At 62.2% G+C, this 57671-nt stretch carries 41 protein-coding genes, 1 other RNA gene and 3 pseudogenes (2 of these 45 cut by a window edge); 27 read left to right on the top strand and 18 right to left on the bottom strand.

The window, feature by feature from the left end; genetic code table 11:
- From A7D16_RS02795 to A7D16_RS02780, 4 genes are all read right to left on the bottom strand, one after another.
- On the bottom strand, positions 1-1440 hold the 5' portion of the coding sequence (locus A7D16_RS02795) for a GH92 family glycosyl hydrolase (protein ID WP_064629604.1). 1038 nt of this gene lie to the left of the window's left edge; 1440 of the gene's 2478 nt are visible here — the first part of the coding sequence; the start codon lies at positions 1438-1440; the stop codon falls past the left edge of the window.
- Between the two features lie 711 nt (positions 1441-2151).
- Positions 2152-2541, bottom strand: a complete 390-nt coding sequence (locus A7D16_RS02790) for a DUF2628 domain-containing protein (protein ID WP_064629602.1) — start codon at positions 2539-2541, stop codon at positions 2152-2154.
- Positions 2542-2674: 133 nt separating this feature from the next.
- Positions 2675-4423, bottom strand: a complete 1749-nt coding sequence (locus tag A7D16_RS02785; RefSeq protein WP_064629600.1) for a sensor domain-containing diguanylate cyclase — start codon at positions 4421-4423, stop codon at positions 2675-2677.
- A 165-nt stretch (positions 4424-4588) separates the two neighbouring features.
- Positions 4589-5764 carry a glycerate kinase gene (locus A7D16_RS02780; protein WP_064629598.1) on the bottom strand — a complete coding sequence of 392 codons (1176 nt, stop codon included), beginning with the start codon at positions 5762-5764 and terminating at the stop codon, positions 4589-4591.
- Between the two features lie 329 nt (positions 5765-6093).
- Between A7D16_RS02780 and A7D16_RS02775 the strand changes: the two genes are divergently transcribed.
- Both A7D16_RS02775 and A7D16_RS24280 read left to right on the top strand, forming a co-directional pair.
- Positions 6094-6522: a hypothetical protein gene (locus tag A7D16_RS02775; protein WP_147308503.1), complete on the top strand. Its 429-nt coding sequence runs from the start codon at positions 6094-6096 to the stop codon at positions 6520-6522.
- Entirely contained in the window at positions 6522-8990 is a 2469-nt protein-coding gene (locus A7D16_RS24280; RefSeq protein ID WP_330469428.1) for an XVIPCD domain-containing protein, read from the top strand. The genes A7D16_RS02775 and A7D16_RS24280 overlap by 1 nt, the downstream gene beginning before the upstream one ends.
- A gap of 295 nt (positions 8991-9285) precedes the next feature.
- Here A7D16_RS24280 and A7D16_RS02765 read toward each other — a convergent pair whose 3' ends face one another.
- Positions 9286-10551, bottom strand: a complete 1266-nt coding sequence (locus tag A7D16_RS02765) for a dipeptidase (RefSeq protein ID WP_064629592.1) — start codon at positions 10549-10551, stop codon at positions 9286-9288.
- A 293-nt stretch (positions 10552-10844) separates the two neighbouring features.
- On the opposite strand from A7D16_RS02765, the gene A7D16_RS02760 reads away from it, so the two are divergent.
- Positions 10845-12728, top strand: coding sequence for an Svx/AvrXca family virulence/avirulence protein (locus A7D16_RS02760; protein WP_064629590.1), 1884 nt, complete (start codon positions 10845-10847; stop codon positions 12726-12728).
- Positions 12729-12791: 63 nt separating this feature from the next.
- On the opposite strand, the gene A7D16_RS02755 is transcribed toward A7D16_RS02760, so the two are convergent.
- Together A7D16_RS02755 and A7D16_RS02750 are read right to left on the bottom strand one after the other, a co-directional pair.
- Positions 12792-13112, bottom strand: coding sequence for a hypothetical protein (locus tag A7D16_RS02755; RefSeq protein WP_064629588.1), 321 nt, complete (start codon positions 13110-13112; stop codon positions 12792-12794).
- A 119-nt stretch (positions 13113-13231) separates the two neighbouring features.
- Entirely contained in the window at positions 13232-14398 is a 1167-nt protein-coding gene (locus tag A7D16_RS02750; protein WP_064629586.1) for a class I SAM-dependent rRNA methyltransferase, read from the bottom strand.
- A 268-nt stretch (positions 14399-14666) separates the two neighbouring features.
- On the opposite strand from A7D16_RS02750, the gene A7D16_RS02745 reads away from it, so the two are divergent.
- Both A7D16_RS02745 and A7D16_RS02740 read left to right on the top strand, forming a co-directional pair.
- The gene (locus A7D16_RS02745) at positions 14667-15623 is read left to right on the top strand and encodes a TerC family protein (RefSeq protein WP_064629585.1); all 957 of its coding nucleotides are present in this window, start codon (positions 14667-14669) and stop codon (positions 15621-15623) included.
- Positions 15624-15954: 331 nt separating this feature from the next.
- On the top strand, positions 15955-16740 hold the full coding sequence (locus A7D16_RS02740; protein WP_064629583.1) for a rhomboid family intramembrane serine protease: 786 nt from the start codon (positions 15955-15957) through the stop codon (positions 16738-16740).
- An 88-nt stretch (positions 16741-16828) separates the two neighbouring features.
- Here A7D16_RS02740 and A7D16_RS02735 read toward each other — a convergent pair whose 3' ends face one another.
- Positions 16829-17929 (bottom strand): glycerophosphodiester phosphodiesterase, encoded by a 1101-nt coding sequence (locus A7D16_RS02735; RefSeq protein WP_064629581.1) that lies wholly within the window; start codon positions 17927-17929, stop codon positions 16829-16831.
- A gap of 77 nt (positions 17930-18006) precedes the next feature.
- On the opposite strand from A7D16_RS02735, the gene A7D16_RS02730 reads away from it, so the two are divergent.
- Positions 18007-18082, top strand: a non-coding RNA gene (locus tag A7D16_RS02730) — sX9 sRNA.
- Positions 18083-18179: 97 nt separating this feature from the next.
- On the opposite strand, the gene A7D16_RS02725 is transcribed toward A7D16_RS02730, so the two are convergent.
- Positions 18180-20495, bottom strand: a complete 2316-nt coding sequence (locus A7D16_RS02725) for a TonB-dependent receptor (RefSeq protein WP_064629614.1) — start codon at positions 20493-20495, stop codon at positions 18180-18182.
- A gap of 195 nt (positions 20496-20690) precedes the next feature.
- On the opposite strand from A7D16_RS02725, the pseudogene A7D16_RS02720 reads away from it, so the two are divergent.
- Positions 20691-21550 (top strand): annotated as a pseudogene (locus A7D16_RS02720) (acid phosphatase).
- A 772-nt stretch (positions 21551-22322) separates the two neighbouring features.
- Complete coding sequence (locus A7D16_RS02715) at positions 22323-25367, top strand: TonB-dependent receptor (RefSeq protein ID WP_064629579.1); 3045 nt, start codon at positions 22323-22325, stop codon at positions 25365-25367.
- Between the two features lie 108 nt (positions 25368-25475).
- On the opposite strand, the gene mnmE is transcribed toward A7D16_RS02715, so the two are convergent.
- From mnmE to rpmH, 5 genes are all read right to left on the bottom strand, one after another.
- Entirely contained in the window at positions 25476-26816 is a 1341-nt protein-coding gene (gene mnmE, locus A7D16_RS02710) for a tRNA uridine-5-carboxymethylaminomethyl(34) synthesis GTPase MnmE (RefSeq protein ID WP_064629577.1), read from the bottom strand.
- A gap of 159 nt (positions 26817-26975) precedes the next feature.
- Positions 26976-29120 (bottom strand): caspase family protein, encoded by a 2145-nt coding sequence (locus A7D16_RS02705; protein ID WP_064629612.1) that lies wholly within the window; start codon positions 29118-29120, stop codon positions 26976-26978.
- A gap of 84 nt (positions 29121-29204) precedes the next feature.
- Complete coding sequence (yidC, locus tag A7D16_RS02700; protein WP_064629575.1) at positions 29205-30926, bottom strand: membrane protein insertase YidC; 1722 nt, start codon at positions 30924-30926, stop codon at positions 29205-29207.
- 25 nt (positions 30927-30951) lie between these two features.
- Entirely contained in the window at positions 30952-31389 is a 438-nt protein-coding gene (gene rnpA / locus A7D16_RS02695; RefSeq protein WP_082861703.1) for a ribonuclease P protein component, read from the bottom strand.
- 38 nt (positions 31390-31427) lie between these two features.
- Positions 31428-31568: a 50S ribosomal protein L34 gene (gene rpmH / locus A7D16_RS02690; RefSeq protein WP_002805908.1), complete on the bottom strand. Its 141-nt coding sequence runs from the start codon at positions 31566-31568 to the stop codon at positions 31428-31430.
- Between the two features lie 242 nt (positions 31569-31810).
- Between rpmH and dnaA the strand changes: the two genes are divergently transcribed.
- The 12 genes and pseudogenes from dnaA to A7D16_RS23670 all read left to right on the top strand — a co-directional run.
- Positions 31811-33136, top strand: a complete 1326-nt coding sequence (dnaA, locus tag A7D16_RS02685) for a chromosomal replication initiator protein DnaA (protein ID WP_064629573.1) — start codon at positions 31811-31813, stop codon at positions 33134-33136.
- Positions 33137-33413: 277 nt separating this feature from the next.
- Positions 33414-34514: a DNA polymerase III subunit beta gene (dnaN, locus tag A7D16_RS02680; protein WP_064629571.1), complete on the top strand. Its 1101-nt coding sequence runs from the start codon at positions 33414-33416 to the stop codon at positions 34512-34514.
- Between the two features lie 1059 nt (positions 34515-35573).
- Positions 35574-36680, top strand: a complete 1107-nt coding sequence (gene recF, locus A7D16_RS02675; RefSeq protein ID WP_064629569.1) for a DNA replication/repair protein RecF — start codon at positions 35574-35576, stop codon at positions 36678-36680.
- 114 nt (positions 36681-36794) lie between these two features.
- A complete protein-coding gene (gyrB, locus tag A7D16_RS02670) occupies positions 36795-39239 on the top strand; it encodes a DNA topoisomerase (ATP-hydrolyzing) subunit B (RefSeq protein ID WP_064629567.1) in 2445 nt (814 codons plus the stop codon).
- 64 nt (positions 39240-39303) lie between these two features.
- The gene (locus tag A7D16_RS02665; RefSeq protein WP_064629565.1) at positions 39304-40143 is read left to right on the top strand and encodes a CPBP family intramembrane glutamic endopeptidase; all 840 of its coding nucleotides are present in this window, start codon (positions 39304-39306) and stop codon (positions 40141-40143) included.
- A 202-nt stretch (positions 40144-40345) separates the two neighbouring features.
- Positions 40346-41152: a M48 family metallopeptidase gene (locus A7D16_RS02660; protein WP_064629563.1), complete on the top strand. Its 807-nt coding sequence runs from the start codon at positions 40346-40348 to the stop codon at positions 41150-41152.
- A gap of 276 nt (positions 41153-41428) precedes the next feature.
- Positions 41429-42625, top strand: a complete 1197-nt coding sequence (locus A7D16_RS02655; RefSeq protein WP_064629561.1) for a tetratricopeptide repeat protein — start codon at positions 41429-41431, stop codon at positions 42623-42625.
- A 151-nt stretch (positions 42626-42776) separates the two neighbouring features.
- Entirely contained in the window at positions 42777-43448 is a 672-nt protein-coding gene (locus tag A7D16_RS02650) for an energy transducer TonB (protein WP_039518127.1), read from the top strand.
- 85 nt (positions 43449-43533) lie between these two features.
- Positions 43534-44295: a TonB-system energizer ExbB gene (gene exbB / locus A7D16_RS02645; protein ID WP_005912445.1), complete on the top strand. Its 762-nt coding sequence runs from the start codon at positions 43534-43536 to the stop codon at positions 44293-44295.
- Between the two features lie 59 nt (positions 44296-44354).
- Entirely contained in the window at positions 44355-44777 is a 423-nt protein-coding gene (locus A7D16_RS02640) for an ExbD/TolR family protein (RefSeq protein WP_005912447.1), read from the top strand.
- Positions 44778-44780: 3 nt separating this feature from the next.
- Positions 44781-45194 carry an ExbD/TolR family protein gene (locus A7D16_RS02635; RefSeq protein ID WP_039411682.1) on the top strand — a complete coding sequence of 138 codons (414 nt, stop codon included), beginning with the start codon at positions 44781-44783 and terminating at the stop codon, positions 45192-45194.
- A gap of 133 nt (positions 45195-45327) precedes the next feature.
- Positions 45328-45426 (top strand): annotated as a pseudogene (locus tag A7D16_RS23670) (biopolymer transporter ExbD); the annotation flags it as partial.
- Positions 45427-45700: 274 nt separating this feature from the next.
- Here the strand turns inward: A7D16_RS23670 and A7D16_RS02630 are convergent.
- From A7D16_RS02630 to cls, 3 genes are all read right to left on the bottom strand, one after another.
- Positions 45701-46468, bottom strand: coding sequence for a pyridoxine 5'-phosphate synthase (locus tag A7D16_RS02630; protein ID WP_064629559.1), 768 nt, complete (start codon positions 46466-46468; stop codon positions 45701-45703).
- 10 nt (positions 46469-46478) lie between these two features.
- Positions 46479-46748 carry a hypothetical protein gene (locus tag A7D16_RS02625; protein ID WP_064629557.1) on the bottom strand — a complete coding sequence of 90 codons (270 nt, stop codon included), beginning with the start codon at positions 46746-46748 and terminating at the stop codon, positions 46479-46481.
- Between the two features lie 75 nt (positions 46749-46823).
- Entirely contained in the window at positions 46824-48284 is a 1461-nt protein-coding gene (cls, locus tag A7D16_RS02620) for a cardiolipin synthase (protein WP_064629555.1), read from the bottom strand.
- A gap of 136 nt (positions 48285-48420) precedes the next feature.
- Between cls and A7D16_RS02615 the strand changes: the two are divergent.
- From A7D16_RS02615 to A7D16_RS22860, 4 genes and pseudogenes are all read left to right on the top strand, one after another.
- Positions 48421-48657: pseudogene (locus A7D16_RS02615) on the top strand (PA0069 family radical SAM protein); the annotation flags it as partial.
- Between the two features lie 207 nt (positions 48658-48864).
- Positions 48865-50100 (top strand): tyrosine-type recombinase/integrase, encoded by a 1236-nt coding sequence (locus A7D16_RS21085; RefSeq protein ID WP_161945011.1) that lies wholly within the window; start codon positions 48865-48867, stop codon positions 50098-50100.
- Entirely contained in the window at positions 50097-51893 is a 1797-nt protein-coding gene (locus A7D16_RS22865; protein WP_153043116.1) for a hypothetical protein, read from the top strand. The genes A7D16_RS21085 and A7D16_RS22865 overlap by 4 nt, the downstream gene beginning before the upstream one ends.
- Before the next feature lie 3 nt (positions 51894-51896).
- Entirely contained in the window at positions 51897-53945 is a 2049-nt protein-coding gene (locus A7D16_RS22860) for a hypothetical protein (protein WP_153043115.1), read from the top strand.
- Here A7D16_RS22860 and A7D16_RS22855 read toward each other — a convergent pair.
- The gene (locus tag A7D16_RS22855) at positions 53935-54369 is read right to left on the bottom strand and encodes a hypothetical protein (RefSeq protein WP_128698597.1); all 435 of its coding nucleotides are present in this window, start codon (positions 54367-54369) and stop codon (positions 53935-53937) included. The genes A7D16_RS22860 and A7D16_RS22855 overlap by 11 nt on opposite strands.
- 241 nt (positions 54370-54610) lie before the next feature.
- On the opposite strand from A7D16_RS22855, the gene A7D16_RS02600 reads away from it, so the two are divergent.
- The 3 genes from A7D16_RS02600 to A7D16_RS02590 all read left to right on the top strand — a co-directional run.
- The gene (locus A7D16_RS02600) at positions 54611-55711 is read left to right on the top strand and encodes a PA0069 family radical SAM protein (RefSeq protein ID WP_239686936.1); all 1101 of its coding nucleotides are present in this window, start codon (positions 54611-54613) and stop codon (positions 55709-55711) included.
- A 431-nt stretch (positions 55712-56142) separates the two neighbouring features.
- A complete protein-coding gene (locus A7D16_RS02595; protein ID WP_161945010.1) occupies positions 56143-57279 on the top strand; it encodes a cysteine desulfurase family protein in 1137 nt (378 codons plus the stop codon).
- Between the two features lie 113 nt (positions 57280-57392).
- Positions 57393-57671: the 5' end (the start) of a DUF4007 family protein gene (locus tag A7D16_RS02590; RefSeq protein ID WP_064629547.1), read on the top strand. The gene runs 651 nt beyond the window's last position; only the first 279 of its 930 coding nucleotides appear in the window; its start codon is at positions 57393-57395; the stop codon falls past the right edge of the window.

The raw sequence follows: 57671 nt of genomic DNA, 5'->3' as shown, positions 1-57671 counted from the left end.
GTGGCGCGAGTTGGTCGGCGGTTGGCCGAAGGCGTTTTGCCGTAACGCTGCATACGCTTGGGCTTCATTGCCCTGCAGTGCGCCGAAGCGCCACAGATCGACCAGAAACGGCGTCACCGGATCGCCGGTCATGATGTTGGTATCGAAATTGGCGTAACCCCAGCGCGGCAGCCAGCCGCCTTGCTGATGGATCGCCAGCAACGAGCGGCCGATGTCGCGTGCGCGTGCCGGTTGCAGCAGCGCCAGCAACTGGTTTTGCGAACGGTAGGTGTCCCACAGCGAAAAATATTCGTAATAGGTCCAGCCATCGGCACGGTGGATCGCATCGTCGTAGCCGCGGTAGCGGCCATCGGCATCGCTGGCGGTGAGCGGCTGCAGCAGGGCGTGATACAGCGCGGTGTAAGCCACGCTGCGGTCGTCCGGGCTGGCGCCGTCCAGCTGCAGGCTGGCCAGTTCGCGGCGCCAGGTCTGCTGCGCGCGCTGGCGCATCTGTTCCAGGCGCAGCAGCTTGCCGCCCTGCATGCCGTCGGCGCGCAGGTTGGTGCGGGCACCGTCGGCATCCACATGCGAAATGGCGCTGACCACGGTCACCGCGCGCGCGTCTTTGCCCTTGCCCAGCGGGAAGCTGAGCCAGGCGCCGTTGGGCTTGAGCTCGCCGCCCATGCCGTGACGCGCGCCGGGCACGCCGCCGTCTTCGCCCCACACCCCGTGCGCGGTGAACGGGCGGTCGAATTCCAGCCGGAACCAGGTGGTGTATTCGTGGCCGCCGCAAAAGCTTTGCGTGACCAGTTTGCCTTCCACCGCGCGGTCGCCCACCACTTGCACCTGGCTGCCGATCACCACATGGCGGTCGTTGGCCTGGGCCACGTTGATCAGCAGGTGGCCGGTGTCGGCCCCCGGCGCGAAGGTGTAGCGCTCGGTGGCGGCGCGGGTGAGCGCGCTGGCTTCGGCGTCGATGCCGCCGTAATCGGTGAGCCGCACCTTGTAGTACCCGGCCTGGCCCACTTCGCCGTCATGCGTGTAACGCGCGGCATAGCGCTTCTGGTCGAAGGCCTTGGCATCGGTGGTATCGAAGTCACCACCCGGGCCGATGCGCCCGGTGACCGGCAGGATCGACACCTGTCCGCCCTGCTCCCAGCAGCCGGCACCGGACAGGAACGAATGCCCGAAGCCGCGGATGCTGGGGTCGTCGTAGCGCCAGCCGGCGTAATGGGCGCCGATCGGGCTGACCTGGATCAGGCCGAATGGCGCGGAGGCACCCGGATAGGTATTGCCGTCGTCCTTGCTGCCGATGAAGGTATTGACCTGCGTGGGGTCCTGCGCGGCCAGCGGCGGTGCGACCAGCATGCCGAGCAGACACAGGCCGGCGGCAGCGCGGCGCCACAGCGGCGTTGATGAAAGGCGCGACGAAGAGCGATCAGATGCAACGGCAGAGAGCATGCAAGACACCTCGGGGGAGCGGGCGGCCGAGGCCGCAGGTGGAATGACGCGCGCCGACCACTGCACAGGCGGCAATCGGCATGACAACCGAACTCGAACCAAGACCAGCAATGGCGGGTAAAGGAGCGCAATCCTCGTCGGTTGGGTGGACGGTGCGGAACAGGACGAGTGTACGAGTGACCATGCCGATTCCGAACACCGGCGTTGCCCGTCTGGCGTTGACCACAGTGGAGCGATGGGTTGCTGCAAACCGCACCGCGCTCATCCGCAGAAGCTGCGAGGGAGGCTCCGGCGTGGCAGGCGCGTGTGTACAGGTCCACTTGCGGCACAGCGCGCGCAGCCACTGCGAACGACAGCGTCGCAACGCTGCGGTGTTCGCCTTCGAGCGCCAATCAAGCGCTTCACGCATCGTCTGACGGGGAAGCCGGCGCAGGAGCGGGCACGCACCAGGTGGCGTTGAGACCAGCTTGCGCTGACGTGCACTGCCTGTGTCACGTCACGCTGGCCGCCGCAAGGCTGGCGCGACGCAGCCGTTCTTCGCGCTTCTTCCCGCAAGTTCGCTCTGCGTGATGGAATCGTGGCGAGTTGCCAAAACGCGATCGCCGACCAGGCGCATCGCCTTGTCGATGCAGCGCCACAAAAAAAGCCCGGTCGTCGGACCGGGCTTGGTGGCAAGGCGTGGGTGGTGGGACCGCGCCTGAGTACCGTGACTTACCAGCGCATGCCTTCGAACGGGTTGAAGCTGGTGCTGCCCTTCACCTTGTCCAGGTAATAGGCGTAGTTGGCGCTCATGCCGGCCAGCAGGGCCAGCGGAACGCTCAGCGCATTGCCCAGCGATCCGGGCAGGAACGAGGCGATGATGCCGACCACCAGGCCGATGCCGATCAGGCCCAGCGCCTTGCGCCACAGGCCCAGGATGAAGAAATAGATGAAGCCGAAGAACAATGCGTAGAAGTTCATGCCCACCTTGAGCTTCTCGCCGAACGGCAATGTCTTGACGGCCTGCTTGTAGGCAGGATCCTTGGGGCCGCCGTGACGGTCGAAGAAGGCGAAGCGGAACTGCCACTTGGGGCTGAGCTGGGTGCGATCAAAGGTATCCATTCCAATCCATGTAGTTGTAAACGGTTACATGATAGGCGATCGCGTATTCATCGGCACGTTCTTCTGCGTCGGTCACATGGGCTCGGTGGGCTGGATGCGCGCAGCTACGTCGGTCGCCGAGCCGGCGCGATAGTCAGCGCCGGTCGCTGATGCCGGTGCCGCGGCGGGCGCGGCGCAACGAATACAGCGAGTGGTCGGCGCGATCGACCACTGCCGCCAGCGCTTCGCCGTCCTGGCGCAGGGCGGTGCCCAGGGTGAAGCGGATCGGTGCATCGTCGATGGCCGCCGTGTAGTCGCGCGCCAACGCCTCCAGCTGCGCCTGGGTGGGCTGGTGCAGCAGCACCAGGAATTCGTCGCCGCCCAGGCGCACCAGGCGGTCCTGGGTGCGCAGCGGCTGGTTGAGGAACCAGGCCATCTGCACCAGCACTTCGTCGCCACGCTGGTGGCCATGGGTGTCGTTGACCAGTTTGAACTTGTCCAGATCCACCACGATGCAGCCCCAGCGCACGCTGGGGTCGCGCTTGTCCAGCTCGTCCAGGAAGCGGCGGTTGTAGCAGTTGGTGAGCGGGTCGGTGAACGACCATTCCAGCAGCTGCTTTTCCTGCTGGTACTGGTTGGTGATGTCCTGGGCGTGCGCCAGCACCACGGTGGCGTCGGACTCCACGTCCAGCACGTTGCGGTACTGCCAATGGCGCAGGCTGCCATCGCCGGCCACCAGTTCGATCACTCCGGAATCCTGGCCATCGAGCACCATGCGCGAGAGATACCCCTGCAGCGCGGCGTGGCGCTCGGGGCGCACGAATTCCAGCAGCGAGCGGCCTTCCATCTGCTCCACGCTGCGGCCCAGCGAGCGCGCCGCAGCCGGGTTGATGCTGACCAGGCGGCCGTCCATGTCGTGGGTGCAGATCAGGCCCAGGCTGTACTGGAACATCTTGCGGAACTTGCGCTCGCTGGCGGCCAGCGCATCCACCGCGCGATGCCGGTCGGTGACGTCCTGGATCGCGCCCATCAGGCGCACACGCCCGTCCACATATTCCACCGAGCCGGTGCTGTGCACCCACAGCCGCCGCCCGGTGGCGCTGGTCAGCGGCAGCTCCAGGTCCCAGGGCGTGCCGTCCTGCACGCAGGCGTCGAACGCTTTGGTGATGACCGCGCGCGCTTCCAGCGGATAGAAGCCGATCGCCTCGCTCAGGGTGGGCCGGTAGCCGGGCGGAACATCGTGCAGGCGGCAAGTCTGGTCGGACCAGGTCAGCGTGCCGCTGGTCACATCCACTTCCCAGCCGCCGACCCCGGCGACCCGGCCGGTACGTTCCAGAAACGCTTCGCTCTCGCGCAGGCGCTGCTGCAGGCGCTGGTTGACGGCCTCGCGCTCGAGCATCACGCGGCGTTGCTCCAGGCCTTCGGCGGCAACCTTGGCCAGCTGCTGCAAGGCCTGCAATTGCGCCGGCTCCAGCGCGCGCGGGCGCTGGTCGATCACGCACACGGTGCCCATGCGCAGGCCGTCCGGCAGCACGATCGGCGCGCCGGCGTAATAGCGGAGGCCCGGCGCGTCGGTCACCAGGATGTTGTCGTGGAAACGCGGGTCGGCCGGTGCATCGCGCACCTCCATCACCGTATCGCCCTGGATGGTGTGGGCGCAGAACGCCAGTTCGCGCGGGGTTTCGGACACGCCCGGCAGGCCGATGTTGGCCTTCCACCACTGGCGGCGCTCGTCCACCAGCGACACCAGCGCGATGGGGGTGCCGCCGATCGCCTGCGCGGCGGCGGCCAGCGCGTCGAAGAACGGCTCGGCCTCGGTGTCGACCACTTGCAACAACGCCAGACGCGCCAGGCGCTGGGCCTCGCTGGAGGTGGGTGACACGGCGGTATCGCGGTGGTTCAACGGAACGCTCGTGCCCTGGCAATCGCTCCAGTTTAGCGGACTGCGCATCCGGGCCAAGGCGAGGTTCCGTGCGCCACTGCGCAGGATGCGTTGCGGGCGCCATCGCGACGGAACGCGCCGGGCACATCGATCTCCCTGCCTGCCGGCTGCCGCGTGGTCCGCGCGCTAGTGCAAGTCCGCGCGCGCAGCGGCAGAGCGCTGCAGCATGCTGCCGCCCACCTGCAGCGCTGCCGCCACGTTGCGTGCAGCAGCGCGCACATTGGTGGCGGCATCGGCCAATGCCTGCTCCACGCTGCAGGCACCAGGCACCACGGCAAACATCGCCGCAATGCCATGCGCACTCAGCTGCGCGGCGCCATTGCCCAGCGAGCCGGCGATGGCAATGACCGGGATGCCATGCCGTTGCGCCAGGCGTGCCACCCCGACCGGCGTCTTGCCGCGCAGGCTCTGGCTGTCGATGCGGCCCTCGCCGGTGATGACCAGATCGGCCTGCGCGATCAACGCATCCAGCCCCAGCGCCTGGGCGACCAGCTCCACCCCCGGGCGCAACTGCGCACCGGCAAAAGCCACCAGCGCAGCACCCAAGCCACCGGCCGCGCCGCCACCGGGCAGCGCGTGCAGGCGCATGCCCAGGTCGCGCTGCAGCACATCGGCGTAATGCTGCAGGTTGGCGTCGAGCTGGCTCACCATCGCCGCGGTGGCGCCTTTTTGCGGGCCGAACACTGCCGAGGCGCCGCTCGGGCCGATCAGCGGGTTGTCGACATCGCAGGCCACCTCGATGCGGCACTGCCGCAGCCGCGCATCCAGGCCATCGGTGGCGACATGCGCCAACGCCGCCAGCGCGCCGCCGCCGGCGCCGATCGCTGCGCCCTGCGTATCCAGCAGCCGCGCACCCAGCACCTGCGCCATGCCGGCGCCGCCGTCGTTGGTGGCGCTGCCGCCGAGACCGATGATGAGGTGACGCGCACCGGCATCCAGTGCCGCCAGGATCAACTCGCCCACGCCGGCAGTGCTGGTGTGCAGGGGCGCGCGCTGGGCCGGCGGCACCAACGCCAGCCCGCTGGCGGCGGCCATTTCGATCACCGCTGTGCCACCGTCGCCAGTCAGCCCGAACGACGCCTGCACCGGCGTGCCGAGCGGGCCGCGGACCGTGCACGCCATCACCCGCCCGCCGGTGGCCGCGATCAATGCGTCGACGGTGCCTTCGCCACCATCGGCCATCGGCAGCTTGGTGTAATGCCATTGCGGAAACACCGCGCGGAACCCGGCTTCGATCTGCGTGGCCACCTCCAGCGCGGACAGGCTTTCCTTGTAGGTATCGGGCGCGATGAGGATCTTCATGGGGACACCGATGTCCCCCGGCCCTGCGCAGGGCCGGGGTGTAGCGTCCGGCGCTGGCTTTTAGGCAACTGTGCGGTGTTGAGCAAGATCAGCCTGATGCAGGGCGCGCTGACGTTCACGCTCCTGTTTGCCATTGCGGTGTCATGGGACCTCATTCGCATACGTATATCCGTGCAATCGTACGAGCAGTATTAGCCGAAGCACCTCGGCAGGATAACGCCTCCAGCAAGTAAAGAGCTTGGGCATGGAATCGATGTAGCATAACGATCATTACCTATCGCCCAGTTCGATAAGCCATACCACCTGGATCCAACAAGAAAGGAATTGAGATGCCATCGACATTTGAATGGATGGATTTCCCCGAGGGTCGGGCACGTTTTTCTGGCGGCATCCGTGGCGCTGACGAGCTTCGTCACGACACTTTCGCCATTGAAATCGATGGCAAAGAATATTTTGGAGAGATAAATCGCGACTGGCATATAGATGACACGCATTATGACTTAGCGATAGTCTCCTTTGGATTTTCGCTGAAACTACAAGTTGGCATGCCGGTTACCGCATCGTCTGCCCGAGCTTTCACCGATGATGAGATTGAATTATTAAAGAATCTCGTCGTCCATTTAATTGAAACTGGAGTTAAGCTTGAGGATAAGCCGTCGGTCATCAGTGACAGCTCTGGATCCATCTTCACAGGGAAGATAGCGTTCACCAAGGGCTGGGCGCTAATCAAATTAGCTGAACGAGCTGGAGATCACTGATGAGCGACCAAGCCACTTCGATCTCACTTGTAAAAAACGCAAAATCACTAGATGAAATTTCTACAATCGCTAAGTCTTTTTCAGCGAGAGCCGGTGATCAAGGTGGAGTTTTATACAGCCGTTGGGTTGGGGACGTTCCCTCAGAAATCATGGCTGTTGAGATTTCTGATAATACAGGCCTTCCTATCATTAACGACACACCACGCGCACAGTTCTTGAAGGAAGCTGAGGATGCCATAACAAAAAAAGCACGAGATATCTTTAGTGAGCAGGGACTACCTCCGAAGTTGGCTGATGAGTCTGCCGCGTCCTTCTTGTACGGTGACCCAAAGGCACCACCGCAGAGCCCCACATCCTTATCGAAATGCCTCTGGGGCGAAGCCTCCCACGAATTCGCAAGTTCGCTGCGCGGCGATATCAGAGTCGTTGCTTCTGCAGCCAACCTAGAGCGCGTCTTCGGCCAGGTCGAAGTACCTGCGGTGCTGAACAATCCCAACGTCACTTCGTTGGGTGGACAACCGATTTCCAAGTTGCAGGTGCTGTATGCACAGGGTGGCGCGGGCGCTGTGCTGCCGGAAGTGCAGACACGCTTTATCCAGGCTGCGCCCAAAGGCATCTTTGTTACGCCCGAGAGCATCGGCACACAGATCAACAATGTTACGTTCTCTCGGGAATTCGCAGAAAGTCTTGAATTAAAGCAAACGCCCTTCAAACCCTCCGCAGAACTCACTGCGTCGGGCATGGTTCACGCGCCAACGGGGCTCGATGTGCCAGCCGCAAGTGTCGGGGAAACGGCGCTCAGCGCTGAGGCAACGGCATCACGCAGGCTCGCCTCAGGCGCGGTCCGTGGGCTGGGTGTCGTAGGAGCGGCGGCGGCGGTGTACGACCTGGGCGCTACGGCAAGAAACACCGCGCGACTGGATGCCCAGGGCAACAGCACCGCTGCCGATGCAGAAGTCACTCGCTACGCCACGCGCAATGTTGGCGCTGTTGGCGGAGCTGTGCTCGGCACAAGCATGGGCGCGGCCCTGGGCGTGGAGTCTGGACCGGGCTTGTTGGTCACCGGGGCAATTGGCGGCGTTGTGGGTGCGGTGGGCGGCGACAAACTTGCCGATGCCATCAACGACCACCGGATGTCCCATCAACAAGACGCGCAAGGCAATACCTGGCGCCTCGAAAATCATCCGTCCGGGGCGCGGTGGGCGCGAGACGTCGGCACCGGCGAAGTCGATCCAGCTGCCATCGCCTTCGGCGAAGCCGGTGTACCGTTGCAAAAGACGCGAACAGAGGTTGCGACGCCGGAAGTGTCAGACCTGTTGACGTACAAAGCGTCAGGTACGTCCATCGAGTTGGCTTTGGGCTCGCCGCCACCAAACAAGGACCCGTATACCCAACCGGCTAACGCGCACGACACCCGAAGCCTGCGCGAGGCGCCATGGGTACACAACCCGGACACTCAGCAATGGACGCGCCAGGTGGCCGACGGGCTGATCGATCGCACAATGAGCACGCGCACCGAAACGGCCAGCCCTCAGCGTGCGGCGCAACTTGATGAGGTTTCGCAGCAGATCATCAAGCAGAACGCGATGCAGACGCCAGCAGCGATGGCCGCGCACTACAAAGACAGCTACGCGCAGAATGGTTGGGAGCGTCATGGCTACATGCCCGCCGCAGTGCATGATGCGCTGAAACATCCTGGCCGGATCGTCGGCTCAGACGGCGAGCTCTACGAACGTGGGAAAGACGGTCAATGGACGCATGACGGCATGCTCTGGGACAGCCAGGCCAAGGGAAACTTGAAGCAGGAGCTCGATGGAACCTATGCGGCCCAGACCTTGGCGGCACAGCGCACAGCTGCACAGCCTGGACCACCGGCTTCTGCCGTACCGATCACAACGCTGGAAGCGCTCCATGTCACTGCGCCGCGTATGCAAAACCACGACAGCGCGGACCCTTCCTCGGAAAAAGCGCAGGAAGACATAGCAACACGCAGCCATAGCGCACCCGCACGGCCGCAAGCGTCGGGCCCACAAGATCCGCAACATCCCGATCACGCCATGTTGAAGCAGATCCGCGGAGGCGTTGCCAAGATCGATGAGAGCGTGGGCAAACCCTATGACGCCATGAGCGAGCGCGTCAGCCGCTGCCTGCTGGCGGCGTGTAAGGACAATCGTGAGCGCTATCCAAACGCTGGCAATACCTCGCTCGCAGCCAATGCACTGCAACGCGTGGACCACGTGTTGATGGGCAAAAACGGCAACCTCGTCGCGATCGAAGGACGCATCGACGATCCAACCCATAAGCGCGTAGCGGTCTCTATCGACCAGGCGATTCATATGCCCCTGGAACAGTCGGACGCAAAGCTACAGGCCGCCAACCAGGCCATTGCGCAGGAACGGACGCAGGCACAGCAGCAAGAGCTGGCACGCGGAATGCATGAATCGCATCAGGCTGCGCCCACAAGATAGCGTGTGAGTATCGCTGCTAGGGCGCGAAGCATCACCACGCCTTTGGTGGAGCACAGCAGTCAATCCTTGGCGGCTGCCTCGACACTTGCCTGCGCATAATTTCCAGACGAAACATCGACAGCGGCCAGATCCGGGCTGCGACACTGCCCGGATGATCCAGAGCAACCAGCATCGATCGCATGCAGATCACACCAAGGATGTACACGCACGCCGCACTGGCATCCCCACGGTCGGAGCCGGCGATGTCGCATGGCTGCATCGCGCTGGCCGCCGTTGTCGACTCCCACTCCCGGCCCTAGCGCTTGACCCCATCGCCCGAGCCGGACGTGCGATTGCGCGCGGCATAGTCCTGCGCCTGGCCCATCACCCGCAGCACATTGCCGCCCCAGATGCCGGCGATCTGCTGCTCGGTGTAGCCCTTGCGCAGCAGCCAGGCGGTGATGCGCGGCAGGTCGGAGACATCTTCCAGCCCGACCACGCCACCGCCGCCATCCCAATCCATGCCGATGCCCACGTGCTCGGGCCCGACCACCGCCAGCACATGCTCCAGATGGGCGAAGAAATCTTCTTCGGTCGCGCGCTTGATCGGGTGGCGCGCATCCAGCTGCTTGAGCGCGGCGCTCAGGCGCGTGCCGTCGGCAATCTTGACGTGCTCCCAGCCGCCGTACTGGTCGGTGAGCGCCTTTTCGGCGGCCTTGCGCTCGGGGCTGGCGCCGCTGTCGACCAGATAGCCGCCGTAGGAATTGACCTGGATCACCCCGCCATGTGCGGCCAGCACGTTCAGGCGTGCATCGTCGATGTTGCGAGGGTGGTTGTAGACCGCGCGCGCGCCGCTATGCGAGAGCACGATCGGCACCGGCGACAGTGCAATCAACTGGTCGAACACCGCATCGGAGGCATGCGATTGGTCGATCACGATGCCCAGCGCCTGCGCCTGTTGCACCAGCTGTTTGCCGGCCGGGCTCAAGCCCTTCCACTCGGCGCCCTTGGGGTCGGTGGCCGAGTCGGCGAACTCGTTGTTGAGAAAGTGCACCGTGCTCATCAAGCGCAGCCCCTGCGCGTAGTACAAGCGCAACAACGTGGGGTCGGCCACCAACGGGCTGGCGTTTTCCATGCTGATGTACACCACGCGCTTGCCGGCGGCCTTGATGCGCGCGGCATCGGCCGGCACCGTGGCCAGTGCAAAGCGCTGCGGTTGCGCAGCCACCAGGGTGTGGATCTTCAACAAGCGCTGTAGGCCGGCATCGCGGTCGTCCAGGTGCGCGGCCGCGCTGCGATTGCCCTGCCCGGTGTAGACCGCCCAGAAACCGCCATCCAGCGCGCCTTCGACCATGCGTGGGTAATCCACCTGCGACAGCCGGTTGCCGGCATGTGCCTGCAGCACATCGAAGTCGGCGCGCTCCAGATTGGCCGGCGTGTCCAGATGCGAGTCCAAGGTGACCAGACGTTGTTGCAGGGCGGTGGCGCGTGCCAGTTCGGCCTTGGAAAACTCCAGCGCGTGCGCGGGCAGCGCGGCCGCCAGCAACAACGCAACAGACAACGAAAGCGAGCGCAGGTGCATGCGATCTCACAGGCAGTGGGGGTTGGCCGATCATAGCGGCCTGCCGTACGCGCGCTGCGGCGCTGCGTAGGGCACTGCGCGTGCTGCAACTCCAACCCGCGCCACAGCACGAGCGATGCGCGCGTTGCAGTTATGAAAAATACACCTGCAAAGCAATTGCGCACGCTGCGCGGCTGCGCACACTTGCGCGGCCACCGCAGCCGGCGGCCTTCCCCCAAGTTCTTTCGACACTGCGCAGCCCTGCGTGTGTGCGGCTGCGTGTGCGCACCCCATTCCTTCTGCGAGAACCACCCATGTCCACCGCATCGCGCGCCCTGCCCTGGGGGCGCCCCACTCCTCGCCTGGCCACAGGCCTGCTGAGCGCCGGCCTGATCGCCGCCGGCCTGTGCAGCGCATCCACCGCCAGTGCCGCCGGCTGCACCGCCGGCAGCTGGGTCGCCCGCACTACCGAAGCCGGCATGCCGGCGGTGCGCTACGAAACCGCGCACTTCGCCTTCCGCTGGAACGGCAACGGCGTGTCCGACGCCGACCTGCGCGCGGCCGGCGAGCATCTGGAAATGGTCTGGGACACCTTCATCAACCGCCTGCAGTTTCCCGAGCCGTTCTGCAGCAGCGCCACCAAATACAAGGCCAACCTGCATCTGGACCCGAGCTTCGGCCTGAGCGGCGGTGCCACCGGCAGCGGCGGCATGGGCATGTGGATGGCACCGGCCGCACTACGCGACCACTGGGGCCTGGCGCACGAGCTCATCCATGCCCTGCAATACCAGGCCGGCGGGTTGCAGGAGTCCGACTACACCGGCTGGATCTGGGAATCGCACGCCAACTGGCTCACCCACCAGCTGCCGGAATTCCACAACAGCGACGTGCATTGCTCGAGCATGCTGGTGAACTACCCGCACCTGTATCTGGGCTCCACGCGCAACCGCTATTGCAACTGGCAGTTCATGGAGTACCTGAAGAACCGCTACGGCTATTCCATCATCAACGACCTATGGAGCAAGTCGCCGCGCATCGACGACCCGGCACGCCGCAGCGCCGATCCGTTTTCGGTGATCAAGGCCAACATGGGCTGGACGCAGGCGCAAATGAACGATGTATTCGGCGACTGGGCCCTGCGTAACGTCAATTGGGACTACACCAACCCCGATGGCAGCGATGCGGGCGCGCTGTACCGCGCGCGTTACGGCAGCAACCTGTCCTTCGACCCGCAGCGCACCCAGGATTGGGACAACCGCGACCGCGCGCTGCGCATGACCGCGCTCGACCCGGTCGAGGGCCAGGCCAACCGCTACCGCGTACCGTTCGAATGGGCCCCGCAGCGCTGGGGTTATAACCTGGTGCAACTGGTCCCGGCCAGCGGCGCCCCCAGCATCAAGGTCGCCTTCGAAGGCCAGGTGCAAAGCGCGCCGGCGGTGGCCAGCCTGCCCGGCCTGGCCACCGACCCGGCCAGCATCCCCAACCCGGATTCGGACTGGCGCTGGGGCGTGGTGGCCATCGACAGTGCCGGCAAGGCGCGTTACAGCGTCCTGCAGCGTGGCGCCAAGGCCAGCGTCACGGTGGCATTGAAGAGCGGCGACCGCGCGGTGTATCTGATGGTGATGGGCGCGCCCAGCAGCATGCAGCAGATCAAGTGGGACCAGTCCTACTACGCGATCTACCGCTATCCGTGGAGCGTGACGCTGACCAACGCCGCACCGGCCGGCAGCCAGCCCAACGCGCCCACGCCCACCCCGGTGGGGCGTCGCCATGCCAACGGCGGCGGCTGGGTCGCCAATACCGCCAACGTCGCCTCCACCGCTTATGTGGGCCCGCGTGCGCGGGTACTGGCCGGCAGCGTGCTGGGCAACGCCCGCATCGAAGGCCGCGCCACCGTCATGGGCGGCACCGTGCAGGGCAATGCAGTGCTGGGTGGCATCACCGTGTGGCATCCGGGCGCCACCATCGGTGGCAACGCACACGCCAACACCAGCTTCATGGGGCCGGGCGCCTTCGGCACGGTGAACATTGCCGGCACCACCCAGGTGCGTGGCGATATCGAACTGCGCGAAGGCACCACACCCACGCAAGGCGTGTTTTACAGCTATGCCGACGGCGAGACGATGCGCAACCCCGAATTCGGTGCCGACCTGCGCCAGGCGGTGCCGGAGATCACCGCACGCCCGGCGGGTTGGTGAGTCGGCAATGAGGCGATGAGCTTGCAACCTGCAGCACGCGTGCACGCCCACGCGTGCTGCAGCTCAATCCCCAAGCTCGGCCAGGCGCGCGCGTACGCTTTCCACATCGACATGCTCGCGCACGTGCGGCCACTGCCGCGCCCACACCGAGCGGAACACGATCCACGCACCGAACACGCCCAGACAGGTCGAGCCCAGCGCCAGCACCAGCGGGTGCAGCGGCGAGCCGTCGCCGGTCTGGAACAGGTACATGAAGGCCCCGGAAAACAGCAGCCACACGCCGAACACCGGCCAGTTGCTGGCCAGCAGGCTGGCATTGGGCCGCTCGATCTCGCGCAGCAAGCGGCGCAGGGCCTTGCGTTCGTCTTGGTCGCTGGACGTCATCGGCTGCCTGTTCCTGGTCGGATGTCTACCTTGAATCCTTACTTGCCGGCGATCGCATCGCGCGGGTGAAGACGCTTCCTGCAAGGCGGCAAACCCGCGTCCTCAGCCGCGAATCGCGCTTACACCACGCGGCAGAACACCGCCTTCAAATAGCGCGATTCCTGCACATGCGCCATGAACGGGTGATCGGGACCAGCGCCGGCCACTTTCAGGATCTGGATGGTGCGCCCGGAGAAATACGAGGCGCGCCGCAGCATGTCCAGAAACTCCTGCTCGGCCACCAGGCCAGTGCAGGAGAAGGTGGCGAACAAGCCGCCGGGCTTGACCACGCCCAGCGCCAATTTATTCATGTCCAGGTACTTCTTCAGTGCCGGGATCACCTGCTCGCGGTCGCGGGTCATCTTGGCCGGATCCAGGATCACCACATCGAACTGGTCGCCGCGATTGGACGCATCGCGCAGCCATGGAAAGATGTCGGCCTGCACGAACTTCGGGCGCACGTTGTTGAGCTTGGCGTTGCCCTTGGCAATGGCGATCACGTCTTCGTCGATGTCCACGCCCAGCACCTCGGCCGCACCGCGCGCGGCGGCATACACCGCAAACCCGCCGGTGTTGCAGCACAGGTCCAGCACGCTCTTGCCCTCCACCTGCTCGCTCAGCCACTGGCGGTTGTCGCGCTGGTCGGCAAAAAAGCCGGTCTTGTGCGCGCCGGCCGGGTCGGCACGGAACTTGATGCCGTGCTCGGTGATCACCGCAGCTTCGGTGGTGGTGTTGCTGTGGAAATCGAAGCTCTCCTGCTTTTGCACATGTTCGTCGGCAAAGCTGTGGAAGCGGCAGCCCGGGAACTGCTCGCGCAGCGCGGCGTAAATCCATTCGCGGTGACGGAACATGCCGGCAGCGAAGAACTCCACCACCACCAGGTCGCCGTAGCGGTCCACCACCAGGCCGGACAGACCGTCGCCTTCGCTGTGCACCACGCGCCAGGCGTCGGACACGGCGTCGAGCTTGAGCCAGTCGCGGCGCAGGCTCACTGCCGCGGCGATCTTGCGCGAGAACCAGCCGGCATCCACCGGCAACGACTGGTCGGTTTCCAGGATGCGCACGGCAATGCGCGAATGGCCGTTGTAGAAGCCGCGGCCGATCCACTCGCCATCCACGCCGACCACCTCGACAATCGTGCCGGGCTTGGGCTTGGCGGCGGGCTTTTCCACCAGCTTCTGGAAGATCCACGGGTGGCTGGAGCGCCAGGCATTCTTGAGACGGACGGTAGGGACTGGAGTATTCATCGGCCCATTGTATCCGGCTGGATTGACGTGCCTGCGCCGGGCCCGCAGAATCGGGCGCAGAAGGGGAGTAGCTCCCAACGTTGTCGCCGTCATTACGAGCCCGCCATGTGCAGTGCTCCGGTGCAACGGCAACCGGTCCGCACCGGTTGCGAGCGAGACCTTCGCCGCGCAGGCGAAGGTTCGTCACCCGGAATCCACGATTTCCGTGTCACAAGGCCTCAGCCCAACCGGCTGTCCAGGTCGTTTTTTCACTTTTCGGGATTCTTTTATGCAAACCATTGGCAATGTCTGGTTATGGGGCGGGTTCGGAGTGGTGGTGATCGCCGCGCTGCTGATCGATCTGGTGCTGATGCGCCACGGTGGCGCGCACAAGGTCACTTTCAAGGAAGCCACCTGGTGGAGCATCGGCTGGGTGCTGCTGGCGCTGGCCTTCAATGCCGGGCTGTGGTGGTACCTGCAGGGCAGCATGGGCGATGCGCAGGCCGATCAGATCGGGCTGCAGTTCCTCACTGGCTACCTGGTCGAAAAATCGCTGGCGGTCGACAACATCTTCGTGTTCCTGATGGTGATGACCTACTTCGGCGTGCCCGAAGAACAGCGCCAGCGCGTGCTGATCATCGGTGTGCTGGGCGCGATTGTCCTGCGCGCGATCATGATCTTCGCCGGCTCGATGTTGCTGGCCAAGTTCCATTGGCTGCTGTACGTGTTTGGCGCGTTCCTGCTGCTGACCGGGATCAAGATGTGGTTCTCCGCCGGCAAGGAGCCTGATCTGGAGAGCAACCCGGTGCTGCGCTGGATGCGCAGCCACCTGCGCCTGAGCCCGCAGTACCACGGCAACCTGCTCAGCGTGATCAAGGACGGCAAGCGCTGGTTTACCCCGCTGTTTGTGGTGCTGATCCTGATTGCGGTGATCGATGTGATCTTCGCGGTGGACAGCATCCCGGCGATCTTTGCGATCACCACCGACCCGTTCATCGTGCTCACCTCCAACGTATTCGCGGTGCTGGGCCTGCGCGCGATGTTCTTCCTGCTGGCCGGCATGGCCGACCGCTTCCACCTGCTGCCGTACGGGCTGGCGGTGATCCTGGTGTTCATCGGCACCAAGATGATGATCATCGATCTGTACAAGATCCCGGTGCTGGTCTCGCTGGGCGTAGTGGTGACGATCCTGATTGCCACCATCGTGCTGAGCCTGCTGCGCCCGCCCAAGCCTGCCGGGCACTGAGGGGCCGGGAATCGGGAATCGGGAATCGTGGCTCAGCCTGCACTGCTGGCAACCATGCGCACCGACCATCTCCACTGGTCCTTGCCCGCTCACCGCCGCGGGACCTTACGCGGCATGGATGCCGCGTAAGAGCTTACAAGGACGTACTTGCAGCGTGTCCCGCGATGGTGGGCGGGCAAGGGCCCTGCAGCCAAGCAACAGATCATCCGTGATGCGGCGCAGGCTGATACGCCAACGATCGGCGCCGGGATTGGATTATCCCGCCGCCGGGCCTGCTTATCCCGCGTTGGGGAGGCTTGTAAAAAATCCGCGCGACGCCATCCGTGAAGGTATGACACTGCCTCCTGTTGCCGCCGACACCACCTCGCAAGATCGACTGGATCGTTCCCGGGTCTTGCGTGCCTTCAACGTCAGTCTGGCCGCCGTGCTGCTACTGGTGGCGGTATTCACCGCGCAGGGCATGTTCGACTGGCGCGCATGGGCGGTGGCCCCGCTACAGGCCGACGGCCTGCTCGGCATCCTCACCGCACCGCTGCTGCATGGCTCGCTCGCGCATCTGGGCGCCAATGCCGCCGCCTTGCTGATCCTGGGCACGCTGGCCGGCAGCGTCTATCCGCGTGCCACCGCCATGGCGCTGCCGCTATTGTGGCTGGGCTCGGGCCTGGGCGCATGGCTGCTGGGCGAGCCCGGCAGCCGCCACCTGGGCGCCAGCGGCGTGACCCACGGGTTGATGTTTCTGGTGTTCGTACTGGGCCTGCTGCGGCGCGACCGCCCGGCGATTGCCACCAGCATGATCGCCTTCCTGTTCTACGGCGGCATGCTGATGACCATCCTGCCGCACGAAGCCGGCGTGTCCTGGCAATCGCATCTGGGCGGTGCAGTGGCCGGCCTGATCGCCGCGCTGCTGTTGCGCCTGCGCGACCCACAACAGGCCAAACCACGTTACAGCTGGGACGACGAGGACGAAGACGCCGCCTGGGAAGTGAGCAACGCCGAACGCGACGTGCTGGAACCGCCGCCGCCGCGTCAGGTCCCCGTGCTCTGGCAGCGTCAGGACGATGACTCGGAAAACGTGGTGCTGCATTTGCCGCCGCGCGAGCGCCCGCCCGGGACGTAGGAGCGCGCTGGCGTGCGATGGGGCGTCATCGGGAAGGTGTCATCGCGCGCAAGCGCGCTCTTACAGACTGCATTTGTGCGTTTAGCGTTTAACGCACTGCATGCTCGCTCAACGCATGCCGCGCCAGACCCGGATCGTCTGCAAAGAATGCATCGATACCGGCATCCAGGTAGACCTTGAGTTCGGCCAGTGCGCCAGCGTCATTGCGCTCGGTCACTGCGCCGCTGCTGCGGTTGTTGGCCGCCAGAAAATAATTCTCCGGGCGGAACGTATATGGCTGCACCTGCAAGCCTGCCGCGTGCGCGTCGCGTACCAGGCCGGTTGGCGTGCCCAGGCGTTGCTGCGCATCCAGTGGAATGATGGCGCGGATGTCCGGCCCGATCGCATCGGCATAACCGGCAACCTGCTTGAGCCCCGCAGGCGTCATCAGTTGCGCATAGGTGGCAGGCGCGTCGCCCTTGCCGGCATCGGGCAGCGCCATCTGTGCGCCACCCAGCAACTGCAGCAGACCGATATTGCGGGTGCGCCCGATCTTGCCGCGCAGATAGCGCAGGTTGCCGGTCTCAAACGACTGAATGATCACCGGTGCCGTGCGCGTATACGCATGCGCCTGCAACATCGCCAGCACCTTGTCTTCCATCGGCAGCCCCAGCGCAGTGAAATAACTCGGGTGCTTGATCTCCGGAATCAGCCCGATCGTGCGGCCGGTGGCAGCCGACTCGGCCGCGACAAAATCGATGATCTCCTCGAAAGTCACGATCTGGAACTGCCCATCCCAGCGCGTGCCGCGCAACTGCGGCAGACGCTCGCGCGCACGCAAGGTCTTCAACTCGCTCAAGGTGAAGTCTTCGGTGAACCAGCCTTCCATCGATTGACCGTCGATGGTCTTGCGGGCCTTGCGCGCAGCAAATTCCGGATGACTGGCCACGTCGGTGGTGCCACCAATCTCGTTCTCGTGCCGCGCCACCAGCACGCCATCCTTGGTGGACACCAGATCCGGCTCGACAAAATCGGCGCCATCGACAATCGCCTTAGCGTAAGAGGCCAGGGTGTGCTCCGGGCGCAACGCGCTGGCGCCACGGTGCGCAAAGATCTGCACTGTTTTCGCCAACGGCGCTTCGGCGATTGCCGGGCCGCTCATGCCAACCATCATCGCTGCCACCAACCAAAGACGACCGAACTGCATCATGCATCTCTCCAACGAAAAAGCAGCCATCAAAACCAAGGCATGATCGCCAGGCGAACGCGGCCGATTGGCGGTGCGGCATGTACGGCACATACACCCCGCTTTCTCCGCTTCGTCTGCATCCACCTGACAACCACGCGCTACGTCTTGTCGGCCACTCTAAAACTAACAGCGTCCATCAGCATCGGAAATCCGTAAGCAGCAGCAAGACCCGCCATTACGAATCCCCAATCCCGATTCCCCGATCCCTGGCTCAGAACTTCGCATCCAGCGTCAAGAACACCTGCCGCGGCGCGCTCGCATGGAACGCCAACTGCCGCCCGTTCGGGTCGCTGTTGGCAAACGCAGTGAGGTTGGAGGCGTAACGCTTGTCGGTGAGGTTGGTGACGTTGAGCGAGAGCTTGAGCCCCTGCAGCACGCCAGCCTGGCCGAAGTCGTAACCGGCGCCGGCATCGAAGGAGGTGTAGCCGCCGAAGCCCTGGTCGTTGGTGTAGGTGTAGAAGCGCTGCCCGGTGTACTTGCCGCGCAGGTTGACGTTCCAGTTCGCGTAATTGAAGGCAATTTCGCTGGCGAACATGCGCTTGGGCGTATCCACCGTGGTTTTTCCGGCGGTAGGAATGGTCACGCCGTTCTGCACATAGTTATCGTCGTAGGTCGAACGGTTGATCGAGGCCGAGTTGTACCACTGCAGGTAGCTGGTGGGCTTCCAGATCACGGTCAGTTCGCCGCCGCGGCTGCTCACCGAGCCCACGTTGAAGAAGCGCGTGGTGCAGGCCGGCGTGGTGCCCTGCTGGATGCTGGCGCAGGGGTTGAGCGAGAGCAGGCGGTTGTCGAAGGTGACGTCGTAACCCACCAGCGAGGCCTCGAAGCGGTCACGCACGAAGCGGTAGCCGGCTTCCAGCGTGCGCGACTTTTCCGGTTCCAGCGCGCCCACGCTGGCATCGAACGAGGCCTGTGTCACCAGCAACGGACCACCGGCACCACCGCCCTGGAAGGCGGCGATGTTTTCCGCATAGGAGGCAAAGAGTTCCTGGCCCTCGGCAACGCGATAGCCCAGCCCGATCTGCGGCAGCACCGACTCGCTGGCCTTGAGCGAGCCGGTCGCCACCGGTGCTTCCACTGCCACGCCCGGCGTTTCGCGCGCGGTCATTTCGGTGCTCGGGCTCTTGATGCCCAGGTCCAGGCTCAGGCGCTCGTCGAGAAACTTGAAGTTGCCCTGCACATAGAACTGCCGGGTGGTGATCACGTAGTTCTGCGAGAACAAGCGGCGGTTGGGGTTCTGAAGGAACTTGTCGTCGCTGACCGGGCCGGTGATCCAATAGAAATTGCGTTCCACATCGTGGTGATTGCGCTCGTACCACACGCCCGCTTCCAGATGATGCGGGCCCAGCTCCCAACCCAGCGAGGCGATGCCGCCGGTGCGGTTGATCCAGTAATTGGTGCTGCGGATGGAAATCGGTAATGCCTGCGGCGTGCCCGGATTCGAGGCCTGGCCCGGCGACCACCAATGGCCCTGGCCCTTGTTTTCATGGTGATACACCTGCGTGTGCAGGCTGATCGCATCGTTGGGCTGGAAGTCGCCGGCCACATAGAACAGGTCGTCGTCGCGCAACGCACGGCTCTGGTAATACGCATCGTCGATGTTGTCGACGCCACCGCTGAAACCGCAACGCGCCGCATTGCGCGTGGCCGGCGCGCAATACGCTGCGGCCAGGGCGCGGTTCCAGTCCGGCGCGTACAGGTTCCAGTCCCAGCCCAGACCACGCGCCATGCCGCTCTTGGACAGGTACGCATAGTCCGCCTGCGAGGTCCGCGAGGTGTCCGCAAATGCGGTCAGCTTGCCACCATCGAACTGATACACACCCTTGGCATTGAACTGCCGCGTGGTGGTCGGCGATTCCGGGCGCGCCCACATGTCGGCCTCTGCGTTGATGCCCGACAGATACGCAGAAAACCCGTTGTAATCGCCGGTATCCACGCGCAGGAAGGTACGACGATTGGCATCGGACCCCACCGTCTGCGACACCTGCCCGCCAAACACGCTGGACGGATCGGCAGAGTAGTACTGAATGGTGCCGCCCAGGTTGCTGGTGGAGGCCGTGCCCAACGCACCGATGCCCGAGGCCAGCTCCACGCCGCCGAAGTTTTCTGCGATCAGCGCGCGGCTGATGTTGAGGCCGTTGTAGTTGCCGTAGGCGTTGTCGCCCAGCGGCAGGCCGTCGAGCGTGTAGCCCAGGCGCGTGCCATTGAAGCCGCGCAGGCTGATCGTCTGCGATTCTTCGTTGGCACCGAACGCATCGTTGGACTGCACGTTCACGCCCGGCATGCGGTTGAGCAACTTCTGGATGCTGGTGCCGGGCGGCAACACCGGGATGTCCTGCTGGGTGATGCGCTGCACCTGACGCGTTTCGCCCTGACCGATCACCGACACCGCATCGAGCTGCTGCACGGTGGCCGAGCTGGCGGAGGCATCGGCAGACACGTCGGCAGCTGCATCGGCGGCATGCGCAGCCGGCGACAGCACGAGCGCGGTGAACACGGCAGCACTTAAGAGATGGGTCTTGGGCATGAGCGGCATGGGGGACGAGTCAAAAGATGACGGCAAGCGTGCGACAGCTGTCTTGCGCCGATGCGACGCACAGATGACAGTGCGGCGACAACCGCTACGCCTGCCGCGCCACCACTGCGTTGCGCTGGCATGCGGGTGTCATCTGTACCTCGTAATCTGCGGACTCTTCCGTTGTGTTGCGTCGAGGATCCGCCCATGTCCTACCGTCTTGCTCGCCCTTCTCACCGGACGCTGGCAGGCGTGGTTGCCGTCGCCCTACTGATCGGCAGCGGCAGCATGGCGAATGCGCGGCAACCGGCAAAGCCGGCGGATTCAGTGCTCGCCACCGACGTGCGGGGCTACCTCGATAAGGACCAGCTACCCGACAGTCTGCACTTGGTGCCACCACCGCCGCAGGTCGGCAGCGCTGCACTCGCCAACGACGAGGCCATCGCCAAGGCCATGCTCGCGCTGCGCGGCACCCCGCGCTGGGAGCTGGCCGCGCAGGACGCGGTGCTGGGTTTCCCCGCCGCGGCGAGCCATTTCAGCTGCGCGCTCGGCGTACAGATCGACCCGGCCAGCACCCCGCATCTGCTGCGCCTGCTCGAGCGCAGCATGCGCGATGCCAGCACCAGCACCAGCGCCGCCAAGGCACGCTACCAACGCGCGCGCCCGTTCATGCGCAACGACCAACCGATGTGCACCCCGGCCGACGACGCAGCCCTGCGCAAGAACGGCTCCTACCCCTCCGGCCACACCGCCATCGGCTGGAGCTGGGGCCTGATCCTGTCGGAAATCGCCCCCCCCACCGCGACGCCCTGCTCGCCCGCGGCCGCGCCTTCGGCGACAGCCGCCTGGTCTGCAATGTGCACTGGCAAAGCGATGTCATCCAGGGCCGCATGCTGGGCGCCGCCACTGTCGCCGCCTTGCATGGCAACCCAGCATTCGAAAAGGATTTGGCCGCCGCCCGCCGCGAGATCGAAAAGGCGCAGGCGAAGCAGGCCGCTGCAACCACGGTGGCCGCGTGCAAGGCGGAAAACCAAGCGCTGCAGACGGTGCTGCCTGGTGTGATGTAGACAGCGCCGCAACGTCGGCGCAACGCCCCGCACCTCTCGCAGGGCGTGCTCGCGGGCGTAGCTGCAACGCTTTCACGGGGCCGGTGCGCGCTGCGCATGCTGCGTCGATAGAGCAATTTGCTTACTCATAGCGCTTGAACAACTGCGCAGGGTGCGTCAGTAATTGGTGCGCCCGCGTTTGTCCGCGTCGCGGGTTCCAGTGCGTAATGCCTCGTCGTTGGCGCATACCCGATCCCCTCGATCTATTCCGCTTGCGCCACGCGTCTGCAGCGGCCGCGCGCTCTTGGGCACAGCCGCCATCCAGTAGCTACTGATTGCGGCCAACAGCCAGTCCATCGGTACTGAGCCACAGTGGCCAACCGACGCTGGTACCTCAGATGACGTGCGGCATACGCCGCCGTACCGCGCTAGTTGTCCGTAGCCGCCGACGCTCGACTTCCGGCCGGAAACCCGCCCACGCGCCCGATTCGGGAACGAGCGACGGCTACTGCGATAGCCACGCCCCTGCCCACAGCGGGGGACGACTGGGTAAGTGTCGCCCTCGCGTACACGAATCGGCTCGGCGATACCCGGCCCAGAAGCGCTGGTTCACAAAAAAGTTCCAAAATGATGACATTCCCGTAAATCCCGGATTAATCTTCAGACAGCCTTCAGGAATATGACAGCCGTTCAGCTTGCTATCGCTTGAAGCGCACCTCCCCCTCAGCTGCTGCAGGGCAGCTGAGTCCCACGTTTCGAGGTCGTTGTGCGTAATTCATCAGGAGAGAGAGGAATGACGCGTCCAGGGGTTCGTAGTTCGTTGTCCAGGAACATCGCGCGCAGTGCCTTGAGCCTTGCAATGGGCATGTGTGTGGCAGGTGGCTTGCAGGCGCAGAGTGCGGTGGGCTCCATCTTCGGTAGCGGGCAGCCGGGCAGTACCGTTGCCATTCAGAGCCCGCAGACCGGTGTCACTCGTTCGGTCACCGCCGCGTCCGACGGCAGATTCAGCTTCAGCCAGCTACCGCCGGGCAAATACGTGGTCACCGCCGACGGGGTGACGCGCGAAGTCGAGGTCAAGGTCGGTAGCGGCTCGCAGGTCGTGTTCGGAAGCAATGCCACAACGCTGGACAGGGTCAACGTGATCGGCACCGGCGCGCTCAATCCCATCGATGTCTCGTCGGTTGAATCCACCACGGTCTTCACCGCCGAGCAGATGATTGCATTGCCGGTGGCCAGCGATGTGTCTTCGGTTGCACTGTTGGCGCCAGGTGCGGTGCGAGGCGATAGCGGCCTGGGCGCTGGCAACCTCGCATCGTTCGGCGGCTCGTCGGTGGCCGAGAACGGCTATTACATCAACGGCTTCGACGTGACCAACATGCGCACGTTCCTGTCGTTTGCCAATGTGCCGTTCCAGGGCATCGGGCAGTTGCAGGTCAAGACCGGTGGCTATGGCGCCGAGTATGGCCGCTCGCTGGGCGGCATCGTCAGCATTGTGACCAAGTCCGGCTCCAATGATTGGCATTACGGCGCCAGCGTGGAATGGGCGCCGGACTGGGGCGCGGCAGCAGGTAAGAACGTCCGCGAACGCGACCCCGACGCGTCAGACCCGCTGTACCAGTACCGCAGCGACGATCAGTTCGACAGCACCATTTACTCTGCGTATGCCAGCGGTCCCATCATCAAGGACAGGTTGTTCTTCTTCGCCATGGTGGAGGGACGTAGCGAGACTGAAGACAACTTCTACGCGTTGACAAGCCGTCAGGTTCGCGATGACACGCCGCAAGGTCTGGTCAAGCTCGATTGGTACATCAACGACAGCAATCTGGTCGAATTCACCGGCATCTACAACCAAGCCAAGACCAAGTACCGTACTTACGAATACAACCTCGATGCCAACGGCGATAACCGTTACAACGTCGGCAGGCACGAGTCGCCGATCGAAAGCTATGAGATGGAAAACGGCGGCAAGGTCGGCATCCTCAAGTACACCGGCTACTTCACCGACAACTTCACCCTGTCGGCGCAGTACGGCTATCTGAGCAACCTGATCGACTCGCGCCTGCCTGCCAATCCGGCTGGCGGCGAGTGCCCTTGGGCTTATAGCTTCGGTTTGACCACCAACGTGACCGACCGATTTATCGGATGCAACCCTGGCACCATTTCCACCATCGCCGATCTGAATGCCGAGCCTGATGAAGACATCCGCAAGGCCTTCCGCGTCGATGGCGAATGGGTGCTGGGCGATCACCGGTTGCGCTTCGGTGTCGATCAGGAAAACTACGAATCCAGCCATCGTGGCCAGACCTATGCTGGCGGCATCAACTGGGCGTATTACCTGGTTCCCAATAATGCGGTTGCCACCGGCGCATTTGCCGGACGTCCGGGCCGCACCGTGAACGGTCAGCTGGTGCCGCGCGGCTCACTGTATGCGCGCTCGCGCGTCTATCAGACCAGCAGCTCCAGCTACGAAAATACCAACAGCGCTTTCTATCTTGAAGACAATTGGCAGATCAGCGAGGACTTCCTCGCGGTGCTCGGATTGCGTGGCGAAAAATTCCAGAACAAGAATGGCGATGGTATCGCCTGGGTGGAGTCGGACTACAAGCTCGCCCCGCGACTTGGTTTTTCGTGGGACGTGCTGGGCGATTCCAGCCTGAAGCTGTTCGGCACCGCAGGCCGTTACTACATCCCCGTCGCAACCAACTCGAGTATTCGTGCGACGGGCGCGGAATCGACCGTGTCCAACTGGTACTTCGTCAACGGCTGGAGCGAAGCCGACGGCCGGCCGGTCGGCCAGGGTGCGCAGATCGGCGCTACCCAGACCAATGGCTCGCTGGTTGCGCCAAACCCGGCATCGGTTGCATCCACCAATCTCTCGCCGATGTATCAGGACGAAGTCATTCTCGGTGGGCAGTTGCAGTTGACCGAAAACTGGATGGCAGGCGTGCGCATGATTCGCCGCGAGGTGAAGTCGGGCATGGACGATACCTGTACCACCAATCCCTGGATCGATTGGGCCGCCGATAACGGCTATCCTGATTTCGATCCGGGTTCGGTGCCAAGCTGCTACTTCCTTAACCCAGGCAGCGATGTCACGCTTAATGTCGACTTGAATGGCGATGGCGAAGTGGAACTGGCAACCCTGCCGGCGTCGTATCTCGGTCTTCCGGAATATCGACGCATCCATACCGCACTGGAATTCTTCTGGGAGCGCACCGGCGAGAAATTCAACTTCCAGGGCTCATACACGTTTGCCAGAACGCGAGGCAATGTTGAGGGCTACGTCAATTCCACATTGGAGCAGGAAGATCCGGGCCTGACGCAGGACTTCGATCACCGCCTGTTTACCGATGGCACCTATGGCCCGACGCCAAACGATCGTCAGCACACCCTCAAGCTGTTCGGTGCCTATAACCTCACGCCGGAATGGCAGTTCGGCGGGAACCTGGTGCTGCAGTCCGGTCGTCCGGTCAATTGCCAGGGCTATATCCCGCTGGACGACATTCCGCAGCCTGACCAGGGCAACCTCAGCGGTTACAGCGGTTCGAGCTTCTATTGCTTGAACGCTGAAGGCACCCGCGTGCTACGTCAACGTGGCGACGAAGGGCGTACGCCGTGGACCTGGACCTTCGATCTGGCGGCTGCATACATCCCCAACTGGGCCGACAACAAGCTGCGTATCAAGCTCGACGTGTTTAATCTGTTCAATAACGACCGCGTCACCGAGTACAACGAATTCAGTGAAGCATCTCGCGATGTGATCAGCCCGAATTATTTGAATGACGGCAATTATCAGACGCCGCGCTCGTTCCGCTTGACCGCACGTTACGACTTCTGATGGCTTGATCGCACATCGGCTCCATCAACACCGGCCTCGAAAGAGGCCGGTGTCCTTTGCGCCAGCCGTTGCGGATCGCTCATCGCGAGCACGCTGCGCAGCAGCGCCTCACTTTCCGATACAAAAACTCGAAAAGATCTTACCCAGCAATTCATCGGCGCTCAGCTTGCCGGTGATCTCGCCGAGCGCTTCGTGTGCCAGGCGCAGTTCTTCGGCGGCCAGTTCGAGTTGTTCGAAACCCAGTTCCAGGTCGGCGGCGTCCGCGTGATGTTCGGCGCGACGCAGTGCTTCGACGTGCCGGGTGCGGGCGGAGAATTCGCCATCGACACTTTCCACGCGGTCGCCAAGCGCAAGCTCGCGCAGGCGGGTGTGCAGCTGCTCCAGTCCCTGCCCGGTCACTGCAGAGACTGCGATCGCATTGGCGTCCAGTGGTGCGGGATTGTTGAGCAGATCGCACTTGTTGTGGATCCACAGCTGACGCGGCACTGCATCGATGGCATCGCCAATCGCGTCGCGTGCGGCTTGCGGGTCGCGTGCATCCAGCACCACCAGCGCCAGATCGGCGCGCTGCACTTCTGCGCGCGCGCGGCGCATGCCTTCGCGTTCGATGGCATCGCCGCCATCGCGTAGCCCGGCGGTATCGACCAGGGTCAACTCGAAGCCGTCGAGCTGGATGGACTCGTGCAAGGTGTCACGGGTGGTGCCGGCGACATCGGTCACGATCGCCCGATCGCTCCCTGCCAGCGCGTTGAGCAACGAACTCTTGCCGGCGTTGGGCGGGCCGATCAAGACCGCATGCAGGCCGTCGCGCAACGTGCGTCCGCGTTCGGCATCGCGCAGCAACTGTGCGAGCAAGGTGCGCGCCTTGCCCAGGCCATCGCGTACCTGGTTACCGCCCAGGGTATCGAGCGGCTCATCGGCAAAATCGATGGCCGCTTCCACATGGATACGCAAGCGGGTCAGGTTGTCGGCGAGCGCATCGACACGCCGCGAAAACACGCCGTCCAATGCGCGCCGCGCCGCGCGCGCCGCACGCAGATCGCCGGCCGCGATCAAGTCGGCGATGGCTTCGGCCTGCGCAAGATCGAGTTTTCCGTTGAGAAACGCGCGTTCGCTGAACTCACCGGCACGTGCCTGACGCGCGCCCAGTTCGATGCAGCGGGCAACCAGCTGCCGCAGCAGCACTGGGCTGCCATGGCCCTGCAGTTCGACGACATCTTCGCCGGTAAAGCTGTGCGGCGCGTTGAACCACAGCGCGATGCCGTCATCGATCACCGCTCCCTGCGCATCACGGAAGCGCGCGTAGTGCGCGTGCCGTGGCTGCAGACGCGCAACGCCCAGCTGCCCTGCGATCTGTACCGACTGTGGCCCGCACAAGCGCACGATGCCCACACCACCGGTTCCGGCAGCACTGGCGATGGCAACGATGGTGGAAGTGGAAGACGACATGGACACTGCTCTGACATGGAGAAAAGAGAAAACGTGGGTTTGACACGATGCGCGCTCAGCGGCGTATCACGTGTCCATGGGTCGTTCTAAATCACGCACCCATTGCAGCAATCGCGTACTCCCGGCAACGGCACGCACAGTGTCGGCCATCACCATCCGTCACAGCGATTGCAGCTGCGCGCGCGCCTGCGCTGCACCACTGCGTTGTGGCTGCAGCTCCAGATACGTCGAATGGGCTTTGCGTGCCTTGTCGCGATCGCCGGCCTTTGCGTACGCATCGCCGAGATTGAGATAGGCCACCGCGCGCGACGGATCGATTTTCAAGGTGTTTTCCAGCCAGCGCGCCGATTCGGCGAAACGCCCCTGACGGTAATACACAAAGCCCAGGTTGTTGGCTGCCAGCGCGAAGTCCGGACGCAGTTTCAGCGCTTCGGCAAATTGCTCGGCCGCGTCGGCGTAGCGCTTTTCCTTGTACAGCTGCAAACCACGTTCGTTGGCCAGCTGTGCGCGCTGGCGGTCGCTGCTCTTCACCGCGGTGGGCAACACCAGCGTGGCTTGGCCGCCTTGCAGGGTTTTCACCGTGACCGGCGCCGCAGCCGCCACCGCACCAGCTGCAGCGGGCGCAGGCCGTGTGGCATCCACGCGGCTGTTGAGCGCAATCGCATCGGCAGACAATTGCGCGGTATCGGCAGTGAGGAATTCTTCGCCGCTGGGCACCTGGAATACGAACTCGCCGCCCCGCGATCCGGGCAGGCTGCCGAAGGCCGGTATCTGCGCCGACACCGCCGACACCGCAGGCGCCACATACGCCGCCAGCTCGGTGCCGGTGATCAAGCCATCGCCGTTGAGGTCGCCCTTGCCGGCCAATGCCTGCAACAGCACCCAGGTAAATACCGAATGCCCGTTCGGGCCGCTATCGGCCACCTGTTGATCGGCTCCGCCGGCAGTGAGCATCTGACGCGCGATGCGCCGTGCGTTCTCGCGCAGGTATGCGCTGGAGCTCGGCCCGCCGCGCGTCAACCCCAACCCGCTGTAACAGGCATCCATCACGAACAGGACGTGCTTGGCCTGCAGGCTTTCGGCGATGTTCTGCAGGTCGCTCATCGCGATCGCATCGCTGGCCAACTGCTCCGGGTCCGAATCGACCGGAATGATGTAGCCCAGGTCGCGCCCGGACGCCAGCCGGCGCGTGGCGCCATGCCCGGCGAAGAACACGAACACGCGGTCGTTGGTCTGCGCACGGCCTTCGCCGAGGCGGTCATGAAAGGCGGCAAGAATATTGTTGCGTGTCGCCTCGCCGTTCTTGAGCACGATCACCTGCGACGAGGGAAATCCCAACGGGCCGGTCAAGGTCGTGGCGATCGCCTGCGCATCGTTGGCCGCGTATTCGAGCTTGGGCCAATGCGCGTAATCGTCGATGCCGATCACGATCGCCCACGACTTGGCATAGCTGGTGGTCACGGTTGCCTCGGCCGCCGCACTGGGCGCGTGCGCCACCGAAAACTCGCGGCCATTCCAGCCGGCGAACTGGTAGCCATCGGCGATCAGGCGATCCAGGATCTGCGGCAGCGCCTTCACTGCACGGTCGTGGATGTCATGGAACAGCACGATGCCGCGCTGCTCCTTGTTCACCTGATCCAGCACGCGTTGCACGATCGACTCGGGTACCGGGTCGGCCCAGTCCATCGAATCGATGTTCCACATGATCGATTTCAGGCCGGCCTCGCCCAGCAACTGCAGGCCCTCCGCATTGCGTGCGCCATACGGAAACCGGAACAGCGGCGCACGCGTGTCGTCCACCGCGCGCAATAGCGTGTCGGTATCCAGCACCTGGCTACGCAGCGCATCGCCGGTGGTCTTGGACAGCTGCGCATGGGTCAGGCTGTGGTTGCCCACCGCATAACCTTCTTCCATCAGCGTGTGGCTGATCTTGGATAACGGCGTGAGGTTGGGCTTGCCCTGCGCGTCCAGGCTGCCCAGGTTGCGCCCCACTTCGAAGAACACCCCGGGCACGTCGTAGCGCTTGAGGATCGCCACGATCTCTTCGGTGTAGGCCTTGTGCGGGTCCTCATCGGCGAGCAACACGATGATGCGGCGGTGCCGGTCCAACTGTTCGCGCAGTTGCGCGATCAATGCGTGCACGGCGTCGCCGGCCTTGTCTGCCGGCGTGGCTGCGGCCGCGGCAGAAGACGGCTTCGCAGCGGAAGCTGCCTCGCTGGTGTCGTGTTTGCCGCAGCCGGCCAGCGCAAGCATTCCGACGCAACTTGCGCACAGCAACAGGCGATGCAACGGCCATGTGGTCACGACGGCGTCCTTGGCGAGGGAGACAACAGGCAGCAGATGCGGGCTGACATGCAGAAAGCCCGCCTTGCGGCGGGCCTTCTTCAATTACTTGGCGTTGGCCTGGATGATCTTGCTCGGCTTCTCGCCGTGCTGGCGGATCATCCACCACTGGATCAACAGACCCAGGCCGCCGTTGACCACCCAGTACAGCACCAGACCGGCCGGCATGAAGGCCATCATGACGCCGAACACCAGCGGCATGAACTGCATCATCTTGGCCTGCATCGGGTCCATGCCCGGGGTCGGGGTCAGCTTTTGCGTGGCCCACATGATCGCGATGTTGAGCACCGGCAGGATGAAGTACGGGTCGCGCGCAGTCAGGTCCTGGATCCAGCCCAACCACGGCGCCTGGCGCAGTTCCACCGACTCCACCAGCACCCAATACAGTGCGAAGAAGATCGGCATCTGGATCAGCAGCGGCAGGCAGCCGCCCATCGGGTTGATCTTTTCCTTCTTGAACAGCTCCATCGTCGCCTGCTGGTACTTGACGCGATCGTCGCCGTAGCGCTCCTTCAACTGCGCCAGGCGCGGCTGAAAGCGGCGCATCTTGGCACCGGACTTGTACTGCGCGGCCGACAACGGATACAGCGCCAGGCGCAGCAGCACCACCAAGCCGATGATGGCCCAGCCCCAGTTATGTAGGAAGCTGTGCAGATGGCTCAGCACCCAGAACAGGCCCTGGCCGATAATGGCCATAATCGAGAAGCGGCTGTAATCGACCACACGGTCCAGGCCCTTCACGTCTTCCTTGGCGATCAGGCTGACCAGCTTCGGGCCCACCCACAGGCGCGCTTCGGTGCTGGCGGTCTGTCCCGGCGCCACAGTGAAGGCCGGGCCGCGCAGCTCGGCCACGTCACGCGGGCCGTCCTGGTTCAGCACATACAACGAGGCCTGGTCCTTCTGCGGAATCCATGCGGTAAAGAAGTGGTGCTGCAACAGCGCCACCCAGCCGCCGGTGATCTGGCGATTCAGGCCGCCATCGTCCATGTAGTCCTTGAATGCGCGACGCTCGTAGCCTTCCTGCGGGCTGTACCAGGTCGCCCCGTTGAAGCTGAAGGAATCCGGGTTGGTCATGCCGCGGCTGAGGATGGTCGGCACCCGGCTCAACTTGCGGAACACATAGCCGTTCCACGGCGCGCCACTCTGGTTGATCACCTCATCCTTGATCGAGATCGCATAGCGACCGCGCTCCAACGTGAAGGTGCGGCGGATCGACACGCCGTTGGGGCCATTCCATACGAACGGCACCACCAGGGTGTTCTGGCCCTTGGCAAGTTCGAACGCCGTGCCCGGCTGCTCGGCGCGGAAGCCGCCCACGCCCGGCACCGGCGAATGCTCGCTGGCCCAGCCGCTGGTGGCGTTATACGGGTGCGCCGCATCTTCGGTCAGCAGGCTGACCGGCGCGGTGCCGTCCTTGGTCTGCGGGAACTGCAGCAGTTCGGCATCGAGCACGCTGCGGCCATCCAGTTTCAGGCGCAGCACATCCGAGGTCAGCGTCACCACCGGCGCTGTACCAGCAGCGGCTGGCGTCGCGGCGGTGGTGCTGGTCGCAGGCACCGCACCGGGCGCGCCTGCCTGCGGAATGGCCTGCGCCGCGGGAACATTGGCGCTCGACGCTGCCGCATCCAGATCACGCGCCGCCGGGACCGATTGCGTGGCAGCTGCAACAGGCGCATTGGCAGCTGCCTTGTCCTTGCCCCACTCCATCCACAGCAGCGCCGCGACCATCAGCCAGGCAAAAATCAGGAAAACACGGGTCTGGTTCATCGGGCAGCAACTCGCTCAGTCGGAACTAGAGTTCCGGCTCTGTCGGGGAAAGGGAGGATGGGTGCATCGTCCTGGCGGGCGGCATTGTGCCGGGCGCAGCAGGCAGGGGCAATGCGCCGGCACGGCGCAGCAGACGCACGAAGGCGTCGCGAATCTGTGGATTGGTCGCCTTCGCCGCTGCCGAGCGCGCCACGATCACGTAATCGCCACCGGCAAGCTCGGGCAGCAGATGCCGCATGGCATCGCGCAATACGCGTTTGATCCGGTTGCGGCCCACCGCACGCGTATCGACCTTGCGCGACACCGCCATGCCCAGGCGCGGCGGCGTATCGCCTGTGCGCCAGTGCAGGCTGAGCAACGGGTCCGAGGTACGACGTGCAGTATCGAAAACGACCGTATATTGCGCACGCGTACGAACCCGCGCAGAGCGAGGAAATCGCCTGCACGGGTTCGATGCGTTCACGTTAGGGACTGCCTCGGCCGCAGCGAGCGGCGCGGCAATCAAGCGCTCAGGCGCTTGCGGCCCTTGGCGCGGCGGCGAGCCAGGATCTTGCGGCCGTCGGCGGTTGCCATACGTGCGCGGAAGCCATGGTCGCGTGCTCGCTTGAGGTTGCTGGGTTGGAAAGTACGCTTGGTGGCCATGGGGCCCTCTGCATGGATGGAGACGAATAGAACCGGAAATTCTATAGGAGCGCGGCGGGCCGGGTCAACTCCCTGCGTGCTTTAGCGACTGTGAGGTTGCGCACGCCCTGTGGATGGACCTGTGAATAAGCCTGGGAAAACCCTGCCCTCGGTGCTAGTCTGGTCCATCCTCTTTTCACTACCGGGCTGCGAGCACGGCGCTTTCCTGCGCGCCGCAGCCAGCAACAGATGATCACACTTTGATGGATGCTTGGCCCCGCTGTCTGGAACGTCTCGAAGCCGAATTCCCGCCCGAAGATGTCCACACCTGGTTGAAACCCCTGCAAGCCGAAGACCGCGGCGACAGCATCGTGCTGTACGCCCCGAATGCCTTCATCGTCGACCAGGTCCGCGAACGCTACCTGCCGCGCATTCGCGAGTTGCTGACGTATTTCGCCGGCAATGGCGAGGTCGCGCTGGCAGTGGGCTCGCGCCCACGTGCGCCCGAGCCGGCTCCCGCGGTGGCGGTGCCCAATGCGCCGGTGGCCGCGCCGATCGTGCCCTTCGCCGGCAACCTGGATTCGCACTACACCTTTGCCAACTTCGTGGAAGGCCGCAGTAACCAGCTGGGTCTTGCGGCCGCGATCCAGGCCGCGCAGAAACCCGGCGACCGTGCGCACAACCCATTGCTGCTGTACGGCAGCACCGGCCTGGGCAAGACCCACCTGATGTTTGCCGCCGGTAACGCCCTGCGTCAGGCCAACCCCGCTGCCAAGGTGATGTACCTGCGCTCGGAACAGTTCTTCAGCGCAATGATCCGCGCACTGCAGGACAAGGCCATGGACCAGTTCAAGCGCCAGTTCCAGCAGATCGATGCGCTGCTGATCGACGATATCCAGTTCTTCGCCGGCAAGGACCGTACGCAGGAGGAGTTCTTCCACACCTTCAACGCACTGTTCGACGGCCGCCAGCAGATCATCCTGACCTGCGACCGCTACCCGCGCGAAGTTGAAGGCCTGGAGCCGCGGTTGAAGTCGCGCCTGGCCTGGGGCTTGTCGGTGGCGATCGATCCGCCGGATTTCGAGACCCGCGCAGCCATCGTGCTGGCCAAGGCACGCGAGCGCGGCGCCGACATTCCGGACGACGTGGCGTTCCTGATCGCCAAGAAGATGCGCTCCAACGTGCGCGACCTGGAAGGCGCACTCAACACGCTGGTGGCGCGTGCCAACTTCACCGGTCGCGCGATCACGGTGGAATTCGCCCAGGAGACGCTGCGTGACCTGCTGCGTGCCCAGCAGCAGGCGATCGGCATCCCCAACATCCAGAAGACGGTGGCGGACTACTACGGCCTGCAGATGAAGGATCTGCTCTCCAAGCGGCGCACGCGCTCGCTGGCCCGCCCGCGCCAGGTGGCGATGGCGCTGGCCAAGGAACTCACCGAACACAGCCTGCCGGAGATCGGCGACGCCTTCGCCGGCCGCGACCACACCACCGTGCTGCACGCCTGCCGGCAGATCCGCACGCTGATGGAGGCCGACGGCAAGCTGCGCGAGGACTGGGAAAAGCTGATTCGCAAGCTCAGCGAGTAGGCCATTGACCTCCAGCGCGGCCCACTTGGAAAAAAGCGTGGAAACGTTGGGGTCAAATGCGGGAGAATCTGTGGATAACGTTGCGCTGCAATTTGGCCAGAAAACTATCCACAGGTTTTCCCACCAGACCAGGCGTACTAGTCCAACGAGTTTCAGGCGCTGAAATGTCTTTGGAAACAAATAGTTATGGTGGTTATCCGCTGAAAACGGCCCTACCATCACCACCAAGCTTTTGATTTATTCCATTATCTTTTAAAGCATAGGGGCACGGAACCACATGCGTTTTACACTGCAGCGCGAAGCCTTCCTCAAACCGTTGGCCCAAGTGGTCAATGTGGTCGAACGCCGTCAAACCCTGCCTGTGCTGGCCAACCTGCTGGTGCAGGTCAAGGACGGACAGGTGTCGTTGACCGGCACGGACCTGGAAGTTGAAATGATCTCGCGCACGATGGTGGAGGACGCGCAGGACGGCGAAACCACAATTCCGGCGCGCAAGTTGTTCGACATTTTGCGCGCCCTGCCTGATGGCAGCCGCGTCACCATCTCGCAGACCGGTGACAAGGTCACCGTGCAGGCCGGGCGCAGCCGCTTCACCTTGGCAACGCTGCCGGCCAACGACTTCCCGTCCGTGGACGAAGTCGAAGCGACCGAGCGCGTGGTAGTGCCCGAAGCCGGGCTGAAAGAGCTGATCGAGCGGACTGCGTTTGCCATGGCGCAGCAGGACGTGCGGTATTACCTCAACGGCTTGTTGTTCGACCTGCGCGATGGCTTGCTGCGCTGTGTTGCGACCGATGGTCACCGTCTGGCGCTATGCGAGATCGAGCTGGAGAAGGCCGGCGGCGCCAAGCGCCAGATCATCGTGCCGCGCAAGGGTGTCACTGAGTTGTTGCGCCTGCTGGAAGCGGCAGACCGCGAGGTCGAGCTGGAAGTCGGCCGCAGCCATATCCGCGTCAAGCGTGGCGATGTGACCTTCACCTCCAAGCTGATCGACGGCCGGTTCCCGGATTACGAAGCAGTGATTCCGATTGGCGCCGATCGTGAGGTCAAGGTGGACCGCGAGGCGTTGCGGGCGTCGCTGCAGCGTGCGGCCATTCTGTCCAACGAGAAGTACCGCGGCGTGCGCGTGGAAGTGTCGCCGGGCCAGCTCAAAATCAGTGCGCATAACCCTGAGCAGGAAGAAGCCCAGGAAGAGATCGAGGCCGACACCAAGGTTGATGATCTGGCGATTGGCTTCAACGTCAATTACCTGCTGGACGCATTATCGGCGTTGCGCGACGAACACGTGGTGATCCAGCTGCGCGATGCGAATTCGTCGGCGTTGGTGCGTGAAGCCAGCAGCGAAAAGTCGCGTCATGTGGTGATGCCGCTGCGTCTCTGACGCTTCGTTCCACGTGGAACACGAGAAGCCCGGCGAATGCCGGGCTTCTTGTTTTGGGGTCGGAGCTGATGAATTTCCGGGTTTGAGGCGAACTGCTCGGTCAGTTTGGGCAAGGACCCGCGACGGCGTGTCTGCCTGCGGTGGTCAACCTGCTTGATTTTAGGCCGGGGATCTCGTTCGACGGTGTGTGTCCCCCTGAATGATGCAGCCTGGACCAGGTGTGGCAGAGGTGCTGGCAGTTTTAGTCACAGCAAACTCGTAGGCGCGTATGGGTCACGCTATCGCGCCTCTGTGAGACGGCGTTTCTATCACGCGTGAGTCCGGGACCTGGGATCGGTCAGCGTCTAGGGCCGGGCCATGACGTCGCAAAGGTGCAGGCCAATTGATCGTTGAGTTTTAGCCGAGCCAGCAGAAACGCAAGCCGAGAAGGACGGCCGTACGCGTCCTATGCTCGCAAGTACTGTTCGGGGCCCGGAAGTTGCGTTCCAACGTCGCGGGCGGTGGCGCCCCTCTCCGGGCTTTGGTTCCTAATGGTTCGGGCCAGCGAGAAATAAGCGTCCTTGCACGGTGTCAATTCAACGAGACCTGGTCTCACTTGAGTAGATGCATATTCCCTCACGTCTGATCTTCCAAACGACTGAATCTGTTCATTGCGCTCTACGCATTCCCCCGAGTTCGATATCTTCCGCTGTGTCCGGCAACGGGTTCATCAAGACCGGGCAAGACACCCGTTTTGACTTATGCACATCTAGCTTTGCTTTTAAATCTAGAAATAACTTAAGAGCTTGGTGGTGATGGTAGACGCAGATTTCGCCGAAAAGTAGGTCAAGCTCCTGTTTTTAATGGGTTTTATTGCATCGAAACCCTGTGTTTATCGCCTTGTTTTCGTACCCACAAGCTGTGGATAAGAGAAAATGCCACTCCGGAAGCTCTTTTTGTCCACAGGTTACCCCCAGGGTGCCCCGGGGCCATCTTCACGCAAGACGACACGGGTTCCACGCCGATCACGTATCCTCCGACGCGACCGGCATGCCGGACTCAGCCCAGAGCCACCGATCAATGCATGTAGTGCGGTTGTCCATTCATCGGCTTCGTCGTTTTCAGACGGTCGACCTTCATCCCACGCGCGGCTTGAACTTGTTGACCGGCGACAATGGTGCGGGAAAGACAAGCGTGCTCGAAGCCTTGCACCTGATGGCGTATGGGCGCAGCTTCCGTGGCCGGGTTCGCGACGGCCTTATCCAGCAGGGCGCAAACGAGCTGGAAGTGTTTGTGGAGTGGCGCGAAGGTGGCAGTGCCAGCGGCGAGCGGACGCGTCGGGCTGGTCTGCGCCATAGCGGGCAGGAGTGGACCGGTCGTTTGGACGGCGAGGATGTGGCACAGCTGGGGTCGCTCTGTGCAGCATTGGCCGTGGTGACGTTCGAGCCTGGCAGCCACGTGTTGATCAGTGGCGGCGGCGAGCCCCGCCGACGCTTTCTGGATTGGGGTTTGTTCCACGTGGAACCAGACTTCCTGGCCCTATGGCGTCGCTACGCGCGTGCGCTCAAGCAGCGCAACGCCCTGCTGAAGCAAGGTGCCCAGCCGCGCATGCTCGATGCCTGGGACCACGAGCTCGCCGAATCCGGCGAAATGTTGACCTCCCGGCGCATGCGCTACCTCGAACGACTGCAAGACAGGCTGGTCCCGGTCGCAAACACGATCGCGCCATCGCTGGGCTTGTCCGCGCTGACGTTTGCGCCAGGCTGGAAGCGCCACGAAGTGTCACTGGCCGACGCACTCCTGCTTGCCCGCGAGCGTGACCGCCAGAACGGCTACACCTCGCAAGGCCCGCACCGCGCCGATTGGATGCCCAGCTTTGACGTGCTCCAGGGCAAAGACGCCCTGTCTCGGGGGCAGGCGAAGCTCTCTGCCCTCGCCTGCCTGCTCGCACAGGCCGAAGACTTTGCATTCGAGCGCAACGAATGGCCTGTCATCGCGCTGGACGACCTGGGGTCTGAGCTGGACCGGCATCATCAGGCACGGGTTCTGCAACGGCTGGCGTCCGCACCGGCTCAGGTGCTGATCACCGCTACCGAAATCCCGCCAGGTCTCGCTGATGCTGGCGCATTGTTGCAGCAGTTCCACGTGGAACACGGCCAGATTACCCCGCAGTCTTTTTCAGCCTGAGCTGCAACGGCCGGTGCGGGCCGACTGGTATAATCGACCCGCTATCCCCCTTTTCCCACGGTGCGATGCGGCTCCTGCCGCCTTCGCCCGTGTTGTGGAGCTAACGGCACGCGCATGACCGAAGATCAAAACACCCCGACCACACCGAACAGCACCTACGATTCCAGCAAGATCACCGTGCTGCGTGGCCTGGAAGCCGTCCGCAAGCGCCCTGGCATGTACATCGGCGACGTCCATGACGGCACCGGCCTGCATCACATGGTGTTCGAGGTGGTCGACAACTCCGTCGACGAGGCCCTGGCCGGCCATGCCGACGACATCGTGGTGAAGATCCTGGTCGATGGCTCGGTGGCGGTGTCAGACAACGGCCGCGGCGTGCCGGTCGACATCCACAAGGAAGAAGGCGTGTCGGCGGCCGAGGTGATCCTCACCGTGCTGCATGCCGGCGGCAAGTTCGACGACAACAGCTACAAAGTCTCCGGCGGCCTGCACGGCGTGGGCGTGTCGGTGGTCAACGCGCTGTCCGAGCACCTGTGGCTGGACATCTGGCGCGACGGCTTCCACTACCAGCAGGAATACGCGCTGGGCGAACCGCAATACCCGCTGAAGCAGCTGGAAGCGTCCACCAAGCGCGGCACCACGCTGCGGTTCAAGCCGGCGGTGGCCATCTTCAGCGATGTCGAATTTCATTACGACATCCTGGCGCGGCGCCTGCGCGAACTGTCCTTCCTCAATTCCGGCGTCAAGATCACCCTGATCGACGAACGTGGCGAAGGCCGTCGCGACGATTTCCATTACGAGGGCGGCATCCGTAGTTTCGTGGAGCATCTGGCGCAGCTGAAGTCGCCGCTGCACCCGAACGTGATCTCGGTGACCGGCGAGCACAACGGCATCGTGGTGGACGTGGCCCTGCAATGGACCGACGCCTATCAGGAAACCATGTACTGCTTCACCAACAACATCCCGCAGAAAGATGGCGGCACCCACTTGGCCGGCTTCCGCGCAGCGCTGACGCGGGTGCTGAGCACCTATATCGAACAGAACGGCATCGCCAAGCAGGCCAAGGTCGCGCTGACCGGCGACGACATGCGCGAAGGCATGATCGCAGTGCTGTCAGTCAAGGTGCCCGACCCCAGCTTCTCCTCGCAAACCAAGGAAAAGCTGGTCAGCTCGGACGTGCGCCCGGCGGTGGAAAATGCCTTCGGTGCGCGTCTGCAGGAGTTCCTGCAGGAGAATCCGAACGAAGCCAAGGCCATCACCGGCAAGATCGTCGACGCCGCCCGTGCGCGCGAAGCTGCGCGCAAGGCGCGCGACCTGACCCGCCGCAAGGGTGCGCTGGATATCGCCGGCCTGCCCGGCAAGCTGGCCGACTGCCAGGAGAAGGATCCGGCGCTGTCGGAACTGTTTATCGTCGAGGGTGACTCGGCAGGTGGTTCGGCCAAGCAGGGCCGTAACCGCAAGAACCAGGCGGTGTTGCCGTTGCGCGGCAAAATCCTTAACGTCGAACGTGCGCGTTTCGACCGCATGCTGGCGTCCGACCAGGTCGGCACGTTGATCACCGCGCTGGGCACCGGCATCGGCCGCGACGAATACAACCCGGACAAGCTGCGCTACCACCGCATCATCTTGATGACTGACGCCGATGTGGACGGCTCGCACATCCGCACCCTGCTGCTGACGTTCTTCTACCGGCAGATGCCGGAGCTGATCGAGCGCGGCTACATCTACATCGGCCTGCCGCCGCTGTACAAGCTCAAGCAAGGCAAGAGCGAGCTGTACCTGAAGGACGACGCGGCGCTCAACGCCTACCTGGCCAGCAATGCCGTCGAAGGCGCAGCGCTGATTCCGGCCACTGACGAGCCGCCGATCACCGGCGAGGCGTTGGAAAAACTGTTGATGCTGTTCACCAGTGCCAACGAGGCGATCGCGCGCAATGCGCACCGCTACGACCCGGCGCTGATGACCGCGCTGATCGACCTGCCGCCGCTGGATGTGGAAAAGCTGCAGGCCGAAGGCGACCAGCATCCGACCCTGGATGCGCTGCAGGCGGTGCTCAACCGCGGCACCCTGGGCACTGCGCGCTACCAGCTGCGCTTCGACCCGGCGACCGAGAACTCGGCGGCAACCTTGGTGGCCATCCGCCGCCATATGGGCGAGGAATTCACCCAGGTGCTGCCGATGGGGGCGTTCGAAAGCGGCGAGCTGCGTCCGTTGCGGGAAGTGTCGCTGGCGCTGCACGACCTGGTGCGCGAAGGCGCGCAGATCGTGCGCGGCAACAAGAGCCACCCGATCACCAGCTTTGCGCAGGCGCACGCCTGGTTGCTGGACGAAGCCAAGAAGGGCCGCCAGGTGCAGCGCTTCAAGGGCTTGGGCGAAATGAACGCCGAGCAGCTGTGGGAAACCACGGTCAACCCCGACACCCGCCGCTTGTTGCAGGTGCGGATCGAGGATGCGGTGGCCGCCGACCAGATCTTCAGCACCCTGATGGGCGATGTGGTGGAGCCGCGCCGCGACTTCATCGAAGACAACGCGCTGAAGGTGTCCAACCTGGATATCTGAGCCGCCTGTGTCCCGGCGCAGCGCCACCGCGCTGTGCCGCTGAGCCGGTATTGGCAGGACGACGATGCGCACAGATCTAACACCACCTCCGGCGGCGGCGCCCGGCGCTGCCGCCCGGCCAGCATTGCTGCCTGTCCTGATCGGCTTCGGGATCGATGTACTGATCGCCGTCGGTCTGTTGCTGACCCTGAGCGTGGCGGGTTTTGCAATCTGGGGCGCCATCCGTGGCGTTGGCTACGTGCAGGCAGCCAAGGCACAGGGCCTGACGCCCTCCTCTGCCGAGGTGATGGCCGCGGTCGGCCAACCTGGGGTGATGGTGCAGTTGCTCACCGCCTTGGTCAGCACCGCGACGCCCGCTGTTCTGCTGTATTTCTGGCGCCGCCGTGCCACTGCCGGCGAACAGGCGTCCTCACGCGCCGCCACGCGACGTGCGTCCACCTGGGGTTGGACCGCGCTGATCGCCGTGACCGTGTTCCTGCTCAGCAATCTGGTCAGCGTCGCGGCCTCGGCGTTGGGCATCAAACCGGTGCCGACCAATTTGCCGCTGATGGAAGAAGCCATCAAGCACTGGCCGTTGGCGCTGGCGCTGTTCGCGGTGGTGATTGCTCCGGCCTACGAAGAACTGCTGTTCCGCCGCGTGTTGTTCGGTCGCCTGCTGGCCGCAGGCCGCCCGTGGCTGGGGATCGTGCTCAGTGGCGCGCTGTTCGCCCTGGTGCACGAGGTGCCTGGCGTGAGCGGCAATGGCCCGGCCGCCATCGCCCAGCTTTGGCTGGTCTACGGCAGCATGGGCGCGGCCTTCGCCTGGCTGTATTGGCGCACCGGCACGCTGTGGGCGCCCATCGCCGCACATGGCATCAACAACGCCACCGCCCTGGCGGCGCTGTACTTTTTCGGCATCGGCTAGCAAGACCGACTGACGCAGCTGGGTTTCCGGCGCGCCCAATGGCACGCCGGCCGCATTGCGCACTGGCGCAGATGCCACCATCCGCGCGCACGATCGACGCTCAGCACGTCCGGTTCGCTGCGTTTTACCGCTCGATCCAGGCGGTTTGACGAAAAGTTAAGCCGAGCCTGCCAAAATGTCCGCTTGGTTCTAGGGGGATCGAATGAAAGCCAGGCTGTTGATCGTTGTTGCCGTCCTTGCACTGACGGCGTGTGCCACCACAACTTCGCCAACCGGCCGCCGACAGGTGGTGGGAGGCGTGTCGCAACAGCAGTTGGACCAGCTGGGGGCGCAGTCCTTTGCGCAGACCAAGGCCAAGGAAAAAGTCAGCACCGACGGCAAGCAGAACGCCTACGTGCAATGCGTGGTCAACGCGCTGGTGGCGCAACTGCCGCCGCAATGGCGCGAAACCCGCTGGGAAACCGCGCTGTTCGTCGATGACGAGGCCAACGCCTTCGCCCTGCCCGGCGGGAAGGTCGGCGTAAACACTGGCATCTTCACCGTCGCCAAGACCCAGGATCAACTTGCCGCCGTGCTCGGGCACGAGATCGGGCATGTGATTTCGCGCCACCATGAAGAACGCATCACCCGCCAGCTCGGCGCCCAGACCGGTCTGGGCATCATCGGCGCGCTCGCCGGGGCCGCCTACGGCGACGGCGCGGCCAGCGCGGTCAATCAGGTTGGCGGTATGACCGCCCAGACAGTGTTCCTGCTGCCTGGCTCGCGTACCCAGGAAAGCGAGGCCGATGTGGTCGGGCAGCGCCTGATGGCGCAGGCCGGGTTCGATCCGGCCCAGGCGGTGACGCTGTGGCAGAACATGATGGCCGCCAGCGGGAACCGTCAACCGCAATGGCTTTCCACCCATCCCGACCCGACCAACCGCATCCGCGAGCTGCAGGCCGACGTCAACCAGCTCGAACCGGTGTATCAGCAGGCCAAGCAGAGCGGGCGCGTGCCGCGTTGTGGCTAGAGCCGCTAACAGCAACTGCTCGGCCTTCCTTGGCGCATGCCGACACTGACCTGGAATCAACGCATCGGCCACTACACTGCGGGCGTGGAGTCAGCGGCCGGTCACTCGCTGTTAGCGGTGCTAAGACCTTTTCTCGCAACTCCCGATTGCCGCACCACAACATGGAAACCGTTTTCGGGAACTGAGACTTTCTGCTAAGTTTGCCGGCTCAGATTTTTCGTACAGCGTCCATTCCGCTTTTCGCACCGCCCAACGGCGGCTCGTCCGAGGTGAAACATGAAACTGCTCAACCGCAAGCAAGCCCTGTTGTCCCTGTTCATCGCAGCATCCCTGGGCGGGGCTGTCGTCACCGATGCGGTCGCGCAGTCGGAGCGTTCTTCCGAGCGTGCCGCGCGTAAGTCCAAGGGCAACGGCAAGGCCGAAGAGCTGTACCCGCAGTCGACCCGTCAGGCGCCGACGATCAAGCCCTCGTCCAAGTTGAGCAGCAAGCTGCAGAAGCTGATCGAAACCTTCAACAAGGGTGAAGACTATCCGGGCGTGCGCACCCAGGCCGACGAGATTCTGGCCAACAGCGCTGCCAACGAAGCCGACAAGGCGCTCGCCGCCCAGCTCGCTGCGCAGGCCGCCTATAACCTGGACGACACTGCGGGTGCCAAGAAGTATCTGCAGCAGGCCATCGGCCTGAACGCGCTGGACAACAACGGCCAGTTCCAGTCGATGCTGATGCTGGCGCAGTTGCAGATGCAGGACGAGCAGCAGGCCGAAGGGCTGGCCACGCTGGACAAGTATCTGGACGAGAGCAAGTCGCAGCGCCCGGAAGATCTGATTCTCAAGGGCCAGGCGCTGTATCAGGCCGAGCGCTACAAAGAGGCCATTCCGGTGCTGAAGCAGGCCATCGCAGCCTCGCCCGAACCCAAGGACACCTGGAACCAGTTGCTGATGGCGTCCTACGCCGAAGCCGGCCAGACCGGTGAGGCGGTCGCTGCTGCCGAAGCGCTTGCCGCCAAGACGCCGAACGACAAGAAGGCCCAGCTCAACCTTGCCAGCATGTATATGCAGGCAGACCAGATGGACAAGGCCGCAGGCGTAATGGATAAGCTGCGTGCTGCCGGGCAGTTGACCGAAGAAAAAGAATACAAGCAGTTGTATTCCATCTACGCCAACACCGAGAACAAGGAAAAGGACGTCATCGCGGTCATCAATGAAGGTATGCAAAAAGGCATCCTCAAGCCTGATTATCAGACATACCTTGCGTTGGCGCAGTCGTATTACTACAGCGAGGATGCGCCGAAGGCGATCGAAAACTGGCAGAAGGCCGCACCGCTTTCCAAGGACGGCGAGACCTATTTGAATCTGGCCAAGGTGCTGCATTCGGAAGGTCGTATCCCGGAGGCCAAGCAGGCCGCACAGCAGGCCATCGCCAAGGGCGTCAAAAAGCCTGAAGACGCGAAGAAGATCATCAACCTGAAGTAAAAAGAAAATAAACCCCCGAAATCCCTGTGTTTTTAGTGGTTACAGGACTCGGGATTGGTATAAGCTTGGGAGTTCCTGCGGTGTCAAAGCCGTCCGAAAACCTGGGGATCATCACAGTGATCCGGGCCCCCACTGAAAGAGCCATTGGCGCATGACGGAACAACTCGTTATCCACAGGCATGACTATGATGCCGGGAACCAGGGTCTGAGCTGGGCCCGCATTATCGGCATTGCTTTCGTAATTGCTTTGCACCTCACTGCACTGATGATGTTGCTGATCCCTGCAGTGGCGCCGAAGGCTCCGGCAGAGAAGGAGCGCACCACCATGGTCACCCTGGTGGATGCACCGCCTCCTCCCCCGCCGCCGCCGCCGCCGCCGCCGCCGGAAGACAAGCCGCCGCCGCCGGTCAAGAATCTGTCGCCGCCGAAGCCGTCACCGGTTCCGCCGCCGCCGGAAGCTCCGGTGGTCGACGTTCCCGAACCGCGTCCGAGCGATATCGTCACGCCGCCGAGCCCACCGGCTCCACCGCAGCCGCCGAGCGACATCGGCGCCAGTGTCGATATCTCGTCCAAGAACATGAACCCGCCGAAGTACCCGCCGGCTGCATTCCGTGCCGGTGTCCAAGGTGAGGTCATCCTGATCGTGGATGTGGATGCCAGCGGCAACGTGACCAATGTGTCGGTCGAAAAGTCCAGCCGCAACCGCGACCTTGACCGTGCCGCGATGGACGCAGCACGCAAGTGGAAGTTCAACGCTTCCACTGTCAACGGGCAGAAAGCCGCCGGACGTGTCCGCGTCCCGGTCAACTTTGCTCTGAACTGATCCCACGGGCCGGCTACGGCCGGCCCAGGATCCTGTCTTCCTTTCGCTCCACCCTTCATCACCACACACAACAAAGGTAAGCGTCATGCTGCAGGAATTCTTTATCGCCGCCGCTGCAGGGGGCTCCAATCCGTCGGCCGCTCTGTCGCAGATGGGCTTCGAGCACTTGATCACCGAAATGACCTCCAGCCCCGGCGATTTCGCCGTGTCGTGGGTCGTGTTGATCACCCTGATCGCCATGTCCGCTGCCTCCTGGTACTGGACGGTCATCAACATCTTCCGCGCCACCCGCCTGAAGAGCGCGGCTGACCGCGTCACCACCGCGTTCTGGGATGCCCCGAATGCACAGGACGCCATCCGCGCCATGGAAGAACAGCCGGCTTCCGAGCCGTTCTCCAAGATCGCACTGGACGCAGCGCAGGCTGCTGCTCACCACCAGCGCGCCGAAGGCAGCACCGGTGGCCTGGGCGAGAGCCTGAGCCGTTCGGAGTTCGTCGACCGCGCCCTGCGTCAGGCCGTGACCCGCGAAAGCACCAAGCTGCAGTCGGGCATGACCCTGCTGGCCACCGTCGGTGCGACCGCGCCGTTCGTCGGTCTGCTCGGTACGGTGTGGGGCATCTACGGCGCGCTGATCAAGATCGGTGCAACCGGTTCGGCCTCCATCGACGCCGTTGCCGGCCCGGTGGGTGAAGCGCTGATCATGACCGCGATCGGTCTGTTCGTCGCCATCCCGGCCGTGTTTGCGTTCAACTTCTTCTCCAAGGTCAACAGCTCGGTGATCGCCAAGTTCGACACCTTTGCCCACGACCTGCACGACTTCTTCGCCACCGGTTCGCGCGTTCGCTAATCGCGTCGCAAGATCTGGCAGTAAAGAACGCCTTCGCAACGATTTAGACGGAGCCCGTTATGGCCTTCAGTAGTGGAAACAGCGGTGGCCCGATGGCCGACATCAACGTGACGCCCCTCGTGGACGTGATGCTGGTGCTGCTGATCATCTTCATCATTACGGCACCGCTGATGTCCCATAAGGTCAAGGTGGAGCTGCCAGAGGCCAACTTGATCCAGAAGGAAGATGCGGAGAAACGTGCCGCGCCGATCACTCTGGCCGTCAAGGAAGATGGGTCGCTGTACTGGAACGACGAGCCGATTTCCAAGGAAGCCCTGGAGTCGCGCCTGTCCACCGCTGCACAGCAGACCCCGCAGCCGCCGCTCAACCTGCGTGGCGACCGCACGACCAAGATGCGTACGATCAACGAGATCACCAAGATCGCGCAGGGTCAGGGCATGCTGGACGTCGGTTTCGTTGCAACCAAAGTGAAGGGGCAGTAAGCCATGGCATTTAGTACTGGTGGAAGCCGTGGGCCGATGGCCGACATCAACGTCACGCCCCTGGTGGACGTGATGCTGGTGCTGCTGATCATCTTCATCGTGACCGCGCCGATCATGACCTACCCGATCGCCGTGGATCTGCCGCAGCGGGTGCTCAACCCGCCACCGCAGACGACCGAACCGCCGCCGCCGATCGAATTGCGTATCGACGCCAGCAACCAGGTGTTCTGGAACAACAGCCCGACGCCGGTCGATCAGTTGCAGCAGAAGATGGAAGAAGTGGTGCAGGCCGATCCGACCAATCAGCCGGAACTGCGCATCGATGCGAATCAGGATGCGGAGTACGAGGTGATGGCCAAGGTGCTGGCCGCTGCGAAGAACTCGCAGATGAAAAAAATCGGCTTCATGCAGCAGTAAACGTATCTGCAAGACCGCAACACAACAGTCATGACGCGACTGCAACGCCATCGGAAACGGTGGCGTTTTTTTATGCCTGGTGCCTGGCGTGGTGGCTTTGAACGCAACTGTGACGCAGCGATGTTGATTGCATCGCATCGCCGACAGTGCAGAGGCCGAGTACGCAGTGATGGCCGGCGTACTGGCAGCAGCAAGGAACGCGCAGGTGCAGCACATCGCGTTCGTGCAGTAATGGTGTGCTGCCTCGCTATCGACGCAGAGCAGTCAGTGCGACACCGCGCGATGCGGTTGCCCTAGCGCCGCATCGCGTCTCGGATGCTTAGACGCAAAAGGCGGGAGACCAACGTCAGTACTCGTCGATAGCGGCTTGAAGTGGCGAATGAGACGATACGTCGTCAATCTCTTGAGCGACGCGCACCTCACGCTCAGGTGAGGTGTCGCCAACACAGCGGATTGCCAGCTGATCGAGCCGGACGGTGATCGAACGCGGGCATTCGCCCGCAAACTCAGGTGGTGACGCGACCACCGCGCAGAATGTCGACGTAGGCACGCACGGTCGCATCCAGCCCTTGATACAAGGCTTCGCTGATCAAGGCGTGGCCGATCGACACTTCCAGCACGCCCGGGACAGTGGCGAGAAAATCGCCAAGGTTGGTTTGCGCTAAATCATGCCCGGCATTGATGCCCAGGCCGGCGGCGCTGGCGCGCTGTGCGGCAGCGGCGAACAGTGCGAGCGCTGCATCCGCTTGCCCGCTCGCATGCGCATCTGCATAGGGGCCGGTGTACAACTCGATGCGGTCTGCACCGAGTGCGGCTGCATGGGCGATGTCCGGGTTACCCGCGTCGACGAACAGGCTGACACGGCTACCGTGATCCTTGAACGCGGCGATCAACACGGCAAGTTGCGTGGTGTCCTGCGCGAAATCGAAGCCGTGGTCGGAGGTGAGCTGCCCGTCGCCATCGGGCACCAGGGTGACCTGTTGCGGGCGCGTGGCCCGGCACAACTCCAGCAGCCCCGGGTAACCGGCGCGCGGCGGTGCGAACGGGTTGCCTTCTATGTTGAATTCGACCGCGTGCGCGCGCGTCAGCGCACTCAGTGCCAGCACGTCGCCGGCACGGATATGCCGCTGGTCCGGTCGCGGGTGCACGGTGATGCCGTGCGCACCGGCCGCGATGCAGGTCCGTGCGGCCTGCACCACATCCGGGTCGGTCCCGCCGCGCGAATTGCGCAGGACCGCGATCTTGTTGACGTTGACGCTGAGCTGGGTGGTCATACGCTTGTGGTCAAGCCTGCGGCTCGCCGTCACGTGCTGCGGCCACGGCGGCCGACTTGCGCGCTTCGGCCAGCGCGCGCAGGCGGCGCAGCTCGGCCGGGTCGATTATGCTGCTGGTATCGCGCTGCGTATCGTCCATGCGCGAGGCGAACCAGCCGCGCGTCCACAACAGCAGCAGCAGCAGCGCGACCACCAGCGACACCACCAGCAACCACACGTGCGGCGTACTGAAGGCCAGCACCAGCGCGCCCAGTGCCATAAGCAGAAACAGCCAGTGCATGACGAGCTCCCCCGTTGAGTGGCGGCAGTGTAGCGCCGGGCACGGCGCGGTTCCACGTGTGCGCCGCGCCGCTGGTCAGAGCAGCGGCGACAACAGCCGCGCGAACGCCTCCGGCAGGCGTGACCGCAACAACGGCCGGTGCCGCACGAAGCGGACTTCGCGCGCCTGTTGCAGATCGGTGCCGATCAGCCCGGCCATCTCTGCCGCCACTGCCTGGTCGCGGAACAGCATCGACAACTCGAAATTCAGCCGGAAGCTGCGGCTGTCGAAATTGGCGCTGCCAACGATGCAGACCTCGTCATCGGCCAGCAGCGCCTTGGTGTGCAGCATGCGCGGGCCGTATTCGTAGATGCGCACACCGGCTTCGAGCAGCTCGTCGAAATACGAACGCGCCGCATAGGTGACCAGGCGCGAGTCGCTCACCCGTGGCACCAGCAGGCGCACGTCCAGCCCGCCGAGCGCGGCCGAGGTCAGCGCCATGCGCGCCGCTTCGCCGGGAACAAAGTACGGGGTGACCAGCCACACCCGGTGCTTGGCCTCGTGGATGGCCGCGACCATCAGGCGATGGATGGCTTCCCACGACGAATCAGGTCCGGACACCAGCACCTGTGCATCCACCGTGCCTTGCGCGCGTGTGGGGACATCGTCCGGCCACAGCTGCTGGCCCTGGAAGGCCGTGCGTCCCTGGCCGGTGGCGTAGAGCCAGTCTTCCAGAAACACCAGCTGCAGGCTGCGCACCACATGACCCTGCAGGCGCACGTGCAGATCGCGGTAGGCATCGCTGCGCACCTGCTCGTTCTCGTCGTCGGTGACGTTGATGCCGCCGGTGAAGCCGATCCGGCCATCGATGACGATCACCTTGCGGTGGGTGCGCAGGTTCAACCACGGCCGCTTGAACGGTTTGAGAAATTGCGAGGGGTGGAACCAGGCGGTTTCCACGCCTGCCGCGCGCAGCGTGCGCAACGCGCGCCGCGTCATCGCCGAGGAGCCCACCGCATCCATCAGCAGGCGCACCTTGACCCCGGCGCGGGCACGTTCCATCAGCGCATCGCAGATCGCGGTACCGCTGTGGTCGGGCTGGAAGATGTAGTACTCCAGATGGATATGATCGCGTGCATGCCGGATCGCTTCGACGATTGCGGCATAGGTCGCAGCGCCATCCACCAGCCAGTGCACTTCGGTGGCAGTGCTGGGCGCCAGGCCGGTGGTGGACTGGGCGATCTTGGCCAGCTCGGTGCAGTCGGCGTCGGGTGGGCAGACGCTGCTGTAACTCTCCATGCCCGAACGCGAGCGGCCGCGGCGCAGGCGCTGCCGTTTCACCTTTTGCGGGCCGAGCCAGTAATAGATCAGCAAGCCCAGGTAGGGCAACGCGGCCAGCGACAACACCCAACTGAGCGTGGCCACCGGCTCGCGCTTTTGCAGCACGATCCAGCCGGCGATCCACAGCAGGTACAGCACGTAGGCGGCGAGAAGGAGCGCTTCGAGATGGGGAGTGTTGGCCAGCCACTCCCACGCGCCCTGAGCAAATGCGAGCATGCGCGGATTCTACGGGCCGCACGCGCCGCTGCGATGACCGCCTGGCGAACGCGGCGGCGCCGCAAAGGTCTGAAAGCTTCAGCGGGTTGAACGCGTGGTCGCTGCGGGTGAGACGCTGCGGCCGTACGATGCCGCGATGGCAAGTGCGATCAAGGGCCGTGGTGCGACCGGCCACCTGCCGGGGCGATTCGAGGTCACCACCCCGCAGGCGGTGGACGATGGCTGGTACGCCGACGACAGCGACGAGTTCGCTACCCCGGCATTGCGCACGCAGGTCACCGAGGAAACCGCGCGCAGCATCATCAGCCGCAACCAGTCGCCGGATATCGGATTCTCGCAATCGGTCAACCCGTATCGCGGCTGCGAACATGGTATGGTGTTTTGGTAGAGTGTTCACAACGTAGGGCTGCGTTGAACGTTGGTTAGCAACGCTTTCGTTGAGATGGAACACTGAACGAACTAAGCTAGGTCCCGAAGCCTTGGTCGAGAGTGTTCAACTTGGCCCGATGTTGGCCGCTCGCTAGATTGCATGATCCTCAAGGCCGTGATTTCTTCGTTCCGGCCCCCGGGAGAAGCAGTCTTGGATATCTACCAGCCTCAGATCGCCCAAACGGTTGCTCTGCCTGCCCGTGGGCAGGCGCGTCACTTGCTGGGGTCTACCGCCGCGCTTCCCGCGGGCTTCTACTTCGTAGTCGATAGACGTACGTCAGTCCCTATCCCCGACGTCTATGACTTCTTGATTTCGGAGAACGTCAGCCTGCTGGGTAGGCCAAAACTTCGCCACCAGTCCAATACAAGTAAGGCTAACGCTGAAGACTTGGTTGACCTCCTTCTCTTCGCCAACGAAATCAGAACAACTCTTGCAGAGTTTTCGGAAGAGCTTCTCCAGCAGTATGCCGATAGCATGTTGTACGTAGTGAGTCCGCAGACATCTCTGAATTACGCAGATCGGACGGTCATCAAGCGGGTCTCGACCGCAAAGCGGCTCTTCCATTATCTGCAGAATAATGGGCGTTTGAAGAATCGCTTCAAGATCGCAAAGGTCCTGCAAAGAGGAATCGAAAAGCGTGTCATAGCACCGGACGTTCAAGTGCCAAAGACACCTGCAACAGATGCGCTGGTGAAACATATTGCCACGGACCTTGTAGAGGCAATTAGCAAAAATCTTGGCCAGATGCCCAGTGAAAAAACGCAAGTCCTGACTCGAGATCGCCTCTTGTTTGCCTTCTTGCTGAATACCGGTGCCCGGATCTCAGAGGCGCTATCAATCAAGATTAGCGATTTGCCATTTCAAAAAGTCGGTAAGGAGAATTCCCTTGCAGCTTGCCACATACAAGTAATGGGAAAAGGAGGAGCGCATCGAAAACTCATTGTCCCTATTTGGCTATTGGCAGAACTAAGCATCTATGTTTCTACCGAGCGTGCCGACGCCTTACTCGCTTCGAAAGGAAAGGCACAGCATAACCAGGTCTTCGTCAATCATGCGGTTGCTCGTTATTCTCGTGGTCAACCGCTAACAGCAAATAACTTCAGAAAGACAATGAGGCACGCCGCAATACGTGCAGTTGGAGAAACCGGAAACAACAGTATCCCGTCCCCGCACGCTTGTAGACATTCTTTTGCTTTGTGGCACTTCATCCTGGAAGCGCGTGCGGGAAATCCCGACCCGGCCAAGAAAGTTCAGGCGCTTCTTGGACATGCAAACAGATCTACCACAGAACAAACATACCTAAACGCGAGCCTGCTTCTAGAAGAGGAGCTATCCGAGAAGGCTCAACGCCATCTAATGAATGCACTGGATGGGTACGTAAAATGAAACGTACGCGATTTCGAACGGAGTCCGACCAGAATTCATTCGGTCCTACTCAAGTGCGCTTCTCTCGAGTTGAGAAAAAAGGACTACTGCACTTTCAGTGCGAAGGGCCACTCGATGAAGATATCAAGCTTTACGACTTTTCCGGATGGGCTGGTCTCTCTCAAATCGCCGAAGATCTCATTGATGCAACACTTGCCATCCTTGCATCAGAAAGAGCAACAACTCGGAACGGAACGCACCGATCGCTTCGCTACGGCATTATTCAATACTTGAACGAAACCTCCCCTAACGCCGAGCTGCGTAGCCTTGATCGAGCAACTTTTCACGACTTTACACAATGGCTGAGCAGAGGAAGAGATGGAAAAAAAAGCGTTTGGGGCTATTCCGATAGGATGCACAAGCTGAGTGCGCTTCGCAAGATGATTGCACGGCTTTCTCCGAAGCTGTCAAAGCTGGGCATCCAGCATGATGTTCCGATAAATCCGTGGCCTGGAGACAATCCGCGCGGAAACGAAGGCAGAGAAAAAGAAGCGATATCACAAGACCATTTTTTGAGGTTGATGAGAGCCGCGATAGAGGCACATGAGCAAATTTTCAGAGAATTGGATGCCTCGCTTACACAGATAGATCACAATCTTTCTCTCATCAAAATTAATTCAGGCCTCCAAAACACTCTCGAGGGACTATGCGCTCAAGCGATAGTCAAGTATGGAGGCATACTTCCGGAGCGCAAATGGCTAAAGCAACACGAACCTGATTTTTTTCTTCGCGTGGAAGAGGTGGGTTACCTGCGTGTTGCAAAGCTGATCGGCCCAAGCATCAATGACCTGTTGCCTGCCTTCATCATCCTTCAGTGCTTTACGCATTGGAACGAACAACCACTGTGCTGCTTGCGTATCTCAAACATTGACAGGTGTTCAGGATTATTCTCAAACAAGTACAAGCTGTCGAGTATAAAGATTCGTGGAAAAGGCATGGTTCATCGCTCGTTCTTTAAAGGCGACGAGTTGTTCAATCCCTGCAACGTTATAGACTTCGTTGAGCGATGGACCAAACACCTTCGAGCGCACGCCCCCCAACGAATACGTGACGACCTATTTCTGTACGCGTGCAAGTTCAAGACTAGAAAGATCGGAGCAATCCGCTCGCTGGGACAACCGCTCCGTGGGACCTACAATCTTTCAGCCGAAAGGAAGTCCAGGTTCTTCAGGGAGCGAGGCCTCAAAGCCGCAGGCTCAAGCGCTATTCGGTTAGCGGGGGCCGAGTACCTCAATGAGATACTTGGAGATACGGAGAAGGTCCGTGTTCTCCTTGGACACAGCACGGTCTCGGTCACACATAACAACTACCGTTCTAAAGTAACTCGCAGAAATGACGAGGAAGCGTTAGCTGGAGCCATGGCTTTACAGTTTCGATACCACGATAGCAATGCGAAAGTTGACTCACGCAGTCACTTCGGCGATCGATCTGCGGCGTCACCCGGCTACCAATGTCTGGATCCATTTCAAAGCCCAATGCCGGGTCAAATTAACGGGCGCATGTGCACTGGCTATGGATTGTGTCCGGCGTGTCCTCTTGCCGTCGAAATGAATGACGATGTTTCCATCGGGCGCAGAATTCAAATTTTCGAGAGGTACGGTGAAGCGCTCCGCACTCTTGGCACGCAGCGTTTCAGAGAGCGGTATGGGAATGCATACGACCGCCTTGGCTCAGTTCTCGCATCCACGCTTAAGAAGACAAATGTGAAGCGACTGGAACAATTAGCCCTCAATCCCATACCGCCGTTGGAATAGAATATGCCAACACATGAAAGAAAAAAGCTGAGCCGACTTACTTTCGCAGGTGCAGATTTTAACGCTCGCGTCTGGATGCTTCCCAATGAAACTCCTGGTCAAGTAAAAAAGAACGCGGTGATGAGATGGGACAAGCTTCTTATAAATGGGGAGTCGCTTTTCGCTCCTGAACATCAGGATCTTCTCTTCTCTCTTAAATGCTTCGTATGGACGCTGGTTTACATGCCGCAGAGATCTGCAGCTACGACTGCGGGCGGCCTACAAAGGGTCTTTATTGGAGTAAGAGACCTCGCGAGCTTCATGATTGATGAGGGCATAAAGGATCTCGACGAGCTGGACACAGGAGACTCATGGGCCTTTGCTGAGTACGCAGTTATAGTGCACGAAGCAGGAACAAGGGATGCAGAACAATGGGGCGCCTCACGAAGGCCTACCCACGCTGGCGTTATTCCATCTGTCAATGTTCTAACTCTGATCTATAGGCAGCGCTTAGCAATGTCCAGCCTAGGTGCCAGGACTCTCAAACTTGCGCCTTACGATGACAAGTCGCCCTACGAAGTAGTGAACAAAGAATTAGGACTCAAACGAGGAAGTAAAACCATACCTGCAATTCCGGATGAGGTTGCGATACCGATACTAAATGCGGCGTTACGCGTTATGGACCACTCAGTGGAAGCACTACGCGTTGCAGTAGGAAAGATTCTGACCATCAGGGGTTTTAAAAAGGATTGGGACGAGATTAGCGTTGCTGATCGTCTAGAGTTGTACGCTAAGGTCAACGCGTTCGCAAAGGAGATGCAGATACCGATGCCTAATGGCGAGGAATCACTGTTACTTGGTGAAAAGGCTACCAGGCGGAATTCCGAAGGCGATAATTTTGTTCTTGACAAGCCGCTTCTCGTACTTCGTTATTTAATTGTCACGTGTGTTGCAGCCTGCTCAATCGTGCTGCAAGCGGGAACAGGTATGAGAGCCCATGAGCTACTCAGCTTACGCGCAAAAGCCAGTCGAACTAATGGTTGGCCGGCGTGTTTGCATAGCTCGGTTACTCCCGATGGATTGTTAGAGATGTTTTATGTGGAAGCCACGACTGCAAAGCGTGGGAGGCCTAGACAGGCAGATTGGCTAATTGGCGCAAGACCGGTCGGTGCTGACTACAAGCCTCCTACAGTGCGCGCTGTTTTGGCGCTCAACGAGCTTCTTAAAGAGTTTCGCGACCTCGGTGGTCAATCCGAACTCTTTATCACTCTGAGAGCGAAAGGTGGGCTTCCCACGACCGCTGCTTCTGTCACGTCCATGAGCAGTGGTTACCTAGCAAGATTGCAGCGGGAGTTTCTTCTGAACTGGGTAGACTTTAGCATGCTCGCTGAACAGGAGCATGAGGTCTACAAGAAAGGGCGAATTAGGCCGCATCAATGGCGACCAACTTTTGCGACGTTCGTTTTTCGAACTAATCCCAGTATGCTCAAACCGCTCAGCGAGCACTATAAACATGTAAACGATGCGATCACGTGCCGATATTACATAGGAAATGACCCAACGCTCGTTTCAGCTTGTTCGGATGCTCAGGCGATGTCAGCGGTACACGTTCTTCGCTCCATAACCTTCTCATCTGCCCCAATGGCCGGCGGATTCTCTAAGGTTGTAAGTGCGGTACGTAATGCACTGAGCCTGGAGCTGACCAACGAAAGCTTGTCGGACGACGACACCGCTGCCCGCTACGTTAACGAGAATGAGGTGTCATTGTGGAACACACCTTATGGCCGCTGCTGGGCGTCACAGCTTCCGTCAAAGAGTCTGTGTAATCAGCGTGCGGGCACGTCTACATTCGCAGCGACCAAGCCCAATCTCAAAGTTGCCCATCTGGAGTTATGTGTGGGTTGTAGTTGTCTTGCCATCAGTCCTGAACACGAGGACTTCTGGCGTAATCGCCGCGATGAAAACAAAGTGTTGATCAAGCGGGCACATGCGTCTGGAGACAAGGCGAGCCTGGCAATCGCCACACGGCGTAGGAAGCAATGCGATGCGATCCTTGCTGCCCTTACTCCTTAGTACGCTTGTTTCTGAAGTTCCTTTGCATGCTGCGCACAATGGGATCGGCGCCGAGCTCGATCAGCGCTTTCTGAGCTCGATCTAGCTCAGCCTTTTGGGAGGCGATCACCGTAACCAATTCCGCTTTAAGTTTTTTTAGCCCGGCGAGCTCCTCGCGCAGCGCCTTGATAGTTGATGAACTCGGAGCTGCCCTTTTTGCCTTTAGAACTGCCATTCGAATCGCAGGGTACTGACAGCCGTCGTAACCAATAAGGGTGCGACTTACACCCGCTTCTAGGGCGACATTGGCGATGGAGACTAAGTTATAGGTTTTACCGGCACCAAGCTTCGAATCTAGACTTGCGCGAAGCTTTGGATGCGCCGGTTCACCATCTCGCAGTCTCCTCAGGGCATCTTCCAGTTGTTGTTTGGTTGTATCTTTCATGACCATTCCGCCTTGCAGAGACGCTCCCGACAAATCTTATCGTCCGGTTCGCCAGTCGGCCGCACGTCGGCTACCTCCAAGATATTCGAGTTTGCCTGTGCCTAGATAGAGGTTTGCGACGCACCCCTGAGCCTGGCGGACCGGTGCGCATGTCCCCTTGTGCAAAAAAGCTCGGATCAGGGTATGAATTTGATCTTTTTGAACGTGTTAGTATTAATGCTAACAAATACAGGGGCGCGTTGTGATTTGGGATGGTGAAGAGACGGATGCCTTGACACCGAAGGCTCCCATCAAAGGCAGGGGCTCGGCTTCTCACGTGGCCGGGCGTTTCTCACCTGTCACTACGTTAGGCGTGGATGACGGCTGGGGTTCGGTCTACGAAGACCAAGGTGGGCGTCCGCAGACATCCGTGAGGGAAGAACGGGCCAAAACCATCATCAGCCGCAACCATTCCCCGGACATTGGTTTCTCTCAGTCCGTGAATCCCTACAAGGGTTGTGAGCATGGATGCGTTTACTGCTTCGCCCGTCCGTCCCATGCCTACCTGGATCTCTCCCCTGGCTTGGACTTTGAGACGAAGATCTTTGCCAAGCCTAACGCGGCAGAACTGCTTCGAGCTGAGCTTTCCAAGCGGGCCTATCAATGCACACCGATTGCGCTGGGTATCAATACCGACGCATATCAGCCAACAGAGCGCCGTCTTGGCATCACTCGGGCCTGCCTTGAGGTGCTCGCAGAAACCAAGCATCCAGTGAGCCTGGTAACCAAGTCAGCGCTTGTGGAGCGCGATCTGGATGTCTATCAGAAGATGGCCAACGAAGGGCTGGTGTCGGTGCACTTTTCAATCACCACGCTCGACAACCGTCTCTCGGCCAAGATGGAGCCACGTGCTGCGGCTCCTCATGCCCGACTGCGGGCCATGAAGGCGCTAAGCGATGCTGGTGTGCCGGTGGGCGTTCTCATCGCTCCAGTTATCCCCATGATCAATGACAATGAACTGGAGCAGATCCTTGAAACCGCCAAAGATCAAGGCGCCCAATCGGGTGGTTTTGCGCTGCTGCGGCTGCCTCATGAGCTGACGCAGATTTGGCGAGAATGGCTTGAGCTGCACTATCCTACTCGGGCCAAGCACGTTATGAGCCTGATCCAGCAAATGCGTGGAGGAAAGGATTACGACAGTCGCTTTGGTACGCGCATGACAGGTGAGGGACCCTTCGCCCAGCTACTGCAGACGCGCTTTCAGAAGGCTTATCGTCGACTCGGCTATGGCCGGATGCCCCACCTTGATTGCACGCGATTCGTAGCACCCCGATCCACAGGGTTCCAAGCGCAGCTCTTTTGAGCATCCTGATGCAAGCTTGCAACTTGACTTAACGGTATCAAACATAGCTAAAGCGCACGTTAGACCGGATTAGCGTACTCGTGGCCTACCCTTTACTGCGGGCACATGCAAAGGGGCCGGATCAAGGCTATACAGAGTGCTTATGTCGAGAGCGACTACGTTCGGTGTCGAGTTCAAGCGTAATCCAATTGAGCGGGCAAAGCGGCGCGGGAGCCCTGCCTCCTCACTAAATTTTCCAGCCGTTTCCTAACAGACGGCCTTTCTTTCTTTTACCCAGATACCATCACTCCCGCCAAGGCCCAGCTTGCCGCCCTCCATCCGCATCATCTGCACCGCTGGAGGTGTTCAGGGGTTGGTGCGCCTTCATGTACGCTAGGCAGAGATTTGGTGGCGGATTGGGATGTGCGATGGACGATGGTGAGGCAGGTTTGATGACGCGCATCTTTCTGGACTACCAGTCCACGACGCCAGTCGATCCGCGTGTAGTAAGTGCCATGCTGCCTTACTTCACGGAGCAGTTCGGCAATCCGCATTCCGTGGAACATAGCTTCGGGGTTGATGCGCTGCGTGCCATCGATTTAGCGTTATCCCAGATTGCCGACGTCATCGGGGCGACAGCTGGCGATATCGTGATTACCTCCGGTGCAACGGAGGCAAATAACCTGGCGCTGCGGGGCACGTTGCCCGTTGGCAAGAAGAGCCATCTTATCAGCGTAGTGACGGAGCACCAGAGTGTGCTCGGCACACTGGCTGCTCTCAGACAAGAGGGACACGCAAGCACTCTGGTGCCGGTGGATGGGGAAGGCTTAGTTGATGCGGCCGCTGTGGAAGCCGCCATCCGGCCTGCAACCCGCATCGTTTCCGTCATGGCGGTCAACAGCGAAATCGGCGTCGTGCAGCCCTATGCGGAGCTGGGCCAGCTTTGTCGCTCCCACAATGTTCTCTTTCATGTCGATGCCGCACAGGGTTTTGGTCGTGTGCCGCTGGACATGAAACGCGACTGCATCGACCTGCTCAGCATCTCTGCGCATAAGATCTACGGTCCCAAGGGCGTGGGCGCGTTGTACGTTGGGCCGGAGGCACGTCCGCGCATGCGCGCACAGATCACTGGAGGGGGGCAACAGGATGGACTGCGCGCTGGCACGCTGCCCACGCCGCTCGTAGTCGGGTTTGGGGAAGCGGCACGCCTCATGAAAGAGGAGAGCGCGGCAGAGGCTGCCCGCCTAGCGGAATTGCGTACACGTCTGTGGAGCCGGCTGGTCGATCAGGTCGGCGGCGTGCATCTGAATGGCAGCGCCGACCAACGCTGGATAGGTAACCTCAATCTGCGGTTCGACGATGTGGACGCCGACAGCTTGGTGCTGATGCTGCCGCATTTGGCTATTTCTACCGGTTCCGCGTGCACCGCTGGAACTCCGGAGCCATCAAAGGTACTGACGGCCTTGGGCCTGTCGCTAGAGCATGCGTCGCAGTCTGTGCGCATGGGCCTAGGCAGGATGACTACCCCGGAGCAGGTAGATCGGGCAGTGGTTCAGTTAGCAGAGGCTGTGGGTCGCCTGCGTGGCTAGCTCTCCTCGTGGCGTCTCCGCATTGACTCACGAGGAGTCAGCGATCAATACTGCACGTTAAGGCGGCAAAGCTCTTTCGGCAGGACGCCGCGACAAAAAGGCTTTTAAATCAGATGCTTGAAGTTGCTGCACCGGGATTGCCGGTGAAAGCCTCGGGGGAGCGCTTCTCCGGTCACGAGTCGTTCGCTTGCCGTTATGGTTGGCTGCCGAAGTTTTATGACTTGTTGGCGCACCGTCCAGAGCTAATTCGCCAGGACGAAGAGGTCATGGTCGAACTGGGCATCGGCCGTAACATGGTCAAATCCGTGCGTTTCTGGGCCCAGGCATTCGGCCTGATGGACGATAGCGCCCGCTCGCCGCCGGCCCCTACCCCGTTTGCGCATTGGCTTCTG

This window comes from Xanthomonas nasturtii, assembly GCF_001660815.1.
Lineage (GTDB): Bacteria > Pseudomonadota > Gammaproteobacteria > Xanthomonadales > Xanthomonadaceae > Xanthomonas > Xanthomonas nasturtii.
The sequence above is the reverse complement of the archived record's forward strand: the minus strand, read 5'-3'. Positions and strand labels throughout refer to the sequence as shown.

Coding starts and splice junctions, on each gene's coding strand:
- dnaA (WP_064629573.1), top strand. CDS start 31,811: ATGGATGCTTGGCCCCGCTGTCTGGAACGTCTCGAAGCCGAATTCCCG.
- recF (WP_064629569.1), top strand. CDS start 35,574: ATGCATGTAGTGCGGTTGTCCATTCATCGGCTTCGTCGTTTTCAGACG.
- A7D16_RS22855 (WP_128698597.1), bottom strand. CDS start 54,369: ATGAAAGATACAACCAAACAACAACTGGAAGATGCCCTGAGGAGACTG.
- A7D16_RS02595 (WP_161945010.1), top strand. CDS start 56,143: ATGACGCGCATCTTTCTGGACTACCAGTCCACGACGCCAGTCGATCCG.
- yidC (WP_064629575.1), bottom strand. CDS start 30,926: ATGAACCAGACCCGTGTTTTCCTGATTTTTGCCTGGCTGATGGTCGCG.
- mnmE (WP_064629577.1), bottom strand. CDS start 26,816: ATGTCGTCTTCCACTTCCACCATCGTTGCCATCGCCAGTGCTGCCGGA.
- A7D16_RS02760 (WP_064629590.1), top strand. CDS start 10,845: ATGTCCACCGCATCGCGCGCCCTGCCCTGGGGGCGCCCCACTCCTCGC.
- A7D16_RS02625 (WP_064629557.1), bottom strand. CDS start 46,748: ATGCACTGGCTGTTTCTGCTTATGGCACTGGGCGCGCTGGTGCTGGCC.
- A7D16_RS22865 (WP_153043116.1), top strand. CDS start 50,097: ATGAAACGTACGCGATTTCGAACGGAGTCCGACCAGAATTCATTCGGT.
- exbB (WP_005912445.1), top strand. CDS start 43,534: ATGCTGCAGGAATTCTTTATCGCCGCCGCTGCAGGGGGCTCCAATCCG.
- A7D16_RS22860 (WP_153043115.1), top strand. CDS start 51,897: ATGCCAACACATGAAAGAAAAAAGCTGAGCCGACTTACTTTCGCAGGT.
- cls (WP_064629555.1), bottom strand. CDS start 48,284: ATGCTCGCATTTGCTCAGGGCGCGTGGGAGTGGCTGGCCAACACTCCC.
- A7D16_RS02640 (WP_005912447.1), top strand. CDS start 44,355: ATGGCCTTCAGTAGTGGAAACAGCGGTGGCCCGATGGCCGACATCAAC.
- A7D16_RS24280 (WP_330469428.1), top strand. CDS start 6,522: ATGAGCGACCAAGCCACTTCGATCTCACTTGTAAAAAACGCAAAATCA.
- A7D16_RS02735 (WP_064629581.1), bottom strand. CDS start 17,929: ATGATGCAGTTCGGTCGTCTTTGGTTGGTGGCAGCGATGATGGTTGGC.
- A7D16_RS02635 (WP_039411682.1), top strand. CDS start 44,781: ATGGCATTTAGTACTGGTGGAAGCCGTGGGCCGATGGCCGACATCAAC.
- dnaN (WP_064629571.1), top strand. CDS start 33,414: ATGCGTTTTACACTGCAGCGCGAAGCCTTCCTCAAACCGTTGGCCCAA.
- A7D16_RS02765 (WP_064629592.1), bottom strand. CDS start 10,551: ATGCACCTGCGCTCGCTTTCGTTGTCTGTTGCGTTGTTGCTGGCGGCC.
- A7D16_RS02650 (WP_039518127.1), top strand. CDS start 42,777: ATGACGGAACAACTCGTTATCCACAGGCATGACTATGATGCCGGGAAC.
- A7D16_RS02715 (WP_064629579.1), top strand. CDS start 22,323: ATGACGCGTCCAGGGGTTCGTAGTTCGTTGTCCAGGAACATCGCGCGC.
- A7D16_RS02665 (WP_064629565.1), top strand. CDS start 39,304: ATGCGCACAGATCTAACACCACCTCCGGCGGCGGCGCCCGGCGCTGCC.
- A7D16_RS02740 (WP_064629583.1), top strand. CDS start 15,955: ATGACACTGCCTCCTGTTGCCGCCGACACCACCTCGCAAGATCGACTG.
- A7D16_RS02660 (WP_064629563.1), top strand. CDS start 40,346: ATGAAAGCCAGGCTGTTGATCGTTGTTGCCGTCCTTGCACTGACGGCG.
- A7D16_RS02655 (WP_064629561.1), top strand. CDS start 41,429: ATGAAACTGCTCAACCGCAAGCAAGCCCTGTTGTCCCTGTTCATCGCA.
- A7D16_RS02745 (WP_064629585.1), top strand. CDS start 14,667: ATGCAAACCATTGGCAATGTCTGGTTATGGGGCGGGTTCGGAGTGGTG.
- A7D16_RS02750 (WP_064629586.1), bottom strand. CDS start 14,398: ATGAATACTCCAGTCCCTACCGTCCGTCTCAAGAATGCCTGGCGCTCC.
- A7D16_RS02790 (WP_064629602.1), bottom strand. CDS start 2,541: ATGGATACCTTTGATCGCACCCAGCTCAGCCCCAAGTGGCAGTTCCGC.
- A7D16_RS02725 (WP_064629614.1), bottom strand. CDS start 20,495: ATGCCCAAGACCCATCTCTTAAGTGCTGCCGTGTTCACCGCGCTCGTG.
- A7D16_RS02755 (WP_064629588.1), bottom strand. CDS start 13,112: ATGACGTCCAGCGACCAAGACGAACGCAAGGCCCTGCGCCGCTTGCTG.
- gyrB (WP_064629567.1), top strand. CDS start 36,795: ATGACCGAAGATCAAAACACCCCGACCACACCGAACAGCACCTACGAT.
- A7D16_RS02780 (WP_064629598.1), bottom strand. CDS start 5,764: ATGAAGATCCTCATCGCGCCCGATACCTACAAGGAAAGCCTGTCCGCG.
- A7D16_RS02775 (WP_147308503.1), top strand. CDS start 6,094: ATGCCATCGACATTTGAATGGATGGATTTCCCCGAGGGTCGGGCACGT.
- rpmH (WP_002805908.1), bottom strand. CDS start 31,568: ATGGCCACCAAGCGTACTTTCCAACCCAGCAACCTCAAGCGAGCACGC.
- A7D16_RS02630 (WP_064629559.1), bottom strand. CDS start 46,468: ATGACCACCCAGCTCAGCGTCAACGTCAACAAGATCGCGGTCCTGCGC.